General features: G+C 67.2%; 48 protein-coding genes, 1 rRNA gene and 3 pseudogenes (1 of these 52 running past the window's edge). 30 read left to right on the plus strand and 22 right to left on the minus strand.

Going from position 1 to position 57671, the window contains the following annotated elements; translation table 11 throughout:
- Positions 1-86, minus strand: a 16S ribosomal RNA gene (locus ACFVY3_RS11685); the annotation flags it as partial.
- A gap of 547 nt (positions 87-633) precedes the next feature.
- Positions 634-1831, minus strand: a pseudogene (locus ACFVY3_RS11690) (TerC family protein).
- A 316-nt stretch (positions 1832-2147) separates the two neighbouring features.
- Between ACFVY3_RS11690 and ACFVY3_RS11695 the strand changes: the two are divergent.
- Complete coding sequence (locus tag ACFVY3_RS11695) at positions 2148-3041, plus strand: glucose 1-dehydrogenase (protein WP_400159837.1); 894 nt, start codon at positions 2148-2150, stop codon at positions 3039-3041.
- 120 nt (positions 3042-3161) lie between these two features.
- Here ACFVY3_RS11695 and ACFVY3_RS11700 read toward each other — a convergent pair whose 3' ends face one another.
- From ACFVY3_RS11700 to ACFVY3_RS11715, 4 genes are all read right to left on the minus strand, one after another.
- Positions 3162-4772 carry an alkaline phosphatase D family protein gene (locus ACFVY3_RS11700; protein WP_400159838.1) on the minus strand — a complete coding sequence of 537 codons (1611 nt, stop codon included), beginning with the start codon at positions 4770-4772 and terminating at the stop codon, positions 3162-3164.
- A gap of 143 nt (positions 4773-4915) precedes the next feature.
- On the minus strand, positions 4916-5119 hold the full coding sequence (locus ACFVY3_RS11705; protein ID WP_208747914.1) for a cold-shock protein: 204 nt from the start codon (positions 5117-5119) through the stop codon (positions 4916-4918).
- A gap of 206 nt (positions 5120-5325) precedes the next feature.
- On the minus strand, positions 5326-6555 hold the full coding sequence (locus ACFVY3_RS11710; protein WP_400159839.1) for an acyltransferase family protein: 1230 nt from the start codon (positions 6553-6555) through the stop codon (positions 5326-5328).
- Positions 6556-6575: 20 nt separating this feature from the next.
- Positions 6576-7064 carry an SRPBCC family protein gene (locus ACFVY3_RS11715; protein WP_400159840.1) on the minus strand — a complete coding sequence of 163 codons (489 nt, stop codon included), beginning with the start codon at positions 7062-7064 and terminating at the stop codon, positions 6576-6578.
- A gap of 182 nt (positions 7065-7246) precedes the next feature.
- Here ACFVY3_RS11715 and ACFVY3_RS11720 point away from each other — a divergent pair, with 182 nt between their 5' ends.
- Both ACFVY3_RS11720 and ACFVY3_RS11725 read left to right on the plus strand, forming a co-directional pair.
- Positions 7247-7699: a DUF4383 domain-containing protein gene (locus tag ACFVY3_RS11720; protein ID WP_400159841.1), complete on the plus strand. Its 453-nt coding sequence runs from the start codon at positions 7247-7249 to the stop codon at positions 7697-7699.
- Positions 7700-7858: 159 nt separating this feature from the next.
- Positions 7859-8245 (plus strand): annotated as a pseudogene (locus ACFVY3_RS11725) (TfoX/Sxy family protein).
- Between the two features lie 434 nt (positions 8246-8679).
- On the opposite strand, the gene ACFVY3_RS11730 reads toward ACFVY3_RS11725, so the two are convergent.
- The gene (locus tag ACFVY3_RS11730; protein WP_400159842.1) at positions 8680-9207 is read right to left on the minus strand and encodes a hypothetical protein; all 528 of its coding nucleotides are present in this window, start codon (positions 9205-9207) and stop codon (positions 8680-8682) included.
- A gap of 437 nt (positions 9208-9644) precedes the next feature.
- On the opposite strand from ACFVY3_RS11730, the gene ACFVY3_RS11735 reads away from it, so the two are divergent.
- The 4 genes from ACFVY3_RS11735 to ACFVY3_RS11750 are packed head-to-tail and all read left to right on the plus strand — an operon-like array spanning position 9645 to position 16981.
- On the plus strand, positions 9645-11615 hold the full coding sequence (locus ACFVY3_RS11735) for an N-6 DNA methylase (RefSeq protein ID WP_400159843.1): 1971 nt from the start codon (positions 9645-9647) through the stop codon (positions 11613-11615).
- Positions 11612-12955, plus strand: a complete 1344-nt coding sequence (locus ACFVY3_RS11740) for a restriction endonuclease subunit S (RefSeq protein ID WP_400159844.1) — start codon at positions 11612-11614, stop codon at positions 12953-12955. Before ACFVY3_RS11735 ends, ACFVY3_RS11740 begins: the two co-directional genes overlap by 4 nt.
- Before the next feature lie 2 nt (positions 12956-12957).
- Complete coding sequence (locus ACFVY3_RS11745) at positions 12958-13893, plus strand: restriction endonuclease (protein WP_400159845.1); 936 nt, start codon at positions 12958-12960, stop codon at positions 13891-13893.
- A 10-nt stretch (positions 13894-13903) separates the two neighbouring features.
- Complete coding sequence (locus ACFVY3_RS11750; RefSeq protein WP_400159846.1) at positions 13904-16981, plus strand: type I restriction endonuclease subunit R; 3078 nt, start codon at positions 13904-13906, stop codon at positions 16979-16981.
- A gap of 133 nt (positions 16982-17114) precedes the next feature.
- Here the strand turns inward: ACFVY3_RS11750 and ACFVY3_RS11755 are convergent, their stop codons facing one another.
- From ACFVY3_RS11755 to ACFVY3_RS11765, 3 genes are all read right to left on the minus strand, one after another.
- Positions 17115-17936: a DUF4435 domain-containing protein gene (locus ACFVY3_RS11755; RefSeq protein ID WP_400159847.1), complete on the minus strand. Its 822-nt coding sequence runs from the start codon at positions 17934-17936 to the stop codon at positions 17115-17117.
- Positions 17929-19269: an AAA family ATPase gene (locus ACFVY3_RS11760; protein ID WP_400159848.1), complete on the minus strand. Its 1341-nt coding sequence runs from the start codon at positions 19267-19269 to the stop codon at positions 17929-17931. Before ACFVY3_RS11760 ends, ACFVY3_RS11755 begins: the two co-directional genes overlap by 8 nt.
- 305 nt (positions 19270-19574) lie before the next feature.
- The gene (locus ACFVY3_RS11765) at positions 19575-19769 is read right to left on the minus strand and encodes a hypothetical protein (RefSeq protein ID WP_400159849.1); all 195 of its coding nucleotides are present in this window, start codon (positions 19767-19769) and stop codon (positions 19575-19577) included.
- A gap of 96 nt (positions 19770-19865) precedes the next feature.
- Between ACFVY3_RS11765 and ACFVY3_RS11770 the strand changes: the two genes are divergently transcribed.
- On the plus strand, positions 19866-20675 hold the full coding sequence (locus tag ACFVY3_RS11770) for a hypothetical protein (protein WP_400159850.1): 810 nt from the start codon (positions 19866-19868) through the stop codon (positions 20673-20675).
- 130 nt (positions 20676-20805) lie between these two features.
- On the opposite strand, the gene ACFVY3_RS11775 is transcribed toward ACFVY3_RS11770, so the two are convergent.
- A complete protein-coding gene (locus ACFVY3_RS11775) occupies positions 20806-21933 on the minus strand; it encodes an HNH endonuclease (RefSeq protein WP_400159851.1) in 1128 nt (375 codons plus the stop codon).
- A gap of 510 nt (positions 21934-22443) precedes the next feature.
- Positions 22444-23822 (minus strand): annotated as a pseudogene (locus ACFVY3_RS11780) (amino acid permease).
- On the opposite strand from ACFVY3_RS11780, the gene ACFVY3_RS11785 reads away from it, so the two are divergent.
- The 8 genes from ACFVY3_RS11785 to ACFVY3_RS11820 all read left to right on the plus strand — a co-directional run bounded on the left by ACFVY3_RS11785 (position 23808) and on the right by ACFVY3_RS11820 (position 32086).
- Positions 23808-24587: a DinB family protein gene (locus tag ACFVY3_RS11785; RefSeq protein WP_400159852.1), complete on the plus strand. Its 780-nt coding sequence runs from the start codon at positions 23808-23810 to the stop codon at positions 24585-24587. The pseudogene ACFVY3_RS11780 and the gene ACFVY3_RS11785 sit on opposite strands and share 15 nt — an antisense overlap.
- 114 nt (positions 24588-24701) lie before the next feature.
- A complete protein-coding gene (locus tag ACFVY3_RS11790; RefSeq protein ID WP_400159853.1) occupies positions 24702-25901 on the plus strand; it encodes a TerC family protein in 1200 nt (399 codons plus the stop codon).
- Between the two features lie 96 nt (positions 25902-25997).
- Positions 25998-26576 (plus strand): histidine phosphatase family protein, encoded by a 579-nt coding sequence (locus ACFVY3_RS11795; protein ID WP_400159854.1) that lies wholly within the window; start codon positions 25998-26000, stop codon positions 26574-26576.
- A gap of 225 nt (positions 26577-26801) precedes the next feature.
- On the plus strand, positions 26802-28205 hold the full coding sequence (locus ACFVY3_RS11800) for an MFS transporter (protein WP_400159855.1): 1404 nt from the start codon (positions 26802-26804) through the stop codon (positions 28203-28205).
- Positions 28206-28216: 11 nt separating this feature from the next.
- Positions 28217-28933 carry a FadR/GntR family transcriptional regulator gene (locus tag ACFVY3_RS11805; protein WP_400159856.1) on the plus strand — a complete coding sequence of 239 codons (717 nt, stop codon included), beginning with the start codon at positions 28217-28219 and terminating at the stop codon, positions 28931-28933.
- 25 nt (positions 28934-28958) lie between these two features.
- Entirely contained in the window at positions 28959-30089 is a 1131-nt protein-coding gene (locus ACFVY3_RS11810) for an acetamidase/formamidase family protein (RefSeq protein WP_400159857.1), read from the plus strand.
- The gene (locus ACFVY3_RS11815) at positions 30086-31318 is read left to right on the plus strand and encodes an amidase family protein (protein WP_400159858.1); all 1233 of its coding nucleotides are present in this window, start codon (positions 30086-30088) and stop codon (positions 31316-31318) included. Before ACFVY3_RS11810 ends, ACFVY3_RS11815 begins: the two co-directional genes overlap by 4 nt.
- Positions 31319-31369: 51 nt before the next feature.
- Positions 31370-32086, plus strand: a complete 717-nt coding sequence (locus ACFVY3_RS11820; protein WP_400159859.1) for a YoaK family protein — start codon at positions 31370-31372, stop codon at positions 32084-32086.
- A 28-nt stretch (positions 32087-32114) separates the two neighbouring features.
- Here ACFVY3_RS11820 and ACFVY3_RS11825 read toward each other — a convergent pair whose 3' ends face one another.
- Entirely contained in the window at positions 32115-33479 is a 1365-nt protein-coding gene (locus tag ACFVY3_RS11825; protein ID WP_400159860.1) for an MFS transporter, read from the minus strand.
- A gap of 179 nt (positions 33480-33658) precedes the next feature.
- Here ACFVY3_RS11825 and ACFVY3_RS11830 point away from each other — a divergent pair, with 179 nt between their 5' ends.
- Positions 33659-35413 (plus strand): RecQ family ATP-dependent DNA helicase, encoded by a 1755-nt coding sequence (locus tag ACFVY3_RS11830; protein WP_400159861.1) that lies wholly within the window; start codon positions 33659-33661, stop codon positions 35411-35413.
- 22 nt (positions 35414-35435) lie between these two features.
- On the opposite strand, the gene ACFVY3_RS11835 is transcribed toward ACFVY3_RS11830, so the two are convergent.
- Entirely contained in the window at positions 35436-35753 is a 318-nt protein-coding gene (locus ACFVY3_RS11835) for an acylphosphatase (protein WP_400159862.1), read from the minus strand.
- A gap of 162 nt (positions 35754-35915) precedes the next feature.
- Between ACFVY3_RS11835 and ACFVY3_RS11840 the strand changes: the two genes are divergently transcribed.
- Together ACFVY3_RS11840 and ACFVY3_RS11845 are read left to right on the plus strand one after the other, a co-directional pair.
- Positions 35916-36185 (plus strand): DUF1508 domain-containing protein, encoded by a 270-nt coding sequence (locus ACFVY3_RS11840; RefSeq protein ID WP_364138563.1) that lies wholly within the window; start codon positions 35916-35918, stop codon positions 36183-36185.
- A gap of 71 nt (positions 36186-36256) precedes the next feature.
- Positions 36257-37444 carry a mechanosensitive ion channel family protein gene (locus ACFVY3_RS11845; protein WP_400159863.1) on the plus strand — a complete coding sequence of 396 codons (1188 nt, stop codon included), beginning with the start codon at positions 36257-36259 and terminating at the stop codon, positions 37442-37444.
- Positions 37445-37809: 365 nt separating this feature from the next.
- On the opposite strand, the gene ACFVY3_RS11850 is transcribed toward ACFVY3_RS11845, so the two are convergent.
- A complete protein-coding gene (locus tag ACFVY3_RS11850) occupies positions 37810-38685 on the minus strand; it encodes a glycosidase (RefSeq protein ID WP_400159864.1) in 876 nt (291 codons plus the stop codon).
- A gap of 130 nt (positions 38686-38815) precedes the next feature.
- Positions 38816-39682 (minus strand): DUF1295 domain-containing protein, encoded by an 867-nt coding sequence (locus ACFVY3_RS11855; RefSeq protein WP_400159865.1) that lies wholly within the window; start codon positions 39680-39682, stop codon positions 38816-38818.
- 142 nt (positions 39683-39824) lie between these two features.
- On the opposite strand from ACFVY3_RS11855, the gene ACFVY3_RS11860 reads away from it, so the two are divergent.
- Both ACFVY3_RS11860 and ACFVY3_RS11865 read left to right on the plus strand, forming a co-directional pair.
- Entirely contained in the window at positions 39825-40268 is a 444-nt protein-coding gene (locus ACFVY3_RS11860) for a DUF2177 family protein (protein WP_400159866.1), read from the plus strand.
- Between the two features lie 109 nt (positions 40269-40377).
- A complete protein-coding gene (locus ACFVY3_RS11865; protein ID WP_400159867.1) occupies positions 40378-41352 on the plus strand; it encodes an aldo/keto reductase in 975 nt (324 codons plus the stop codon).
- A 23-nt stretch (positions 41353-41375) separates the two neighbouring features.
- On the opposite strand, the gene ACFVY3_RS11870 is transcribed toward ACFVY3_RS11865, so the two are convergent.
- The gene (locus tag ACFVY3_RS11870) at positions 41376-42539 is read right to left on the minus strand and encodes an adenosine deaminase (RefSeq protein ID WP_400159868.1); all 1164 of its coding nucleotides are present in this window, start codon (positions 42537-42539) and stop codon (positions 41376-41378) included.
- A 48-nt stretch (positions 42540-42587) separates the two neighbouring features.
- Between ACFVY3_RS11870 and ACFVY3_RS11875 the strand changes: the two genes are divergently transcribed.
- Together ACFVY3_RS11875 and ACFVY3_RS11880 are read left to right on the plus strand one after the other, a co-directional pair.
- On the plus strand, positions 42588-45224 hold the full coding sequence (locus tag ACFVY3_RS11875; protein WP_400159869.1) for an ABC transporter: 2637 nt from the start codon (positions 42588-42590) through the stop codon (positions 45222-45224).
- A gap of 219 nt (positions 45225-45443) precedes the next feature.
- The gene (locus ACFVY3_RS11880) at positions 45444-46106 is read left to right on the plus strand and encodes a transglycosylase family protein (RefSeq protein WP_400159870.1); all 663 of its coding nucleotides are present in this window, start codon (positions 45444-45446) and stop codon (positions 46104-46106) included.
- An 83-nt stretch (positions 46107-46189) separates the two neighbouring features.
- On the opposite strand, the gene ACFVY3_RS11885 is transcribed toward ACFVY3_RS11880, so the two are convergent.
- Entirely contained in the window at positions 46190-46762 is a 573-nt protein-coding gene (locus ACFVY3_RS11885) for a hypothetical protein (protein WP_400159871.1), read from the minus strand.
- A gap of 145 nt (positions 46763-46907) precedes the next feature.
- Here ACFVY3_RS11885 and ACFVY3_RS11890 point away from each other — a divergent pair, with 145 nt between their 5' ends.
- From ACFVY3_RS11890 to ACFVY3_RS11920, 7 genes are all read left to right on the plus strand, one after another.
- A complete protein-coding gene (locus ACFVY3_RS11890; protein ID WP_400159872.1) occupies positions 46908-47810 on the plus strand; it encodes an MSMEG_6728 family protein in 903 nt (300 codons plus the stop codon).
- Between the two features lie 161 nt (positions 47811-47971).
- Positions 47972-48874, plus strand: coding sequence for a nuclease-related domain-containing protein (locus tag ACFVY3_RS11895; protein WP_400159873.1), 903 nt, complete (start codon positions 47972-47974; stop codon positions 48872-48874).
- A gap of 97 nt (positions 48875-48971) precedes the next feature.
- Complete coding sequence (locus ACFVY3_RS11900) at positions 48972-49886, plus strand: SDR family oxidoreductase (RefSeq protein WP_400159874.1); 915 nt, start codon at positions 48972-48974, stop codon at positions 49884-49886.
- Positions 49887-49933: 47 nt separating this feature from the next.
- On the plus strand, positions 49934-50323 hold the full coding sequence (locus ACFVY3_RS11905; protein ID WP_400159875.1) for a DUF1622 domain-containing protein: 390 nt from the start codon (positions 49934-49936) through the stop codon (positions 50321-50323).
- Positions 50324-50383: 60 nt separating this feature from the next.
- Complete coding sequence (locus ACFVY3_RS11910; RefSeq protein ID WP_400159876.1) at positions 50384-51163, plus strand: isocitrate lyase/phosphoenolpyruvate mutase family protein; 780 nt, start codon at positions 50384-50386, stop codon at positions 51161-51163.
- The gene (locus ACFVY3_RS11915; protein WP_400159877.1) at positions 51163-51924 is read left to right on the plus strand and encodes a YqjF family protein; all 762 of its coding nucleotides are present in this window, start codon (positions 51163-51165) and stop codon (positions 51922-51924) included. Before ACFVY3_RS11910 ends, ACFVY3_RS11915 begins: the two co-directional genes overlap by 1 nt.
- Before the next feature lie 120 nt (positions 51925-52044).
- Complete coding sequence (locus tag ACFVY3_RS11920) at positions 52045-52497, plus strand: hypothetical protein (RefSeq protein WP_400159878.1); 453 nt, start codon at positions 52045-52047, stop codon at positions 52495-52497.
- 38 nt (positions 52498-52535) lie between these two features.
- Here the strand turns inward: ACFVY3_RS11920 and ACFVY3_RS11925 are convergent, their stop codons facing one another.
- The 4 genes from ACFVY3_RS11925 to ACFVY3_RS11940 form a co-directional block, all read right to left on the minus strand.
- The gene (locus tag ACFVY3_RS11925; RefSeq protein WP_400159879.1) at positions 52536-54362 is read right to left on the minus strand and encodes a gamma-glutamyltransferase family protein; all 1827 of its coding nucleotides are present in this window, start codon (positions 54360-54362) and stop codon (positions 52536-52538) included.
- Positions 54363-54364: 2 nt separating this feature from the next.
- Entirely contained in the window at positions 54365-54508 is a 144-nt protein-coding gene (locus ACFVY3_RS11930; RefSeq protein WP_290258633.1) for a hypothetical protein, read from the minus strand.
- 1 nt (position 54509) lies between these two features.
- The gene (locus ACFVY3_RS11935) at positions 54510-55904 is read right to left on the minus strand and encodes an OFA family MFS transporter (RefSeq protein WP_290258634.1); all 1395 of its coding nucleotides are present in this window, start codon (positions 55902-55904) and stop codon (positions 54510-54512) included.
- 201 nt (positions 55905-56105) lie between these two features.
- Positions 56106-57671: the 3' portion of a Tex family protein gene (locus tag ACFVY3_RS11940; protein ID WP_400159880.1), read on the minus strand. It continues 840 nt past the right edge of the window; the window shows 1566 of its 2406 coding nt (coding positions 841-2406); its start codon lies off the right edge, out of view; its stop codon occupies positions 56106-56108.

Genomic DNA, 57671 nt, shown 5'->3' on the forward strand with positions numbered 1-57671 from the left:
GTGCAAGCACCGGATCATCGTTCGACTTGCATGTGTTAAGCACGCCGCCAGCGTTCATCCTGAGCCAGGATCAAACTCTCCGTTGAAAACAAACAGACACAACCAACAACCCCGGGAAAACGGGATACGAAGGCTGCACAAAATTTGAAACCAGCTAAAACACCAAACCACACCACAGGGGCGGCACGATTCGGCAATTTCAACCAATCAATAAAACAATCGGTATCAACAAACTTGGCACACTATTGAGTTCTCAAACAACAGACACACCCGGCACCACCACAATCCACAAGGGACCGTGACTCGCTCCGGAGCAACTTTTCAAACTTACCCGATCACCAACCGCAATGCAAACCGGCGTATTCGCCGAATCCCACGCATTGGAAGGGTCCCCACCCGAAAAACCGGCGCACAATTCCGCACCATTTTTCAGGCTGTTCAACAAGGGGGTCGGTCGCTATCTTTCCGCTTCAGCGGCGGCGACTCGAATAACTTTACACACGAACACCGGACCACACAAATCGGCCACCGGCGAGGCCCGAACCCTCCAGTCCCCCGGAATTCCGGGGAACTGGAGGGTTCGGGTGGTGCCCTTACAGCCCGCCTGAGGCTACGCGACCGGTATGAACTGCGTCACCGCGGCGTGGCGTCGGCGTCCACCGCGGCACCCGTACCCGCGGCGCCCGTTCCCGCGCCGCCCGCGGCACCCGGGCCGGCGTCCTCCGCGGCACCCGTTCCCGCGTCACCCGGGAGACAAGGCACCGCGTCGCCCGTGGCGCCCGGCGCCGCCGTCGTCGTTCGAGTCCTCCCGCTTCCGCCGCGTCCGCGTGGCCACAGCGGTTCCAGTTCCGCCAGGTCCGCGTCCGTAGCCGTCCCGAAAGGTGCGACGGCCGGCCCGTCGGGGGCCTTGCGCTCCTGGCCGCGGGTGGCCAAGAGGCTCGCACCGATGGAGACGGCCAGGATGGTGGCGATGACGCCCAGGGAGAGCGGTGTGGGGATGTAGTAGATGTCGATCTTAAGGAGCATCTTGATGCCCACCCACACCAGCACAAGCGCCAGGCCGATCTTCAGGTAGATGAACCGGTGGATCAGGTCGGCGAGCAGGAAGTACATGGCACGGAGGCCCAGGATCGCGAAGGCGTTGGCGGTGAAGACCAGGAACACCTCGTCGGTGACGGCGAAAATCGCGGGGATGGAATCGACGGCGAAGATGATGTCGGTGACCTCCACCAAGGCCATGACTCCCAGGAGCGGGGTGGCCAGCACCACACCGCTCTTCCGGACCAGGAACCTTTGCCCGTGGAATTTGTCGGTCATGGGAACGAACCGGCGGAAGAGTGCGAGCGTCCGCGACTTCTCCGGCTCCGGGTGCTGGTTTCGCTGCCGGATCATTGTGTAGCCGGTGTAGAGCAGGAACGCCGCGAACAGGTAGAGCACCCCCCCCCCCGGCGCTGGCAATGATGGCCGAGCCGGCCGCGATGAAGATGCCGCGGAACACCAGGGCGCCCACCACACCGAGGAACAGCACCCGGTGCTGGAACTCGCGGGGTACCGCGAAGTACGTGAAGATGATCGCCCAGATGAAAACGTTGTCCACGGCGAGGGATTTCTCGATCAGATAGCCGGCGAAGTACTGCTGGCCGAACTCGGCCCCGAACAGCTGCCACACCAATACGCCGAAGCCGACGCCGAACGCGACCCAGACGGCGGACCACAGCGCCGCTTCGCGGACGCCGATCACGTGCGCCTTGCGGTGGGCGAACAGATCCACCGCCAGCATCAGGACGATCACGCCAAGGACGGCCAACCAGGCCCACAAAGGAACATTCATCGAAGAGCACCCGCTTCCAGTCAGTCACTACCAACTGGAGGTCTCTCCCGGCCCGAAGGCCTGCCCGCCGGGCCGCTCAGGGGCGGCCGTACTGACGACGGAACATGTGGGGGATACTCCCCTCCGTCCAAAAATTGAAGCACACTCCCCGGGTTTCAGACAACGGCGGGACAGGCATCCGCTCCCCCGCGTTGCGCGCTCCCCGCCATCGAACTAGGGTGATTTATAAGCATGCTTAGCATGCCGTGGGATCCACCCGCCGCCCGAGCCCGGGCCGCCTGATGGCCGGGCCGCACGCACCTATCGGAGGAGAACTATGACTGACCAGTACACGTTCAGGAACCCCGTCACGGCGTATGACCAGATTGAGCCGCCGGAGCAGAGCCAGCCGGAACCCGGCCTGGACGCGAAGATGGCCCCCAAGGCCGACCTCGGCGAGGAGACCTACCGCGGCACCGGCAGGCTGGAGGGCCGCAAGGCGATCATCACCGGCGCGGACTCGGGGATCGGCGCCGCCACGGCCATCGCCTTCGCCCGCGAAGGAGCCGACGTCGTCATGTCCTACCTCCCGGAGGAGGAAGAAGACGCCGCCCGGATCGCAAAGCTGATCGAGAAGGCCGGCCGCAAGGCGGTCAAGGTCCCCGGCGACCTCAAGGATTCGGCCGTGTGCCGCGAACTGGTCGAGACGGCCGTCCGCGAACTCGGCGGCCTGGACATCCTGGTCAACAACGCCGGCAAGCAGATGGCGCAGGAGGCCCTGGGCGACATCACCGACGTCGAGTTCGACCACACGTACAAGACCAACGTGTACGCGATGTTCTGGCTGACCAAGGAGGCGCTGCCGCACCTGCCGGCCGGCGCGACGATCATCAATTCGACCTCCATCCAGGCGTACAGCCCCTCGGAGACGCTTGTGGATTACGCCTCCACCAAGGCCGCGATCAACAACTTCACCAAGGGCCTGGCCCAGCAGCTGGCGCCCAAGGGCATCCGCGTCAACGCCGTGGCCCCGGGCCCCATCTGGACCCCGCTGCAGCCCAGCGGCGGCCAGCTCACCGAGGACCTGCCGGAGTTCGGCAAGGAGACCCCGCTGGGCCGCGCCGGCCAGCCCGCCGAGCTCGCCCCGGCCTACGTGTTCCTGGCCTCCCCCGAGTCCAGCTACGTGATTGGCGAGACGCTGAACGTCAACGGCGGCATGCCGACGCCGTAACGCCCCTCTCGCCAAACGCCAGTGGGCCCCTCCCGGGATTCTCCGGGTGGGGCCCACTGGCGTTTGAACGACGGCGGGACGGGCTCAACGCACGACGGCGGCGCCCAGGCCGTGCGGAGCTTAGCGCTGCGGCGGGAGGGACTTGCTCCAGACCACGGTGCCGTTGGCGTCGCGCAGGCTGACGGTGAAGACGTCGTCCGCGCCGAGGTCCACGTGGCCGAAGAACTGGCTGGTGCCGCTGCGCGGGGACTGGTTGGCGTAGGCGCCGGCCTTGAAGAACTCCACCTTGGGGCCGAACGTGCCGTCCAGAGCGTTGGGCCCGAAGCTGCCTGCGTTGATCGGCCCGGCCACGAACTCCCAGAACGGGTCGAAATCGGTGAACGCGGCCCGCTCCGGCGAGTAGTGGTGGGCGGCGCAGTAGTGCACATCGGCGGTCAAGAAGACGACGTTTTTAACCCGGTTGCGCTTGAACGCCGAAAGCACGGCGGCGAGCTCAAGCTCCTTGCCCAGCGGGGCGCCGTCGTCGTGGTTGGACAGCGATTCCTCGTTCACCGGCCCATCCGGGACCACCAGGCCCAGCGGCAAGTCGTTGGCGATCACCTTCCAGGTGGCCTTGGAGCGGCTGACCTCGCGGATCAGCCAGTCGGTCTGTTCCTGGCCCAGGATGTGGGTCAGGTGCGTTTCCTTGCCGTCGGTGTTGGGGTCCTTGAAGCTGCGCATGTCCAGGCAGAAGATGTCCAGCTGCGGGCCGCGGGAGATCTTGCGGTAGATCCGTTCGGGTTCGAACCCGGTGCCGCCGGCGGTCACCCCGGCGATGGGCTGGTATTCCTGCCAGGCCTGCCGGCCGCGTGCGGCGAGGACGTCCACACGGCGTTCGGTGTAGCGGGTGTCGGTGAGGATCTGGCCGGGGTACCAGTTGTTGTGCGTTTCGTGGTCGTCCCACTGGGCGATGACGGGGACCTCGGCGTAGAGGGCGCGGATGTTTTTGTCCATCATGTTGTAGCGGTGCCGGCCGCGGAAGTCGTTGAGCGTCTCGGCCACCTTGGAGACTTCCTCGGTGACCAGGTTGCGCCAGATCTGCCCGTCGGGTTCGGTGACCTGGGCGCTGATGGGGCCGTCGGCGTAGATGGTGTCCCCGGAGTGGATGAAGAAGTCCGGGCGGGTGGCGTGCATGGCCGCATAGCCGCGCATGCCGCCGATCTCCTCGTTGATGCCCCAACCCTGGCCGGCGGTATCGCCGGTCCAGACGAAACTTTGGCCGCGGGCTTCGCGGCCGCTCGCCAGCAGGCCGGTGTCTGCCGCGGTGCTGAACGAGCCCTGGGCGGTCTCGCCGGCGAGGCCTTCCGCGTCCTCGAAGTGCATGCTGACGGCGAAGCGGGTGCCGGCGGGCAGGTGGCTGGCGTCGATCCGGGCGGTGAAGTCGGTGGCCTCGGTGGCTGCACTCCCCCGCAGCACCCGGCGGAAGGCGCGGCCGCCGCTCAGCGGGGACCCGCCGTCGTCGACCGCCAGCAGCTCAGCCACCAGCGTGCCGGGGCCCGACGCGCGGGACCAGAGGACGCCGGAGCCGGTGGTGACATCGCCCATGGAGATGCCGGAGGGCAGGGTAAGGCGGTTGCGGACCAGGGCGACGCCGGAGGCGCTGGCGGCTCCGGCAGTTCCGGGGACGACGGCGGCGGCACCGGCGGCGGCCAGGGCACCCTTGAGAACATTGCGGCGGCTGAATTCAGTCATGCCTCCACCGTTGCCGGTCCGGATGAACCGCTGGTGGCGGCGGTGTGAACGGGGCACGGGCGGCTTCCGAAGGGCACAAAAAAGCAGGGCCCGTCCGAAGACGGGCCCTGCTCGAAACCTAACGGTCCCGGAACTCTAAGGAATTAGAGGCCCTGGATGTTGGTTGCCTGCGGGCCCTTGGGGCCCTGCTCGACGTCGAAGGAGACCTTCTGGTTCTCTTCGAGGGAGCGGAAGCCGGAGGAGTTGATCGCGGAGTAGTGCGCGAAAACGTCCTGCGAGGAGTCATCGGGAGAAATGAAGCCGAAGCCCTTTTCAGCGTTAAACCATTTGACGGTACCAGTAGCCATTATTTTTGTCCTTCGTGAAGGTGGAAGGAAAATCCCGACTTTCGGGCCTTCCGGTGTGGGGTGCTCAAAACCGCTGCTTCAGAAGAACACGGACTTTCGACCGCGCGTACTGCCTGAACTACGAACTGCAAACACAACAACAGGTTCAACACTACAGGAGTTGAGCGCCGCCATTTACCACATGACGCGGAGTGCCGACGCCGATGCTAGGACTGGGGCTGGGTCTGCCGGGTGTCCGCGGCCGACGGCGCCGTTCCCGGCCGGGGGTTCGACGTCGCCTCCGTGGGCCCTGTTGCGGCGACGGCCGCCGCCCGGTTGCCCTTGGTGATCCGCCGCTCGACGGCGCGGCCCGCGGCGACCGAGAGCCGGTGAGCGGGGCCTTCGACGTAGCGGAAGAACAGCTCGGCCGTGGCGAAGGACGCCGCCACACCCAGGACGAGCCCCAGCGGGAGCGAGACGCCGCGCAGCAGGGTGGCGGCGGCCAGGATGATCGGCAGGTGCACCAGATAGAGGCTGAAGGAGACCCGGCCAAGCCACTGGGCGAGGGCGGTGTCGCCCAGCTTCTTGGCCGAGCCGGAGAGCAGGAACACCAGCACGATCAGGGTGGCGCCCACCGTGATGGCGGCCTCGACGCCGCGGATGGGCGGCTCGGGGCTGATCCACTCGGCGTTGGCCAGGTAGAGCCCGACGGCGGCCAGCAGCAGCCAGATCACCCGCGGCCAGGCGCTGGTGAGCTCGCGGATCCGTTCCCGTTCGGCGCCCAGGACGGCGCCGATGGCGAAGATCGGCATGTAGGTCAGCGCCTCGATGTGGAAGACCCCGCCAATGACCGCCAGGCCCAGCGCGAAGACCAGCTTGAGGTGCCAGAACCGGCGCCAGCGCAGCGCGACGAAGACATAGAGCGGCAGCAGCAGCGAGAACGCGACCTCCCAGCGGAGCGTCCAGAGCGGGGTGTTGATGGTGCTGGCGTTGAGCATCAGCAGGGCGTCGCGGAAGACCTGTCCCGGGTCCGGGGTGGTGACGTACATGTCCGCCCACGGGCTCTGCAGCGGCGACGGCGTGCGCGGGATCAGCACCATCAGGACGACGGCGAGCGCCAGCGCCGCCCACGCCGGCAGGTAGAGCCGTAGCAGCCGCTTGGCGTAGTAGGGCGCCCAGCTCCTGCCGGGGAGTGACTTGGTGAACGGCAGGATCAGGACGAAGCCGGAGAGCACGAAGAAGACGTGGACCGCGGGGGTGCCGTTCCAGAGGACGTGGAGCGGGGAGAACACCGCCCACATTTCGGGGCTGGTGAGCCGGGTGGAGCGGTCGTTCGAGACGACGCGGCCGACCCACGGGAGCGTGGAGAGCGCGTGGCAGGCGACCACCACCAGGGCGGCCAGCCCGCGGAGGCCGTCCAGTTGCGTGACTCGGGTGGATCCGTGCTGATTTGGCATCGATCCATGTTACCAGTCCGTTACATTTGGGCGGCGGTGACGCTTTCGGCGATCTGCTTGATCGCGGCGAGGGTCTTGGGGATGCCGTCCAGCGCCTGCCGGGTGCGGTCGGCGATTTGGGCGTCGGCCTTGTCCCCGAATTTCTCCTTGAACATGGCGATCCCCTCCGGCAGGAATTCCCACGACTCGGTCAGGACGGTCCCGGACTCGGCCGGCGTCATGGTGAAGCCCCACCGGACGTACTTGCCGCCCACCACCCAGGCGAACTCGCGGCCGCGTTCGGCAGCGACCACCTGCGAGCGCGTCTCCCAGGTCCGTCCCGGAACCTCGTTGCGTCCGGTGAACCAGGCACCGACGTCGCCGGCGCTGTCCTCGTCGTCCCACCAGCAGGTTTTGCAGACGGGACTCCACTCGCCGGTGCGGGTGACGTCGGAGACGAGGTTGTAGAGCGCCTCGGCGGAGGCGTTGACCGTGACGGATTCCTGGTGCTGGCGGAGGTTCGGAGTCATGGCTCCATCCTTGCAGACGGTCCCGTCCACCGCCGCCCACCGCCGACCTGCCCGCCGTCGGCAGAAAGCCCAAGCACCCCCGGCAATCCACGCCCCGGTTTCCTCCGAATAGTTGGCATAAGCAACGGTCCGGCCACACCCGGTGGGCCCGTCACCGCAAGTCCGAACCTAAGGAGCCCCGCATGGCAACCGCAACCCACTCCCGCACCACTCCCCGCACGGCAGTCCAGAAGACCAGCCTCGCCGTCGGCGGCGTGTTCCTCCTGGTCGGTATCCTGGGCTTTGTTCCGGGCATCACCAGCAACTACGACTCGCTGCAGTTCGCCGGCCACCACTCCGAGGCCATGCTGCTGGGCCTCTTCCAGGTCTCGGCCCTGCACAATATCGTCCACCTGCTCTTCGGCGCCGCCGGCCTGCTCCTGGCCCGCACCGCCACCGGTGCACGATCCTTCCTGCTCTACGGCGGCATCATCTACCTGGTCCTGTTCGTGTACGGCCTGGTGGTCCCGGAGGATTCGGCCGGCGACTTCGTGCCGCTGAACAGCCTGGACAACATCCTGCACCTGGTGCTCGGCGCCGGCATGATCGCGCTGGCAGTCACCCTCACCAAGGGCCGCGCGAAGGCTCACGCCTAATCGCAGCATACCCATCTCAACCAAACGCGCCCACCGGCTTCCGGTGGACGCGTTTGTTGCAGGTCCAGTCTCGCTGCATCGGCAGCCTGTGCCGGGCGGAGTGGCAGGCATATCCTGCAGGAAAGCCCGCTCGAGGCCCGCAGTGTCCTGGAGGTACCCATGGAAATGCCGAAAGCGTCCGACGCCGACAAGGAGCGCTTCCGTTCGCTGGTTCCCGACCTTCCCGAGGTGGTCATCAAGCCGATGTTCGGGAATCTGGGTGCGTTCGTGAACGGCAACATGTTCGCCAGCCTGTTCGGCCCCACCGTCGGCGTGAAGCTGTCCGCGGCGGACAAGGCGGCACTGGAAAGCACCGAGCGGACTGTTCCGTTCGGGCCGGCCGAAAGCCCCATGGGCGGCTGGACCGGCTTGCCGGAGACCTGAAACGGCGAGGGCGACCCCGAGGCGCGCGCCAGGGCCTGGGCGGAAAAGGCGTTCGAGCATGTGGCCGGACTGCCGCCGAAGGCGCCCAAGGCTCCAAAGTCCCCCAACCCACTGCCGAAATAGCAGCGCCTTTCCCAGCGTGGGCGGAGCGCTGCTACTTTGGAGGGCATCACCATGCGACGACACCACGGCGACCACTATCGGCATCATCTCCTCAGAGATAAACGTCAATGAGAACCTGGTGGGATCCTACTAACGCCGTTAGGACCTGATGGCGCGCGCTGGCCGCCCGCGGGGCTGTCCCCCTCCACCCCGAGAAGATCAAGCTCGACGACCTCCAGAAGGCCATTAACGACTTGGACGTGGGCAGGTCCTCGGCCGCGCCAACCGGGCGCCCATTCAGTTCCTAAGTAACCCGGGGGCGTTGGCTTGTCGCCGATTGCATGGCGAGCTGCTCGACAATCTCAAAGGGCCGTATGAACCTTGCCGGCACCTATCGGTAGTCCGCCCCTCTGACTCCCGACGGCCTACGCCTTAAGGAGATTCTCAAAATCGACTCAGACCAGTTTGCCCGTCAGTCCTGAGTTCGGTCCTGGCGGAAGCTTCAGTGCCGAGTCGACCCCCACATTGGAGCGAAGATCATTGAGCAGATCGGCTCCAGCGAGGCGATTGCCCACTAGTTCTTGCGACTCGGCACGAGGGCTCGCCGATTCACGGCCACGGTAGATCTCGACTTCTCGTCCCTCCTCAACTGCACGCGCGGCAATGCCCCGGAGATAGAATCTGTTGAATTCTCCTTCAGCGAGAGTCACGGCCGCTGTAGACGGAACCTTTTTCGTGTAGGGCCTGCCGTTGCGTTGACTCTCTTCATGGCTCTTGAGCAACTCCCTAGAGACGACCTCCGCTGCTAAAGAGTCGTCGTTGCCCGTCTCGACAGCCGAGAGCAGCAAGTCAGGCCACTCGCGAGTGCCCTGTGGGTTGAGCCGAGTGCTCAGATAAAGAGAACCGTTTGCAATGTCAAACTGCACCTCGTCAGTCATTGATGCCCGGGTCGCCTCATCCAGGTTCGGGTAGTCAAGCCCCATTGCTTCTCTCCTTTTGCATTCCGCGATAGCCAAGCTGAAACACGGAAAGGATACCGGATGCCGCAATCGGGGCAGTCGTGTCTCGTTCGTGACCGGCTCAAGCCGTACCCGAACGAGCTCGTTCTGCTGACGTGTCTTCCGGCCATGGGGCCCCAACCCTAGAGAACCACGACGTATACCTTCTCTTGGCAGCCGCAAACGTCGGTAAAACCCAAATGAGGAGCTGACAGGAGCTGAACCAGGCAGCGCCCAGAAGCGGCATGTTTGGCCCGAGGCCCTGCTTAGGGTGGAAGACGGCTACTCCCCCATACAATGCAAGGGCAAGTACGTGAGTGATCGATAGAGCGTTGCACGGCAATGGGGGCGCCGCGGTCGGCCTTAACGCGATCAGCCGCGCATGGCGGGCCCCACTGCCTGCAGCAATGGAAGTGGGAGCAGTGGCAGGCAACAATAACGCCAACCTGGTGTGGAGCGTCGCGAATATTCTGCGGGGCACCTATAAACCGGCGCAATACGGCTCGGTGGTCCTCCCTTTCACCATCCTCCGCCGCCTCGACTGCGTCCTGGAGAAAACCAAGGAAGCCGTTCTGAAAGAAGCAGAGGCCAAGAAGGACCTGAACATCCCGCTGGATACTTTCCTGCAGAAGGCCTCGGGCCACAGCTTCTTCAACACCTCCCAGTTCAATTTCGCCAAGCTCCTGGATGACCCCACCAACGTCAAGGCGAACATCCTCAACTATGTCCAGGGCTTCTCCGAGAACACGCGTGACATCTTCGAGCGCTTCGAGTTCTACAAGACGCTCGAGAAACTGGACAGCGCCGACCTGCTCTACCACGTCACCAAGGACTTCGCCGCGATCGATCTTCACCCGGAGGCCATCAGCAACATCGAGATGGGCCTTATGTTTGAGGAGCTCATCCGCCGCTTCGCCGAAGCTTCCAACGAAACGGCCGGTGAGCACTTCACCCCGCGCGAGGTCATCCAGCTCATGGTCCAGCTCCTGCTGAACTACGACGACGACGTACTCACCAAAGAGGGCATCGTCCGCAGCATCTACGACCCCACCGCCGGAACCGGAGGCATGCTCACCGTCGCCCAGGAACACCTCCACGGGCTGAACCCCAGCGCGTCCCTCGTCGCGTACGGCCAGGAGATCAACGATGAGTCCTACGCCATCTGCAAATCGGACCTGCTCATCAAGGGCCAGGACATCTCCAAGATCTCCGTCGGCGACACCCTCGCCAACGACCAGAACATCGGCCAGCAGTTCGACTTCATGCTCTCCAATCCGCCCTTCGGCGTCGAGTGGAAGAAAATCCAGCCGCAGATCCAGAAGGAGCACGAGCAGCACGGCTTCGAGGGCCGCTTCGGTCCGGGTCTGCCGCGGGTCAGCGACGGCTCGCTGCTGTTCCTGCTGCACCTGATCCGCAAGATGCGTCCCGCACACGACGGCGGCTCCCGCATCGGCATCGTCCTCAACGGCTCACCGCTGTTCACCGGCGGCGCCGGCTCCGGCGAGTCCGAAATCCGCAAGTACGTCATCGAGAACGATCTCGTCGAGGCCATCATCGCGTTGCCCACGGACATGTTCTACAACACCGGTATCGCCACGTACGTCTGGATCCTCTCAAACAGCAAGAAGCAGAAGCACCCGGAACGCGTCGGGAAGATCCAGCTCATAAACGGCACCGATTTTTTCCAGAAGATGCGCAAAAGCCTCGGCTCCAAGCGCAAGGAACTGGGCCCCAAGGACATCACCAACATCGTCCAGCTCTACGGCTCCTTCGAAGACGACGGTGAGACCTCAAAGATCTTAACCAACCAAGACTTCGGCTACGCCACCATCACCGTGGAGCGCCCGTTGAAGCTCAACTTCGCCTGCACCCCAGCGCGCGTCGACGCCGTTCTGGCGCAGAAACCCGTTGAGAAACTGTCCGACGACGACCGGCAGCTTCTGGAAAAGACGCTCACCCGCCTCGGCGAAGACGAAACAAAGCTCTGGAAGAACCGTGAAGCCTTCTTAAGGATCCTCAAGCCGGCCCTCGCCAACGCCGGTTTAAAGCTCGGAACACCGGTCCTGAAAGCCATCGTTGCCGGGCTTTCCGCACGCGACGAGACCGCAGACGTCTGCAAGGGCCCCAAGGGTACTCTCGAGGCAGACACAGACCTCCGAGACACGGAGAAAGTCCCGCTAGGCGAAGACGTCACCGCCTATTTCGAGCGAGAGATCCTCCCCCACGTCCCCGACGCCTGGATCGACGAGTCCAAGACCAAGCTCGGCTACGAGATCCCGTTCACCCGCCACTTTTACAAGTACGTCGCACCAAGGTCCCTTGATGAGATCGACACGGACCTCAACAAACTCATTTCCGAGATCACGACGCTGCTCGCCGAGGTAGAGCAGTGAGCTCATACGTTCCCTACAAGGCCTACAAGGCGTCACATGTGGCCTGGCTCGATGAGATTCCGGCCCACTGGTCTGTATCGTCATTGCGTTGGCTCTCGACTCGGTATTCAGGTGGCACCCCGGATCGTGAAAATCCCGACTTCTGGAGCGAAGGGTCAATTCCCTGGCTCAACTCGGGGGCGGTGAACGAACCAGTTATCCATAAGCCATCGGCGTACATTTCCGAGACAGGGTTCGCCAGCAGTAGTGCCAAGTGGATACCACAAGGCGCGCTTGTCTTGGCGCTAGCAGGCCAGGGGAAGACCAAGGGGACCGTGGCCCAGCTCGGCTTTTCTGCGACCTGCAACCAGTCCATGGCGGCTCTGATTCCCACGGGGAGAGTGGACGCGAGATACCTTTTTTGGTGGCTTCGTTCGAACTACACAAACGTACGGAGCATGTCTGGGGGTGACCTCCGGGACGGGCTGAACCTCCAGCTGCTCGGCGACATCCCCGTCCCTTTGCCTTCACCGAACGAGCAGCGGGCGATTGTTGACTTCCTCGATCGCGAAACCGCCCAGATCGATGAGCTGATCATCAAGCAGGAACGGCTCATCGAGCTGCTCGTGGAGAAGCGTCAGGCGATCATCACCCACGCCGTCACCAAAGGCCTCGATCCCACTGCCCCCACTAAACCCTCTGGCATCCCCTGGCTCGGCGATATGCCCAATCATTGGACCACATCCCGGCTGAAGTGGACTGGCCCTACTCAAGAGTCGGGAACCAGTGTCAACGGAATGGATACGCCCGCAGGGCCAGATGAATTGGGGGTACTTAAGACCGGCGCCGTTTCAAAGGGATATTTTGTCCCGGAAGCCAACAAGACGGTCCTCCCCGAAGACGTTGAGAGGGTTACTTGTCCAGTCCGTATGGGGACACTCATAGTCAACCGCGCCAACACCCCCGACCTTGTTGGTAGCACGGGCCGGACGCCTAACGATGCCCCGTTACTATTCCTGTCCGATAAACTCTGGCAGATCGATTTTGAGAGGGCTCACACAGACTTCATCTATTGGTGGTCAAAGACAGACGTATATCGGTCGCAAATTCAGTTTCGGAGGGTGGGTGCCAGCTCCAGCATGCAGAACCTTTCCTACCCGGACTTTCTTACGGTCGACATAGCACTGCCTTCCCTCGAAGAGCAGCAGATCACTGCTGGGTACCTCGACGACCGGACAGCCTCCATCGACTTACTCAAAGACAAGGCACAAAGTGTGATTGTTCTCCTGCGCGAACGCCGTTCCGCCCTCATCTCCGCTGCCGTTACGGGCAAGATCGATGTTCGTGAAGGAGTTGCATAGGTATGACGTTGCCTCAGTGGCATGGATTTGTTGATCCGGTATTGCGTGTCATGACGGATGGCCAGGTTCGCCGGAACGCGGAGATCAGGACGGCTGTAGCGGAGGGCACTCGTCTGACTGAAGAGGATATGGCGGAGGTGATGTCTTCCGGCGAGGCGCGTTGGGCCAACCGGATCAACTGGGCGGTCTTCGATTCTATGAAGGCGGGTTTGCTGGTCCGTGAGGCTCGCGGTCAGTACAAGATCAGCGACGAGGGCCTACGTCGGGTGGCCTCCACTGCCGAAATCACCTATCAGACGCTGCTGGAGTACGAGTCATACCGGGCGTACCAGAACACATCGAAGGCCCCCAAGAAGACGGTCCTTTCCGGCGTCGAACCGGCTACCGCAGTCTCCGAGGTTGCAGTCGACGCTGATCCGTCCGAGGCTCTCGAGCGGTCTGCTGATCAGCTCAACCGGGTGGTCATCGACGAGATCTACCGCAATCTGCTGGAACTCTCCCCGGACGCCTTCGAGCGCCTCATTCCCTTCGTCGTGAGGGCGCTAGGCTACGGAACAGACCGTGAAGACAACCTGAAGCCCACCCAGCGTTCCGGGGACAAGGGCATCGACGGGATTGTGTGGCAGGATGCGCTCGGGTTCGACCGGGTGTACCTGCAGGCCAAGCGTTATTCCGAGGGCAATAATGTCGGCGCGCCGGAGGTGCAGGCCTTCAGCGGCGCCCTGGGCCAGTTCCGCGCTACCAAGGGCATATTCATCACCACCTCGACATTCACCTCCGGGGCGCGGGCTGTCGCCCGCGACACGGCGCACTACACGTTGATTCTTATCGACGGGCAGCGGCTGGCGTCGCTCATGTTCGAGTACGGCGTCGGTGTCCAAGTCGACCGCACGGTAGTCGTGAAAAAGCTGGACCAGGACTTTTTCGACAGTTTCTAGGGGGAACCGTATGGCGCAGCACAATGAAGTGACATTCGAGGACGAGATCTGCCAGGCCTTGGCAGCCCAGGGATGGATCTACGAGCCGCACCGCAAAGCAAGCGAGCTCTACACTGCAAGCCGCGCGCTTGTCCCGGAGGATGTCTTCGGCTGGCTGGCCGACACACAGCCGGAGCAGCTGGCGAAGGTCCTGAAGCCGACGGACTCCCCCGCCGAGCACGAGGTGGCGAAGCGGCTGCTCCTGGACCGGCTGTGCAAGGTCCTGGACAAGCCGGCGGCCAAGGAAGCCGGCATGCTCTCCGTGCTGCGCACCGGGTTCAAGGACATCGCCGCGAAGTTTGAGATGTGCCAGTTCAAGCCGGCCATGGGCCTGAACCCGGAAACGCTGGAGCGCTACGGGAAGGTCCGCCTCCGGGTCATCCGCCAGGTGCACTACTCCACGGTCGACACCATGAAGAGCATCGACCTGGTCCTGTTCGTCAATGGCCTTCCGGTCGCGACCATCGAGCTCAAGACCGATTTCACGCAGAACATCAATGACGCCCTAGAGCAATACCGCAAGGACCGACTCCCCCGCAACAGCAAGAACAAGGACGAGCCTCTGCTGTCCTTCGGGCGCCGCGCTCTGGTGCACTTCGCCGTCAGCAACGACGGGATCCAAATGACCACCGAGCTCAAGGGCAACGACACGTACTTCCTGCCCTTCAACCTCGGCGACAACGGCCACGCCGGCAACCCGGTCAACCCCAAGGGGTCGGCCACCAGCTACCTCTGGGAACAAGTCCTGCAGCGCGATTCCTGGCTGAACATCATCGGCAAGTTCTTGCACCTACAGATCAGCGACAAAACCAACTTGGTCACTGGCGAGCGGGAAGTCCGCAAATCCCTCCTGTTTCCCCGCTACCACCAGTGGGACGTGGTCAACCAGCTCATCGAGACCGCCCGGGCCGAGGGCCCAGGCCACCGGTATCTGGTGCAGCACTCCGCCGGCTCCGGCAAGACCAACTCCATCGCCTGGACCGCGCACCAGCTCAGCTCTCTGCACGGCGCCGAGAACCAGAAGATCTTCGACTCCGTCATCGTCGTGACCGACCGGACTGTGCTGGACGCCCAGCTGCAGGACGCGGTCTACCAGATCGAACACAAGTCCGGCGTCGTCGTTCCCATCCGCGGCAACGCCGGCTCCAAATCCGCCGAACTCACCGCCGCGCTGGCGGCGCGGACACCGATCATCATCGTCACCATCCAGACCTTCCCGTTCGCACTGAAGGCCATCGCCGAATCCCACGCGCTCAAGGGCCGGAACTTCGCCATCATCGCGGACGAAGCGCACTCCTCACAGACCGGGTCCACCGCCAACAAGCTGAGGAAGGTCCTCTCCGCGGAGGAACTGGCAGACGTCAACGACGGCGGCGAGTTCGACGTCGAGGCCTATCTGGCCGCCGAGATGGCCGAACGGGCCGATGCCAAGAACATCAGCTACTTCGCCTTCACAGCCACACCGAAGGCTAAGACGCTGGAGCTGTTTGGCCGCAAGGGCCCTGACGGGCTGCCGCAGCCGTTCCACCTGTACTCCATGCAGCAGGCCATCGAGGAGCGCTTCATCCTGGACGTGCTGCAGAACTACACCAGCTACAAGGTGGCCTACCGGCTCACCCACGAGGGCCGGGACTACGACTCCGACGACACCCAGGTGGAGAAGTCCGAGGCGCTGAAGTCATTGATGAGCTGGGTGAAACTGCACCCGTACAACATCAGCCAGAAGGTCCAGGTGATCGTGGAGCACTTCCGCGCCAACGTCGCCTGGCGCCTCGACGGCAAGGCCAAGGCCATGGTGGTCACCGGCTCCCGCAAGGAAGCCGTCCGGTACAAGCTCGCCATCGACAAGTACATCCACGACGCCGGCTACTCCGGCTTGGGCACCATGGTCGCCTTCTCCGGCGAAGTAAACGACGACGAATCCGGCACCGAGGCATTCACCGAGTTCAATATGAACCCCGGGCTCAAGGGCCGCACGCTGCCCGAGGCGTTCTCCACCGACGAGTACAAGATCATGCTGGTGGCCAACAAGTTCCAGACCGGCTTCGACCAGCCACTGCTCGTCGCGATGTACGTAGACAAGAAACTCTCCGGCGTCTCGGCCGTGCAGACGCTGTCCCGCCTGAACCGCACGGCCGTGGGCAAGGACCAGACCTTTGTGCTGGACTTCGTCAACGACCCGGACGAGATCCTCGCCTCCTTCCAGCCGTACTTCCGCGAGGCCGCACTCGAAGGCGTCTCCGACCCGAACGTGGTGCACGACCTCCAGGCTAAGCTCGACGCCGCCCAGATCTACCTCGAGTCCGAGGTGCACGGCTTGGTCAAGTCCTATGTGCTAGAGGCTGGCAACAACGCTCTCTCTGCCTGGGTAGCCCCGGCGAAGTCCCGCTTCAACACCCGTTACAACGCCGCAGTTGCCGAGGGCGACAAGGCCGCGCAGGACGAGCTGGACCTGTTCCGCAAGGACCTCGGTTCGTTTGTCCGTGCCTACGATTTCCTTTCCCAGATCGTCGACTTCGCCGATACAGACCTGGAGAAGCGCTCGATCTACTACAAGCACCTCCTGCCGGTCCTCCGTGTCAACGACGCGAAGGTGGCACTGGACCTCTCCGGGGTTGTGCTGGCCAAGTACGCGCTCAAAGACAAGGGCCGGGCCCAGCTACAGCTTTCGGGCGAGGATGCTCTGCTGAAGCCTCCGACAGACGTTGGCACCGGGCAGACGAAGGATCCTGTCTTTGCGACGTGGGAAGAGATCATCCAGCAGGCCAACCTGCCCTTCGAGGGCGAGGAACTGGACGCGGTGGCGCACTTCGTCGAGGGCGTGCGCCGCGAGCTGGTGAAGAACGAGACGCTCCAGAAGCAGGCACAGAACAACTCCCGAGACCACTTCGGCAGCAGCCCGCACCTGGAAAAGGCCGTCAGTGATGCCGTGTCCAACTCCATGGACAGCCATTACAACCTGAGCCTTCAGGCCCTTGGGGATAAAACCAAGATGGCCGCACTTCTCAAAATGCTCAGCGCGATTTTATACGAACAGCTCAGCGGTTAGGAGCAACTCACAACTTCGTGACATGTGGTCCGGTCGCTCGGTCATTGCGGACCCAGATTGATGAAGCATGTAGTCCCCTTTAGTCGGCGCGCTCCTGGCCGCGGATATCAAGAGGAGAGGTCGTGCCGTAGGTCTACTCGAGGCGGTCCAGCTTTTCCTTGAGCTCCCGCATCCATTTACTTTTAGATAGAGGCAGGCCTGAACTAAGGTGGAGCGCCGAAGTTAGCAGCGCTTCATCAACCGCGGCTTTCTGGAGGGATCCAACGCGTCTACGCAGCGCCACTCCGGCTGCCGAAAGCACATCCTTTCCTCTATGGCCCAGACCGTCCAGCTCTGTTTCGTTTGCCGCAGAAAGGAGGTCGTTCAGACAGAGGCTCGACTCTGAGGCGGCGAGCAAGGCCATACAAAACGCCTGAAACTTCAGCTCCATGCTTTGTAAGTCAATCTTGGAGGCGAGATCGACCTTGTCGAAAGCTAAGCCCATATTATCTCTGGAGTTCCAGAACCGCAGAATAGTAACTGGTTCGATACAGTTTTCCAGTTCTCTTACAACCTGAGCAGACCCACCAGCCGCCTCTAACTTTTCAGATGAACCATAATGCTCCAATACCAAACACAGCGCACCAAGTTCAATCATCATTGCCTCTAAATCACGCCGGGAATACGGATGGCCCACCGTAGCCATATCCGCATACTGCGCTTGGGGGTCAAAATCCGAGTCGACAATGTACAAAAAGCTGCCCAGGTTCCACTCCAGAAGTTGCCGTACCGCTCGGATAACCCGCTTTTTCCCGCCTGCTGGAAAAAGATCAACTGATTTCAAATGCGGCTGCAGCACAAGCTCATCGTCGGGACCTTCAAGGATAAGTACGGGAAGAGCACTTGCCTGCTGATGCTGCCTGATGCGATCCGCTAGATTGTCCAAATCCCGCAAGGAAGGAATAGCATCACTCAAGAATATCGTCCAACTCTGATGCATCCTCGGCTTCGGCCAACGTTGGCGGCGCAACCGAGTTCTGGATGGGAAAATTCAACTCTTCGGTCAGATCCCAACGCCCATTAATAATAGATGTTGAATGCGTGGATAATATTACCTGCAAATCGGCGATCTTAGCTACGCGACTGATGTCGGCAAGAAAAGCATGCTTCCATGCTGCGTGAAGGGAGATTTCCGGTTCATCAATGAGCACCAGTGATCCTCTCTTGGCTGAGAACAGCAGGAGAGTGAACAGAGCAACAAGATGCTGCTCTCCCGATGAGAGACTTGAAACCTGAATACGATGCTCGGAAAACGTCTTGAAAATAAGAGAGCCTTGGGCCGACATGGCAGTTTTCTTTCCCGATTGTTTTAGTTTAATATCGAGAATCTCACGCAGCGTCATGATCTTCTCATTCAGGGGCAACAGTGGCTCCAGCCTCCTCTCCCAGTCGTCCAGGAAGACATTGAGTATGGTGCGAACGGCCGCCGTTGTCTCCTGTGGGAACGCGATCGGCGCCTCACCAATGGCTAGAGAGTTTTTGGCGAGATTTTCGTATCGTTCTACAATTTCGTCATAGCGTTCATGAAGCTCCGATTCGACGACAGTCATATGGGCGGCAGAAATCGCCCGCGCAGCGAAGCTCAGATCGGCGCTCTGTGTTGCTTGGATCGAATTACGTCGTGCCTCGATAACGTCTTTGCGAAGCTTGTTTGTATATTCGAGAATACGGGCCGCACCGGCATTTACTGATCGTTCAGCGTAAGGGTCGCCGCGCCAACTATTCGGCGTCTCCGAAAAAACAGCATCCAGCCTTTTAGTATCTATTAGGATTGGCTGATCTTCATAATACAGCTCCAAGATCTCGGGGAAATCCCGCAACTTCTCTTTGGGGCTGTGCTGCAGCTCTTTAGCAAACCGGCGTTCCATCATGTCCTTTGAGAGAACGCGATCTGTACGTGTGTCCAGCCAGCTTCCGTTGCCGAGTCGGCGAATGTAGTGCGGGAGACCATCTCGCATCTCTTCCAGTTCAGCCGCCGGAAATTCAGCGATATCCCCTTCGGGGAGACCCTGGTCTAGGGCCAGCAGCGAAAGAACGATGCTGTCTTCTTCGTCAAAGCGTCGTGAGACGTGCAAGCCACGTCCGTCACTGAAGGAAATCTCGAGCTCTTTGAAAATCAGAGTTGAAAGTGCTTTCAAGTCCATACCAAGAGCGGCGCGGACCAGAAGAAGAATATGCGTTTTTCCGGCTCCATTTGGTGCTGTGAGAATCGTTGGCGAATCCGTCCGAACATTCACCGAATGGTCCACATACCCAAAGAGCCCAGTAACCTTTACCGCACTTACACGTCTCAAGAATTCTCCGTATTAGCTTCGGGCATCGATCTTCTCGCCATCTGATCAATGAGTTGTTGTCACACAAGCATAGAGTCCTTCATGGATTTCTGACGAGAGACTATCACGCTCGCTGTCGACGCCTACGGCTGGTGGACCTGAAGTTGGCGGATTTCAGTTGCGCTGTCATAACTTTTCTATGGTCTCGAAGTCCGACGGCTGGCGGTCTGCCTCAATTTCAGCAACAAGAATCCGCGAATATCGTCCCACCTGAGTCGCGCTCATTGCGCCACCGCAGCGGCTGTCGCAAACACATCCGCTGGCATCGGACGGCGCAGCTTCCGGTGATCGCAATCGGTTCCTCCCCTGCGTGGTGCACATAGTCCGCCCGGCGGGAACTCGTCCTCGACGGCCTTCTCCAGCTCCTTGCGCCCGTAGCCGGTGAGCGCCCGGTAGCGCAGGTCGAAGCGGAACACCCGACGCTGAATCAGGCACGGTGAAAACCTTGGCCACGTAGTGACCCTGCCTCAGAGGCGCAGAAGCCGCTGGCTGGTGGCCGCCCGGCGTGTTCCGTGAAGCAGCCGGGGTGTTTTACCGCGATTAGCCCAACCTCGTGGTTCAAGCGCCAGCAGCTGTCGTTCGAAGCCGAGATCAAGGGGTTGAGACCGATCGCCCAGGTTTCTCTGATGCCCTTCGGGGGGACGGACACATCGAACAAACTGCCAAGGCTTTATTGTCATCGTGTGAAAGATGAACAATCCAAGACGACCGGCCGGTTTAGCCTGCGGCTTCCCAACGACAAGAAGCTCTTTTGGGTTTACCTTCCAACTATCGCGCTTGTCGTCATAATTCTCGTGGGCATCAGTGATGACGCTGACAGCGATACAAAAGTACAGGCGCTCACAGTTTTAGGGCTCGCCGCAGCTTCTCTCCTCGTTTGCTTCCGTTGGGCATTCCGTCTGTGGAGGGCTCCAGTTTCCACAGTGGACTACATCAAAGGAACGACCGCCTCGCGCACCATGTTGTGGTTCTGGGGGCTGTTCGGCAGCATTTCTTTGCTTGCGTCTTTGACCGGGATCGGCGGAGACTCCTTTACGCCTGTTTGGGAATCCGCAATCTGGACCTTTGCCGGTGCAGGTTCCGTGCTTCTCACCGCGGGTCCTGCCTACAAGGAATACCGCGAGGCGATGGGGACCGCTGACGCTACTCGCCGACCGAGATCCGTACAGCAGCAACGGACGGGGCGTAATGCTGGTGGCGTTACACCGTCCCGTCACGGATTGCGGTCGCGTCCCCTGCTGGTCATGGGTCTGGCGGCAGTCGCGGTCCTGGCAGCCCGCAGAGGATGGAGGAGGCCCAGCAAGCACAGGTCCCACATATAGTCCAGCTTCGCTGGCGGAGACGCTTCAGACGGTGTGAGAACGCCCGGAGCCCATCGGGCGGCGAGAGACGACTGAACCTCCATTCGCCGCGGACGTTCGATTGCTCGTATTCCCTTCTACCGACTCTGTCCTAGGCCTGTTTAAAACGTGCGTACGCTGCTTCTAGTAGCGGCACGCTAGGACGCTGCGATCTCTTCGACGGAACGCTCATCAGCGGCTGCCGGTGTCTCTCTTGGAGACCGTACTTGAGCATCGGACCGTCAACCTCGTCCAGAATGTCAGTCCTGATTTCCACCACTAGGTCCGGTCGAACTCCAAGGATGTGAGAGTCAAACGCGGCGTGGTGGATCTTACACATGGCCATGCCGTTGACAACGGTTGGTGCTCCGTCGGCGTCGGCGTCTGGAATGATGTGAGCGGCATCCAGCAGAACCTTATGCCTTAGGTTACAAATTGCGCATCTCGATCCATACGCGTCGATAACCGTGGACCGAAAAAGACGCTGATGGAGACGTGTACGGGCGATCCTCGTCCCATATCGTTTAAGGACCTCGACCTCCATAGGAGATTCAGTTTCATTGTCGCCGTCGAGGAACGCCCCTTGAGGGTCGATGTCCACTACGAACTGTTGTTTGTCGACTTCCTCGTCAACCAAGAAGACCGGAAATATCGGCTGATACAGCCCTGGCGCAACTCCGAAGAACCAAATGAGGGGCAGCCCGTCGTCCATCGCCCGGCGTAACGCCCGATTGTCAGCGGCATCGGCGTCATCCCCCTGCCACTTGTACCGCAGCATGCCATCTGGGCCTACCTCGTCCTCGTAGGGTCTTTCCTGACCGGGCCGCCGGAACGTCGTAGTAATGGACAGAGCGGCGTCAAGGAGCCGGGGCTTCCAAATCCCGCGTTGCCTACTCTTCAGGGGGAATCGGCGACCTTCGAATTCGAAATCTTCGAGGTCAAGGTAGCTAATTGCGTCCTGACCGTCATTCGTGCGGACGGCGAGCCAGGTCTGCGCTGCCTGGCGCACCTGGGTGTCGAGCGACGGCTGCGGACCGTTCAAGTAATGGAGCACATCCGATTTGGGTACTCTGAAGGCGCCTTGGCCGCGCACGCTCGTGTCTAGGTAAACGTTCGGGAAGAGGCCTTGGTTCACATAATCAGCCGCCATGCTCTGGTGGCGGCCAATCATCACCGCAACTTCCTTTGTGCTCAGGTGTGGCTCTGCAACAAGGGGAGTTTCGGGAAAGACACGTTTCATTTCGCCAGGATAGCCGCGCGCCAGGCCCTTTTAGGAGCCGACTTGCGCCGACAAACGGATTCCTAGCACGCTATCCCCGGTGTCGGCCCCTCGCCCTATGGTCTCCGACGCCCTCGCCTCCCAGGTGATGGAGGGCGTGGAGGAGGAAGTGCAGGAATGCGGCTACGCCGTGATGCTCGGCCGCACCGGCGCCACGTCCGCCTGCACCGCCTAATATCTCCGGGCACTTCGAACCTACGGGGCCGCCGGCGTCGCTTTTATCCCTGCGGCGAGCACGCCAAATACCCGCCAGCTGTTGGGTTCACACGTCGCCATCATCTCTCGCCCTTAAGGACACGCTCGGCTTCCCAGCGTGCCCATCGACGACAAACGGGAGCTTACGACGCGTCACCCGGTCAATTTCGTGCACAGCCGCCCTCGCCGCAACAAAACCAGAAGGGCGCGCCCGGCCAAAGCCGGACGCGCCCTTCACATGCACCGGACCCAGAAGGCGGGTCCGCAACACGGGATCTAGTCGATCAGTGCGGGCTCCTTGGCAGGTTCCGCGGACTCCTCAGCGGGCGCAACCTTCCGGTTCTGCTGGTTCAGCCAGCAACCCACCGCCAGCAGCGCCACGAGCGTGAAGGTGCTCAGGAGCTGGGGACGGGAGTCCTCGCCGATGAATCCCACCGTGAAGATCGCCGCGAGGATCACCAGGCCAAACACCGTGAGCGCCGGGAAGCCGGGCATCCGCAGGGGAAGCTCCGTGCCCGCACGGTCGGCGCGGAGGCGCAATGCCAGCTGGGCCAGGAGGGCGGAGGTCCACACCAGCAACCAGGTCGATCCCACGATGTTGAGCAGGACGGGTAGGACCATTTCCGGGAAGGCCAGCTCCAGCACCACGGTGACGATGCCGAACGCGACGCTGGCCAGGCCGGCAACCACCGGAACCCGGGCCTTCGACACCGAGGCCAGCACGCGCGGTGCTTCGCCGCGCTCCGCGAGGGAGAATGCCATCCGGGACGCACCATAAAGGTCCGCGTTCAACGCCGAGAGCAGCGCAGCGACGGCCGCCAGGGTGACCGCGGTGGCAGCACCGGGCATGCCGGCGGCGTCCAGCACCGCGGCGAACGGGCTCTTCAGGCCGTCCGACCCCACGGGGACCACAGCCGCGATAATGAAGATGGCACCGATGTAGAACACCAGGATGCGCCACAGCACCGTCCGGACGGCCTTATTCACGCTGCGGGCAGGCTTCGCCGTCTCGGCGGCAGCCACGGACACAATCTCGGTGCCGCCGAACTCAAAGGCGACCGCGAACAGCGCCGTCGCGATCCCGGCGAAGCCGCTGGGCGCGAAGCCCTCCCCCATGAAGTTGACCAGGCCGGCGACAGCACGCCCGGCAGCCAGCCGAAGAGCAGCGCGAAGCCCACCAGCAGGAACCCGATAATCGCCGCCACCTTGAGCAGGGCGAACCAGAACTCGAACTCACCGAAGTTCTTCACACTGGTCAGGTGGACGGCCGTGAGCACCACGATGAAGACGAAGGCCATCAGCCATACGGGCAGGGCCGGGAAGATCGTCGCCAGCAGGCCCGCCGCACCGAGCGCCTCGGCCGCGATAACCACCACCAGCCGGATCCACCACAGCCAGCCGACGGTGGCGCCAGCCACCGGCCCATAGGCCTTGGCGGTGTAGACGGAGAAGGCGCCGCTGTCCGGGTTGGCGGCGGCCATCTCACCGAGCGCCCACATCACCAGGATGATCAGGGTGCCGGCGAAGAGGTAGGAGATCAGCACCGCCGGGCCGGCGGCCTGGATGCCGGCGCCGGAGCCGATGAACAGGCCGGCAAGGTTCCCTTCCCCGCCAACGCCCGCCGTGCCACAGTAGCCGCCATGGAAACCTTCGATCACACGGACGACCTCCAGGGCGCAACCTTCACCGCCACCAACCTGCGCGGTGCGCGGTTCATCCGGGCGGACCTGTCCGGGGCTGTGATGCGGGGCGTGGACCTGCTCGGCGCGGACATCGACGCGCCGTGGCTGGCAGAGGACGGAAGCGCGCTGCTCATCAACGGCGTGGACGTTGCGCCACTGGTGGAGGCCGAACTCAACCGCCGCTTCCCCGGCCGGGCCGAGCGCCGGGCCGCGGACCCAGGGGGGCTGCGGCACGCCTGGGCCCGGCCGGAAGAAGCGTGGGAGCAGGCGCTGGAGCGCGCCGCAGGGCTGCCGACGGGCGCCGTCGAGGTTCAGGTGGACGGGGAATGGTCTTTTTCCCAGACTCTCCGGCACCTGGTGATGGCCACGGACACCTGGCTCCGCAAGGCCATCCTGAAGATCGAGCAGCCGTATCACCCGCTGGGCCAGCCCAACGTGGAATTCGAAACCGATGGTTACGACCTCTCCGTCTTCGCCACCGAACCGCCGCGGTACCAAGACGTCCTGGCAGCGAGACAAGACCGACAAAAGATGGTCCGGGACTTCCTCGCCGCCGTCACCCCCGACGAATTAAACAAAGAGCGCCGCAACCCATGGGCGCCGGACCACGCGGTGACGGTCCGCTCCTGCCTGCACACCATCCTCAACGAGGAGTGGGACCACCTGCGCTACGCCCTCCGCGACCTGGACGCCGTCGAACGCGGCGCGCGCGGCACCCGTACGGAAAGCGGTACGTAGCAAACAAGTCTGATGAAAGACATGAGAAATACCCGGCACTGACTGGGAACCGCGTTCGTTGGCCTAGGTACCACGCCCCCGCCGACCACCCCGGCCGACACCTAATGAGGCAACATGCAGGTTCCCACCACCGTCTGGATACTGACCATCATCGGAATAGTGGGCCTGCTGGCCTTCGATTTCTTCTTCCACGTCCGTAAGGCCCACACCCCCAGCCTGAAGGAAGCGACCATCTGGTCCTCCATCTACGTGGGCCTGGCGCTGCTGTTCGGCGTCGGCGTGCTGATCTTCGGCGGCGTGGACATGGGCACCGAATACTTCGCCGGCTACGTCACGGAGAAGGCCCTCTCCGTGGACAACCTCTTCGTCTTCCTCATCATCATGTCCAGCTTCCGGGTGCCGAGGGCGGACCAGCAGAAGGCGCTGCTGTTCGGCATCGTCTTCTCCCTGATCGCCCGCACCGCGTTCATCTTCCTGGGCGCTGCCCTGATCAGCAGCTTCTCCTGGGTGTTCTACATCTTCGGCCTGATCCTCCTACTCACCGCCGGCAACCTGCTCAAGCCCGACTCCCACGAAGACGACGAGAAGGACGGCCTGATCGTCCGGCTCACCAAGAAGTTCTTCCCGGCGTCGTCCAACTACGACGGCGACAAGCTCTTCACGGTCGAAAACGGCAAACGCGTCCTCACCCCCATGCTCCTGGTGATGGTGGCGATCGGCGGCACGGACATCCTCTTCGCCCTCGACTCCATCCCCGCCATCTTCGGCCTGACCCAGAACGTCTTCGTGGTCTTCACCGCCACCGCGTTCTCCCTGATGGGCCTGCGGCAGCTCTACTTCCTCATCGACGGGCTGCTGGACCGGCTCATCTACCTCTCCTACGGCCTGGCCGCCGTCCTGGGCTTCATCGGCGTCAAGCTGGTACTGCACGCCCTGCACGAGAACAACCTGCCGTTCATCAACGACGGCGAACACGTCAACGTGATCGAGGTCAGCACCGGCGCGTCCCTGCTGGTGATCCTGGGCGTCCTCACCATCACGGTCCTGGCCTCCATCTTCAGCCCCAAGGGCAAGGCCAAGAACGCCGTCTCCGGCGCCAAGCGGCACGCCGTCGAATACCTGGACCTCAACTACGAAACCGACATCACCGAGCGCGAACGGATCTTCGCCAAGATGGTGGCCGAGGAACAGCAGCTCCAGTCCCTGCCGGAGAAGTACAAGTCGCTGGTCCACCACGAAACCGAGTTCAAGGACCTGCTGCACCGCGCCCACGCCGAGCACGACAAGGCGCTGCAGCGGGAGGGGCTGCGGTAGGTCCCTCTTCCCGCCCCGCCCGGGGCTGGCCGGTTTTCACTAAACGGTTCTTCCGGCCATTTTCACGGGCCAGCGGCGGCGCGGCAGAATGGAGGCATGACCCTCACAACCTTCGCCCTCATCCGCCACGGCCAGACCGACTGGAACGCCGAGCGCAGGCTGCAGGGGTCCACCGACATCCCGCTCAACGACGTCGGCCGCGCCCAGGCGCGCGACGCCGTCGCCGCCCTGTCCGCGTACCGGTGGGACGCGATCGTCTCCTCGCCGCTGAGCCGGGCCGCCGAAACTGCGGACCTGATCGCCGCCGGGCTGGGCCTGAGCGTGGCCCGCCGTGTCCCCGAGCTCACCGAACGCTACTACGGCCCCGCCGAGGGCATGACCGACGGCCCCGAGCTCGACGCGCTGCGCATCCCTAACGGCTTCCGCGGCGCCGAAAGCGAGGAGGACGCCGCCGAACGCGGGCTCGCCGCGCTGGAGGCCCTGGCAGAGGAGTACCGCGGCGGCCACATCCTGGTGGTGGCGCACGGATCCCTGCTTCGGGTCAGCCTCAGCCGCGCAGCCGGACGCCACCTGGACAGTGTGGAGAACGCCGCCCTCAACCTGGCCCACCACCACCCGGAAGACGGCTGGAAGCTCGAATACTTCAACGGCGAGCGCCTCAGCGCCATCGTCTGAACGCACCTCGTCACACTCGCGGCGCCGGTAACATGGCCGACGCATAACTGGTCCTATGAGTCGGCCAAAAACCAGCCGTGTAACCGGCAGGTTAAACCCGGTTTCGGCCCCGTAAAGCTCTCCTCACCCCCGCCATTTCAAGGTTTTTTCGCCCTTTCGGGGTCCTAGCTTGGACCTTGGTTCGACCAATGAACCAAGTCGTCTCAAGCCCCCGAGGAGCACCCCGTGAACGTTTCCACCGCCGAGAAGCCGGCCGCCGGCACCGTGCCGCCGGGCACGGCCGGAGCGGCCGGCCCCACCGTCGCCGGTTCCACCGCCACCTCCCCCGCAGCGTCTGCCACTCTCCCGACGGCCCGCCGTCGTCTGCTGCCGGTCAGCGGCAAGCGCCCCGGCCCCGTGGCCGTCACCCTGCTCTTCTCCCTGGGCTGGGTGTTCATGTACGCGGACCGGAACATCCTCTCCCCCGTCATGAGCGTCATCCAGTCCCAGTGGGGTCTGAACAAGGGCCAGCTGGGCCTCATGTCCACGGTCTTCTTCATCACCTACGCCCTGATGCAGATCCCCACCGGCTACCTCGCGGACCGGATCGGCCGGGTCAAGGTGGTGGTGGCCGGCTACGTGGTGTTCGGCATCGGCACCATCCTCAGCGGCTTCGCCCCCGGCTTCATGGTGTTCCTGCTGATGCGCGCTTTCACCGGCATCGGCGAGGGGACCTTCTACAGCCCGGTCTACGGCATCTCCTCCAGCTACATCTCCGACAAGTGGCGCGGGGTCTCCGCCGCCCTGATCAACAGCGGCATGGCCGTGGGCATCTCGCTGGGCTTCATCGGCTCCGGCTACTTCACCTTCACCCTGGGCCTGCCGTGGCACGCCTCGTTCCTGATCTTCGGCGCCGCCACCCTGATCGTCGCGTTCCTGATCAACTACTACCTCGCCCCGATCGACGCCGAACACAAGGCTTTGGCGTCCAAGGCCACGGACGACGGCGCCCCGGTTCAGAAGGTCTCCAACAAGGCCCTCTTCACCCGCAACCACATCCTCACCTACGTGCTGATCTTCTGCTCGCTCTACGGCTTCTTCTCGATGCTGACCTGGCTGCCCACCTACCTGCAGCAGGCCCGCGGCGTGGCCCCCGCCCAGACCGGCATCATCGCCTCCCTGGTCCCCTGGGCCTCCATCCCCGGCGCCATCCTGCTGAGCATGTGGGCCCGGCGGCTGAAGAACACCCGCCCGCTGATCGTGGCGCTCTCCGTCCTGGGCGGCCTCTGCCAGATCCTGGTCCCGATGACCGGCAACTACTCGCTGATGATCGCCGGCCTGGTGGTCTACGGCCTGGTGGGCAAGCTGGCGCTGGACCCCATCCTGATCGCCTTCCTGGCCGAGAACACCCCGCGCTCCATGTACTCCACCGCCTACGGCTACTTCAACTTCGCGGGCATGCTCTCCTCGATCTTCGCCCCGTACATCACCGGGGCCCTGGCCGACGCCACCGGAGCGCTGGAGGCCGGGTTCTACCTGTCCGCTGTGCTGCTGCTGGTGGGCGCGGTAGCGTTCTGCTTCACGACGCCGGCCCGGGTCGCCACCCAGCCCGCCCCCGCCGTCGAACCCGTCCCCCAGCCCACCGCGTGAAAGGACCTGCCGTGGCTCAGTCACTTCAGCAGCACACCGCCGCCGGGCCCACGCTGCGCCGGGCCGCCTCGATGAGCGCGGAGGTGGCCGCGTACCTGGAACGGGAGATCGCCTCCCGCGGCCTCACCCCCGGGGACAAGCTCCCCACCGAGCGGGAACTGGCGGAGCAGCTGTCCGTCTCCCGCGCCACGGTCCGCACCGCCCTGCAGGAGCTGGAATCCAAGCATCTGGTGGAGCGGACCCGCGGCCGCGGAACGATCGTTGCGGAGCCGCCGGCACCGGTGAGCGAGCTGTACGCGCGGCTGGCCGGCGCCGGGCAGGCGCAGCAGGACGTGGCCGAGTTGCGCGGATCGCTGGAACCCCTGGTGGCCGAGCTCGCCGCCGCTCGGTCCAGCGCCGCGGACCTGATCCAGCTGCAGGACGCCCTGGCCGCGGCCAGCGAACACCTCTCCCCGGAGGAGGCGCTGCGGCTGGACGTCCAGTTCCACACCCTGCTGGCCCAGGCCGGCCGCAACCAGCTGATGGCCACCGTCCTGACCCTCACCAGCTCCTGGACCTCCGAGGTGCGGCTGCGCTCGCACGCCACCGCGGAGGGCCGGCGCTGCTCGATCGAGGGCCACCGCCGGATCCTGGCCGCCGTCCTTGCCCGGGACGCCACCGGGGCCGGGATCGCCATGCGCGACCACCTGGCCGACGTCGCCGTCCTCATCCGCGACCACCAGCCCTAGTACCTCAACCCATCGGAGACTTACCGTGAGCACCTCACTGATCCAGCCCGGCACCGCCGCCGGAACCGACACAGCCGCCCGCATCCTGCAGTCCTGGGACGGCATCGCCGACGGCACCACCTACCTGCCCTCGTCCCGGGAGAACGTCCTCTGGGGCGCGCTCCCCTGCGCCGCGGACCGGCCCGTCCTCAGCATCGACCCGGGCACCGACGTCACCATTGACACCATCAGCCACGAGGGCATCCTGGAGGACCAGGGCCGGGACCCGCTGGCCTACTTCGGCTCGCACGGGGTCCCGGAACACCAGATCCTCGAGGACGCCATCAGCCTGGCCGGCTCGGACATCCAGCGGCTGTCCGCCAATCTGGGCCCGCACGTGGTCACCGGGCCCATCGCGGTCCGCGGCGCCCGGCCCGGGGACCTGCTGAAGATCACCGTGCTGGAAACCACCCCCCGGGTGCCCTACGGCGTGATCTCCAGCCGGCACGGCCGCGGGGCGCTGAACGGCGAATACCCCCTCGGCGCCGGGAACTACAGCGCCTTCGCCGCGGTCCGGGACGACGCGGACGGGACGCCCTCGGGCTGGCTGCCGCTGCGGCCCGGCGCCGAACCGACCGTGCACTTCCCGCTCAACCCGTTCCTCGGCATCATGGGCGTGGCCGTCGACGGCGACCGCCGCCCGCACTCGGTCCCGCCCGGAGCGCACGGCGGCAACATCGACATCAACCTGCTCACCGCAGGCAGCTCGCTCTACCTCCCGGTCCAGGTGGCCGACGCCCTCGCCTACGTGGGCGACCCGCACTTCGCCCAGGGCGACGGCGAGGTCTCCCTCACCGCCATGGAAGCCTCCCTCCGGGTCCGGCTCCGCTTCGACGTCGTCGCCCAGGACGAGGCCGTGCGGAACTTCGGCACCCTCACCGGACCCCTCGCGCAGACCCCCGAGTTCCTGGTCCCCACCGGGATGGACGAGGACCTGGACACCGCGGTGCAGAACTGCGTGCGCGCCGCCGTCGCCCTGCTGCAGGCCCGCTACGGCATGGACCCCAGCCTGGCCTACGCGTACCTGAGCGCCGCCACGGACTTCAACATCTCGCAGGTGGTGGACCTGGTGAAGGGAGTGCATGCCCGTATCCGGGTGGAGGACTTCCGCCCGTGACGTCCGTGTCTGCCGCCGCTGCTGCCGCCGTTCCTGCTTCGCCGGCGGATCCCACGGTGTGGCGCGTCCTCGGCGCCCCGCTGCTCCCGCCCGCCGGCACCGGTCCCCTGGACGGGCTGAGCGTGGCGGTCAAGGACCTGTTCGCGCTGGAGGGGTTCGCCGTGGGTGCGGGGAACCCGGCGCGGCTGGCCGGGGCCGTTCCGGAGACGACGACGGCGGCCGCCCCCGCGGCGCTGCTGGCCGCGGGCGCGTCCATGGCCGGGATCGCCCGGACCGACGAGTTCGCCTACAGCCTGGCCGGCACCAACGCCCACTACGGCACCCCGCCCAACCCGCGGGCGCCGGGCCGGATCAGCGGCGGGTCCTCCTCCGGCTCGGCGAGCGCCGTGTCCCTGGGCCAGGCGGACGTGGGACTCGGCACGGACACCGGCGGCTCCATCCGGGTCCCGGCCGCGTACCAGGGCCTCTACGGGATCCGCACCAGCCACGGCGCGGTGTCCGTCGAGGGGCTGCTGCCGCTGGCGCCGTCGTTCGACACCGTCGGTTGGCTGACGCGCGACCCCGCCACCCTCGCCGCCGTGGGTGAGGTGCTGCTGCCGGAGACCTCGGGCGCTGCGTCGGCCCCGTTGGCCGGCATGTCCGTGCCGCCGGAGCTGCTGGCGCTGGCCGAACCCGGGATCGCCGAGGCCATCCGCGGGTTCGCCGCCGCCGCGGAGCTCCCGCCGGCGGACACCGCCCCCTTCCCGGCGGAGGACCTGCCCGGCTGGCTCGCCGCGTTCCAGACCGTCCAGGGCTTCGAGGCCTGGCAGCAGCACGGTGATTGGATCCAGGCGCACCCGGCATCCCTGGGCGCCGACGTCGCCGGGCGGTTCGCGACGGCGTCGCGAACCACCGCCGGCCATGCGGAGGCGGCGCGGGACGTGCTCCGGTCCGCCCGGCAAGGCATCCGCGACTTCGTGGGCGGTGGCCTGCTGGTGCTGCCGTCGGCGTCGTCCGTGGCCCCGCTCCTCACCGAGGTGGCGCAGGCCTCCGCGCTGGGCGCTTCCACCATCGACGCGGTCCGGCAAGCCACCATGCAGCTGACCTGCATCGCGGGCATCGCCGGGCTGCCGGCCCTCTCCCTCCCGCTCGTCACACCCGGCGGGCTGCCCTGCGGCGTGAGTATTGTGGGACCCGTACACCGTGACCTGGACCTGCTGCGCCTGGCCCGCCGGCTCGGCCCCCGCTGAGCCCGCCACCCGCACGCCGCCCGACCGGCCACCGCACCGAAAGACAACACCATGCTCAAGCGACTGAAATCCACCGAACCGGACCGGCTGAACCTGACCCTGATGCTGGTCCTGACCTTCTCCACCGGCATCATCGACGCGGTCGGTTACCTGGGCCTGGACCGGGTGTTCACCGGCAACATGACCGGCAACGTGGTGATCCTGGGCATGGCGCTGATCGGTGCGGATAACCTGCCCGTGGTGGGACCCACCATCGCCCTGGCCTGCTTCATGGTGGGCGCCGTGATCGCCGGCCGGACCCTGCGCCCCGTGGCCGCGGGCTGGAGCCGACGCACCACGGTGCTGCTGGCCGCCGTCGGGCTCACCATGAGCGCTATCGCCGTCGTCCTCACCGTCCACGCCCCGCACGCCGGGGACCCGGTGACCCTGACCATCACCGGCGCGCTGGCCGTGGCAATGGGCATGCAGGCCGCCACCGCCCGTCACCTGGCGGTCAAGGACGTCACCACCGTGGTGGTCACCTCCACCCTGACCGGCCTGGCCGCCGACTCCCGGCTGGGCGGCGGCACCGGCGCGCACACCGGCCGCCGGCTGGGCGCCGTCGTGCTCATCCTGGCCGGCGCCACCGCGGGCGCGGGGCTGCTGCACATCCACCCCGGGCTGGGCGTAATGGCGACGGCGGCACTGACCCTGCTGGTGGCACTCACCGGGGAGATCGCCCGGGAACGCGCCGTCCACGACGCCGAGCTGGAGCCCGCCGCACGGTGACGGCGGGGGGACGCAGCGGGTCCGCCGCTTAGCGGCTCCTGGGCTCCCGCCAGGCGAGCGAGACCAGCAGCACCACGGCGCCCAGGCCCAGCATCACGAACACCATCAGCCCCCAGTTGGCCTGGTTCACGCCGCTGCCGTAGAAGATGCCGATCAGCACGGTGGCGGTGATCGCACCCAGGTACCGGCAGGTCTGGTAGATCCCAGCCGCGACGCCGCGCTCCTCCAGCCGGGTGGACGAATACATGCCCTGGCTGGAGGCGATGCTGACCACGCAGTACGGCACGCCCAGCAGCGCGGTCATGGCGAGGACCAGCGGGACGGCCAGGGACGCGGTCAGCAGCCACATGGCCCCGGACGCCACGAGCAGCAGCACGACGCCGGCGATCAGCACCCGCCGCACGCCGAACCGGTCGATGCCCTTGACGGCAGCAGGGGTGCCCACCACGGAAATGGCCGCCAGCGGCAGCATCAGCAGGCCGACGACGCCGGGGTCGTACCCGCCGGCGGTCTGCAGCAGCTGCGGCAGGCCGAAGAACGCGAAGTAGTAGACGCCGCTGAACAGCACGAAGCCCAGGTACACCAGCAGCAGGGGCCGGTTCCGGCCGAGCAGCCGCAGGTCCAGGAACGGCGGGCTGAACCGCAGTTCCCGCACGGCAAACAGCACAGCCAGGACCACCCCGGCGCCCAGCAGCCACCAGCGGTAGCCGGGCAGCACGTTCAGCAGGGCCATCATCACCAGGGTCAGGGCGCCGATGAACGCCCCGATGCCGGGCAGGTCCGAGTCCCGCACCAGGTCCGCCACCTTGCCGCGTTCCCGCTCGCCGTCCGCGGGGGCGAAACGGCGGACGATCAGGATGGACGCCAGGGCCAGCGGCACGTTGATCAGGAACAGCGCCTCCCAGCCCACCAGGCTCACCAGCAACCCGCCCACCACCGGGCCGACGGCCGCGGCGGAGGTGTTGGCCATCTGGATCCGGCCCAGCGGCCGGGTGGAGGGCACGTTGGCCTGCTTGGCCAGCGCGGCGACCATGACGACGGCGCTGGGATAGGCGCTCGCGGTGCCGAGCGCCATGAACGCCCGGGCCACGCAGAGCAGCGCGAAGTTGGGCGCGAACGGGGCGAACGCGCAGGTGGCCGCCACCAGGACCATGCCCAGCAGGAACAGCCGGCGCGGGCCGAACCGGTCCGCCAGCTTGCCCATCAGCGGCTGCCCGGCGGCGGACGTGAGGTAGAACGAGGTCACCACCCAGGTGACAGTGGCGACGTCGAGCCGGAAGTCGGCCTGCAGCACCACCAGGGCGACGGCGATCATCGAGGAGTTCAGCGGGTTCAGCGCGGTGCCAAGGCTGAGCCCTGCGATGGCCAGACCGGTCCGGGGAGAGTTGCTCACGGCAACAGTCTGTCCCATGCGGACCGGTGATTCGAAACGATGTCCACGGGGCGGGTTCGGCTTGCCGCGGGCGGTCCCCGTTGCGACGGCACGGTCCCTAGGTGGGCCTTGCGGGCGGCGTTAGGCTGGGAGTGCGGCCGAAGCAGCCGGCCGCCGGAACCGTTCAGCGTGGAGCATCCATGACCCAGGCCACCGCAGACCCGCCCGCCGAGGTGCCCGGCGCCCACGCGGCTTCCGCCGGCCCCGCCGCTTCTGTCACCCCGGCCAGCCCGGGACCCCGCGAGGCCGCCCTGCGCCGGATCGCGGAGGAGACCTTCGGCCTGGGCACCCTGCGCGCCGGCCAGCTAGAGGGCATGGGCGCCCTGGCCGCCGGCCGCGACCTGCTGGCCGTGATGCCCACCAGTTACGGCAAGTCCCTGATCTACCAGGTCCCCGGCCTACTGCTCCACCACTCCGGAACCCGCACCGGCCCCACCCTGGTGGTCTCGCCGCTGATCTCGCTGCAGGAGGACCAGGTGGAGGGCATCAACGACGCCGCCGGGCCCGGCACCGCCGTCGCCATCAACTCCGCCCGCACCGCCGCGGAACAGGACCGGGCCTGGGCCGCCGCCGCGGACGGCACCGCGGCCTTCCTCTTCCTGGCCCCCGAACAGCTGGCCAAGGACAGCACCGTGGACCGGCTCGCCGCCCTGGGTGTCCCGCTGCTGGTAGTGGACGAGGCGCACTGCGTCACCTCCTGGGGGCACGACTTCCGCCCCGACTACCTGCGCCTGGGCGAGGTCCGCGAGCGCCTGGGCAACCCAACGACGGCGGCCCTCACAGCCACCGCCGCCGCCCCGGTCCGCGAGGAGATCCAGCGTCGCCTGCACCTGGACCGGCCGCTGGTGCTGGTCCGCGGCTTCGACCGGCCGAACATCCACCTGGCCGTGACCCGGCACCACGAGGACAAGGCGAAGCGCCGGGCCGTCATCGAGCAGGCCGCCGGATTCGTGGCGGAGCTGCGCGGCCCTGGGCTGATCTACGCCGCCAAACGCAAGGACACCGAGAAGTACGCGGCGAAGCTGACCCGGACCGGGATCCGGGCCGCCGCGTACCACGCCGGCATGCCCGCCTCCGAGCGCACCCGGGTGCACGAGGCCTTCCAAGCCGGAACCCTGGACGTGGTGGCGGCGACCACCGCGTTCGGCATGGGCATCGACAAGCCGGATGTCCGCTTCGTGCTGCACGCGGACATCCCGGAATCCCTGGACAGCTACTACCAGCAGTTCGGCCGCGCCGGACGTGATGGCCGACCCGCCCGGGCGGTGCTGCACTACCGGTCCGAGGACCTGGGCCTGCGCCGCTTCTTCACCACGCACACAACGAACCAGCCCTCCCTGCGGGTGCTGCTGGCGGTCCTGGCCGCCAAGGACACCCCGCTCGCCCGCGACGAGCTCGCGTCCCGGACCCGCTTCCCGTCCCGGCGGATCACCGCCCTGCTGAACCAGCTGCAGGACACCGGGCTGCTTCACGCCGACGACGGCGGCGTTCGGCTCACCGGAGACCCGGAGGCGGCGCTGGCGCTGGCGGTCGACCTCGCCGAGACGCGGGGACGCGTGGACCGGTCCCGGGTGGAGATGATCCGCGGCTACGCCGAGACCCACCACTGTCGGAGGCAGTTCCTGCTGGGCTACTTCGGCGAAGAGCTGCCCGGGCCCTGCGGCAACTGCGATACCTGCCTGGCCGGGGAGGCTGCTCCGAGTGGGGCCGCGGACGACGGCGGGGATTCCGGGGGCGGCTTCCCCGTGGGAGCCGCTGTGGTCCACGCCGAGTGGGGCCCGGGCCAGGTAATCCAGTCCGACGGCGACGTCCTCACCGTGCTGTTCGATACCGAGGGCTACAAGACCCTCTCCCATCGAGCCGTCCTGGAGCGGGGCCTGCTGAAGCGCGCCTGAAACGGGATGCCCACCCCGAACCTCAGTACGTAACGTCGAAGCCGGTGAACTCGCCGGTGGCCGGGGAGATGGACTCCTCCACATGGTCGACCCGGCCCGGCGCATCCGGGGAGCGCAACCAGCTCCGGAGCTCCAGCACCACCGACTGCGGCCCCTCCGCCACCAGGCGCACCGAGCCGTCGTCGTCGTTCCGGACCGTGCCGGTGAGCCCCAGCTTCGCGGCCTTCCGCACCGTCCAGTACCGGAAGCCGACCGCCTGGACCATGCCCGTGACCCGGGCCGTGAGCCGCACGCCGGCGCCGCCGTCGGGCCCGGACCGCTCGCCCGTTTTCTCCGCCATGGACCCAATCTAGCCCCGCCCCGGAGTGTCCGGCATCCGGGACCTTCGCCCCTTTCAGCCGTTGCCCGGCATTGCGGAGGGTGGAAGGAGACCCTCCGGCGCGGCCCGCGGACACCACCCGATGTAGCCCGCACGCCCCGGATCGCCTGAAAGGAAAGGACAATGGCAGGACAATTCGAGATCTTCACCGACACAGATTCGAACGTCCGGTTCCGGCTGTTGGGGGCGGACGGCACAGTGCTCGCTGTCTCCAAACCCTTCACGGACAAGCGCTCCGCGGCTGACGGCATCATGGCCGTCCGCGAATGCGCCGGAACCGGCCTGATCCGGGAATCGCACGCCACCCCCTGGGGAGGCACCACGTGGACCAAGAGCAGCCAGGCCGCCCGGGCCGGGCACCACCACCTCCGGAGGCACCTGCCCGCCGTGTAAACCGTGAGCGGACCCACGTTGACAGGGCCGCGATTTCAGCCGGGGCGGGAATCCTTGCTACACCTTGGAAGATGCAAGAGTTCCTCTCCTCCGCAATGCCCTTCCTGGCCGTGGCCCTGGCCATCATCGCCGGGCTGGCCGCCTCCTGGCTGGTGCGCCGCATCGTCCTGCGGCTCAACCGCAAGCAGGAGGCGCTCCGGGAAACCTCCCGCGTGGCCCGGCTGCCGCTGCGCTTCGCGCTCTGCCTGATCGGCGTGCGGATCGCCCTCGCCGCCACCACGAACGACGCCGACTGGCGCCGCACACTGGACCACGCTCTGGTGATCGCCCTGATCGCCTCCGTCGCGTGGCTGGCAATCGCCGTGCTGCTGATCATCGAAACCCTGGTCACCACCCGCTACCGGGTGGACGTGGCGGACAACCGGCGGGCCCGGCGGCTGCGCACCCAGGTGATCCTGGCCCGGCGGATCGGCGCGGCCCTGATCGCGATCGTGGCGCTGGGCATCATCCTGCTGACCTTTCCCGCGGTCCAGGCCCTGGGCGCCGGGCTGCTGGCCTCCGCCGGGCTGATCTCGATCGTGGCCGGCCTGGCGGCGCAGACCTCCCTGGTCAACGTCTTCGCCGGGATCCAGCTGGCCTTCACCGACGCCATCCGGGTGGATGACGTGGTGGTGGTGCAGAAGGAGTGGGGCCGGATCGAGGAGATCACCCTCACCTACATCGTGGTGCACATCTGGGACGACCGCCGGCTGATCCTGCCCTCGACCTACTTCACCACCACCCCGTTCGAGAACTGGACCCGGCGGCAGTCCGAGGTGATGGGCACGGTGGAGTTCGACCTGGACTGGCGCGCGCCCGTGTCCGCCATGCGGGCCGAGCTGAAGCGGGTCCTGGCCGGCACGGAACTCTGGGACCAGCGGGTGGGGATCCTGCAGATCACCGACGCGACCGCCGGCTACGTCCGCGTCCGGATCCTGGTCAGCGCCGCGGACAGCGCCGCGCTGTTCGACCTGCGCTGCCTGATCCGGGAGGAGTTGGTGCTCTTCCTGCAGGAGAAGCACCCGACGGCGCTGCCGCACTTCCGGCTCGAGTCGCTGCCGGCCGGGATCGTGGCACCGGATGCCCGGACCCCGACCGACCCGCACGATTCCCAGCTGTTCACCGGATCCCTGGAGGCGGTGGAGCGCTCCAAGGCCTTCTCCGGCCCGGGCGAGGACGTGTTCGAGGACCGGGACAAGTCGATCGCCGGCCAGAACTAGTGCGCTCTTCCCAGCGCGGGGATGCGGGCAGATAATCGGGGGCATGACCATCCCCCCGCCTCCCGGACCCGATCCGTTCCCGCCGGAACCCGGCCCAACCTCGCCGGAGCCTCAACCCGGGGACCCGTTCCCGCCGGAGCCGGGGCCAACGCCGCCGCCAATCCCCCAGCCGACGCCGAGCCCGGCTCCCGGGCCGGCCCCGGAGCCGGGACCGACGCCGCCGGGGCCCTTGCCGATCCCTGACCCGGGACCGGTCCCGCCGCCGTCGCCGATTCCGCCGGGCCCGGACCCCACGCGGTTCTAGGCCTACCACCGAAGCGGCCGAGGCCCTGTGCGGGGCCCCGGCCGGATCATGGTTCTGCGCGTTACTCGGTGACGATGTCGCGGGTGCGGTGGTCGTAGCGGATCACCAGGGGTCCGCCGCGGTGGTGCACCTCGTGGTTGGCGCCGTCGAAGGCCCCGAACCGGCCGTAGTTCTCATCCCAGGATCGGTTGATGGCTATCTTGAAGCTGTAGGCGCCGGCCGGCAGGTCCGCGGCGAGCTTCCACAGCTGGTCCACCTCGTCCAGCTGCATCTGGGATTCGTCATACTGCGGCGCCCAGTTCGCCGGGGCGCCGAGCAGGACGTTGAAGTCACCGGCGACGGCGACCTCGGCGGGCTGCTCGACGGCGGGCTCCGCGGGGACTGCCTCCGCCTCGGCCGGGGCCGCCTTGTCCACGGCCTTGCGCTTGCGGACGGCCTTCGCCACCGGGGCCACGGCCTCCTCGACCAGCTTCGTGGCCGTGTCCGCCACCTTTTCGGCGACCTTTTCGACCGCCTTCACGGCCTTCTCCGCCCCATGCGGGGCGGCCTTCGGTGCGCTGTGGCCGGCCGGTGCCGCGGGAAGCGGGGTGTCGGCCGGGACCGGGGTGCCGGCGTCGAGCGCGGCCGTGAAGGCGGCCGGGTCCGCGAAGGCGACCGTGGCGCGCTGGCCGTCCTCGGTAATGGTCCAGCCGGAGCGGCCCTTGATCAGCCAGCCGGCCTTCACCAGTTTCGCGGACGCGGTGGTGAGCGCCTTGTGCCCGCGCGGAATGCCGCCGCTGAGCAGCTCCCGCTCCTTGTCATTCAGAGGGACCCGGGCGATCGCCTCGCCGAGGACGACGCCGGCGTTCAGCTTCTCCCCGGACCACACCCCCTCGGTCAGGACGTCCAGCACAGCTTTCAGGCGAAGGTTAGTGTTTTCCGCAGCGTTCGCGCCCATGGGTCTCCTCTAGCAGCTATTGATCCACCTGCATTTTGCCAAGGTTCCCCGGCATCCGCGACCGGGCGCGGCGATTCGGTCGGTGTCGTGACTGGATATGACGCGGCGAAGCGACGTGGAAGAGAGGTGATCAGAGCTTGGGGATGAGCACCGGGGTGTTCTTCTTGTACTCCTCGTAGTCGGCCTGGCCGCCCCACTTCTTGTCCGCCTTCCTCTCCAGGTGCGGGACGCCACTGACCTTGGTGATCAGGAGCGCGACGAACACCGGGGAGATCAGGGCCACCCACTGCCAGCCCTGCAGCACGGGCAGGGCGATGATGGCGACGCCTACCCAGAGCAGGATCTCGCCGAAGTAGTTGGGGTGACGGGATTTCGACCAGAGGCCGGTGGAGATGAACTTGCCCTTGTTGGCCGGGTCCGCGCTGAACCTGCCCTTCTGCCGGTCCGCGACGGCCTCGATGCCGAACCCGGCAACCCAGACCAGCAGGCCGATGATGGCGAACCAGTCCAGCACCACCCGGTTGGCCGAGGTCATGGCCACCCAGGCCGCGGCGGCGGTGAAGGCCACCCAGATCCCCTGCATGGTCCAGGTGGTGAGGAAGCGGACGAAGGAGGGCTTGATCTCGTCGAAGCGGTCGTCCTTGCCGGCCTTGCTGATCCGGCGGAACAGGAAGGAGCCGAGCCGAGCGGCCCACACCAGCAGCAGCAGCGCCAGCAGGAAGCCCCGCGCGTCGATGCCGGGGGTGAGCAGCACCAGCAGCAGGGTGACGGCGATGTAGGTCAGGGAGCCGGTCAGGTCGTAGAACCGCTCCGTTTGGCGAAGGTACGCCGGGATGAACGCGAGCCACTGGATGATGAACGCGGCCGCCACGGCCAGGGCGAACACCGGGATGCCACCGGCCGTGGCCCCGTTCTGGCTGCCGGCCCACGCGAGCCCGGCTCCGAGCAGCACCACCACCGGAATGGCGGCGAGGGCCTTGCGTTCGGACTCATTCATGGAGCGTTCCTTCCCTAGGCGGCCCGGGTCCCGGTGCCGGCGCTGACTACTAAGCCTACGAACTAGTATTGAGGAAAGTTCCGTGTCCACCGGCCATGCCCCGCCCACCGTCGACCGCGCACCACGCCCCGAAGGAGCTCTCATGACCCGTCCGCTCAGGAAGTGGCTGCTGGCCTACGCCGTGACCGCCGTGATTTTCGCCGCCGTCGACGCCGTCTGGATCCTCACCGTGGCCACCCCGCAGTACCGCAGCCAGATCGGCCATCTGCTTCCGGCCAGCTTCAACGCCGCCGGCGCCGTCCTGTTCTACGTGGTCTTCGTCGCCGGGATCGTCCACTACGGCGTCCGCCCGACGGACAGCCGCGCCAGCCTCCGGAGCCGGGCCGGGTCCGGAGCGCTGTTCGGCTTCTTCACCTACGCCACCTGGGCGCTCACCGCCTTCGCCGTGCTCAAGGACTTCCCCGCCGTCGTCGCCGTCACGGACATCGCCTGGGGCGCCGCCGTGTGCGCCGCCGTCAGCCCGCTGGTGGCCCTGATCCTGCGGCTGCACCGGCCTCGAGCCGGCGCCGTGACCCTCGGCGACTGACCACCTGTTGCCCGGGGCAATCAGGCTGGCTACAGTGGCCTGATCGCCGCCACCCCCACTCCCCCAGGGGCCGATCCGCGGCCCTCCCACTGTGTCAGGAGAACCCCCAATGCAACACCGCACGCTTGGTTCACTCACCGTCTCCGCCCTGGGCCTCGGCTGCATGGGCATGAGCGAGTTCTACGGCAAGGGCGACGAGCAGGAGTCCGTCGCCACCATCCACGCCTTCCTCGACGCCGGCGGCACTCTGCTGGACACCGCCGACATGTACGGCCCGTTCACCAACGAAAAGCTGGTGGGCGGCGCGATCAAGGGACGACGGGACGACGTGGTGCTGGCCACCAAGTTCGGCAACGAACGCCGCGAGGACGGCTCCTGGGTGGGCATCAACGGCAAGCCCGAGTATGTCCGGGCCGCGTGTGACGCGAGCCTGCAGCGGCTCGGCGTGGACCACATCGACCTGTACTACCAGCACCGGGTGGACAAGACCGTGCCGATCGAGGAGACCGTCGGCGCCATGGCCGAGCTGGTCCAGGCCGGCAAGGTCAAGTACCTGGGGCTCTCCGAGGCCAGCGCGGACACCATCCGCCGGGCCCACGCCGTGCACCCGATCACCGCGCTGCAGACCGAGTACTCGCTGTGGGAGCGGGAGCCGGAGACCAAGGTGTTCCCGGTCCTGGCCGAGCTGGGCATCGGCTTCGTCCCCTACAGCCCGCTGGGCCGCGGCTTCCTCACCGGGCAGCTGCGCAGCGAGGACGACTTCGCGCCCGACGACTTCCGCCGCCACTCCCCGCGCTTTCAGGGCGAGAACTTCACGCGCAACCTGGAGCTCGTGGACCGGGTGACCGAGCTGGCCACCGCCAAGGGCTGCACCCCGGCGCAGCTGGCGCTGGCCTGGCTGCTGGCCCAGGGTGAGCACATCGTCCCGATCCCCGGCACCAAGAAGCGCGACCGGCTGCAGGAGAACCTCGGGGCGGTCGACGTCGAACTCAGCGCAGAGGACATGGCCCGGCTGGAGGAGCTGGCACCGGCCGGGGTGGCCGCCGGCGGACGCTACCCGGACATGGGCAGCATCGACGCCTAGGCTCTCCCGGCCCCGCCTCCGGCTCAGCGGCCGGAGGCGGCGAGCTCGGCCAGCAGCTCGGTCTTGCGCTCCTCGCTGGCGAACGAGGACCGGATGGAGTTCGCCGCGAGCCGGACACAGTCGAACTCGGAGAGGCCGATCACGCTCCTGAGCTGGGTGAAGTTGTCATCCACGTAGCCGCCGAAGTACGCGGGATCGTCGGAGTTCACGCTGACGTTCAGGCCCGCGGCGAGCATGCCCGGCAGCGGGTGCTCGGCCAGGGTGTCCACGGCGCGAAGCCGGACGTTGGAGAGCGGGCACACGGTCAACGGCATCAGCTCCTGAACCAGGCGCTCCACCAGGTCCGGGTCCTCCATGCAGCGGATGCCGTGATCGATCCGCTCGACGTCCAGGACGTCCAGCGCCTCGACGATGTACGACGGCGGGCCCTCCTCGCCGGCGTGCGCGATCCGGTGCAGCCCGGCGTCCTTGGCCCGGGCGAAGAGCCGCTCGAACTTCGACGGCGGGTTGCCCACCTCCGCGGAGTCCAGGCCGATCCCGGCGATCGGGGCATCCATCGCCATCAGCTGCTCCAGCACCTCCAGGGCGGACTCCTCGGAGAGATCCCGCAGGAACGCCGCGATCAGCAGCGTGGAGATGCCGAACTCCTCCTGCGAGGTGGCCAGCACGGAGGCCACGCCGTTGACACAGGTTTCCAGGGCGACACCGCGGGAGAGGTGCGCCTGCGGGTCCAGCATGATCTCCGCGTGCCGGACCCCGGCGGTGGCGGCGCGGGACAGGTAGGCCCGGGTCATGTCCGCGAAGTCCTGCTCGGTCTGCAGCACGGCCATGTTGGCGTAGTAGAGGTCCAGGAACGACTGCAGGTCCGTGAACTCGTAGCGGGCCCGCAGCTCGTCCAGGTCCGCGTACGGGAGGGGAATGTTGTTCCGCTCCGCGAGCGCGAAGATCAGCTCCGGCTGCAGCGTTCCCTCGATGTGCAGGTGCAGTTCCGCCACGGGCAGCGGGCCGTGGACCTCCTCCGGGACTTCAGCGAACTCGGGGACCCCTTCGGACCGGGTCTCTGTTGGCTGCTCTGTTGCCTGCTCCGCCTGCGGCGCCCCATTCACTGCCTGTGGCATGCCGTCCTCTGCCTGCGGCGCACCGGCCTCTGCCTGCGGCGCACCAGCGCCGCCGTCGTAACTTTCCATTCGGTAAGGATATGCCCGCCACGGACCGGGCCGGATAGAGTCAATGAAATGCAGAATAATCAGCAGGCTTCCGATTTTCCCGGCCTCGCGCCCGAGGCACCCACGGACGGCTTCGTCCGGGTCCGCGGCGCCCGCGAGAACAACCTGCGCAACGTCGACGTCGACGTTCCCCGCGACGCGATCGTGGCCTTCACCGGGGTGTCCGGCTCCGGCAAGTCCTCCCTGGCCTTCGGCACCATCTACGCCGAGGCCCAGCGCCGCTACTTCGAATCGGTGGCACCCTACGCCCGGCGGCTGATCCAGCAGGGCCACAACCCCAAGGTGGAGCTGATCACCGGCCTGCCGCCCGCCGTCGCGCTCCAGCAGCGCCGCGGCACCCCCAGCTCCCGCTCCACCGTGGGCACGGTGACCACCCTGTCCAACTCGGTGCGGATGCTCTTCTCCCGCGCCGGCACGTACCCGGCCGGCGCCGCCCCTCTGGATTCGGACGCGTTCTCGCCCAACACCGCCGCCGGCGCCTGCCCGGAATGCCACGGCCTGGGCATCGCCCACACCGTCACCGAGTCCTCGCTGGTCCCGGACCCCACGCTGAGCATCCGCGACGGCGCGATCGCCGCGTGGCCGGGGGCCTGGCAGGGCAAGAACCTCCGCGACATCCTCAGCCACCTCGGCTACGACATCGACATCCCCTGGCGGAAGCTGCCCAAGAAGGAGCGCGACTGGATCCTCTTCACCGAGGAGCAGCCCGTGGTGGAGGTGACGCCGCAGCGCGACCGTGTGGCCAAGCCGTACAAGGGCCGGTTCTGGAGCGCCCGCAGCTACGTGCTGCACACCTTGGCCGACTCCAAGAGCGCCACCATGCGCGAGAAGGTCCTGAAGTTCATGGAGACCGGTCCGTGCCCGCGCTGCGGCGGCAGCGGCCTACGGCCCGAGGCCCTGGCCGTGACCTTCGCGGGCCGCACCATCGCCGAGCTGAACGCGGCCCCGATGAGCGAACTCGCCGACATCATCCGGCCCACCACCGAGCTGACCGGCGCAGGGACGGCCTCGCGGAAACAGTCGTCCGGGGAAACCAACGAGGTGGCGGTTGCGATCACCCGTGACCTGCTGCAGCGGGTCACCGTGCTGCTGAACCTGGGCCTGGGCTACCTGGCGCTGGGCCGCTCCACCCCCACCCTCTCCCCCGGCGAGATGCAGCGGCTGCGGATCGCCACCCAGCTGCGGTCCGGGTTGTTCGGTGTGATCTACGTCCTGGACGAGCCCTCCGCCGGACTGCACCCGGCCGACGCGGAGCCGCTGCTGGCCGTGCTGGACCAGCTGAAATCCGCAGGCAACTCGGTGTTCGTGGTGGAACACAACATGGACGTGGTGCGCCGGGCGGACTGGCTGGTGGACGTGGGTCCGCGGGCTGGCGAGGGCGGCGGCGAGGTGCTCTACAGCGGCCCGGTGGACGGCCTCGCCGGGGTGGACGCCTCGGTCACGCGGCCGTACCTGTTCCCCGAGGGCGCTTCAGTTTCCCGGGCGCGCGACGACGGCGGTGCGGGTTCGCGCGGCGACGACGGCGCACGCGACGGCGACGGCGGTGGCTCCAGGGAATCGAACGGGTGGTTGAAGCTGCGCGACATCAGCCGCCACAACCTGCAGCACCTCGACGCCGACTTCCCGCTGGGCGTCCTGACTGCCGTGACCGGCGTCTCCGGGTCCGGGAAATCCACGCTGGTCAGCCAGGTCCTGGCCGGGGTGACCGGCCGCTGGCTGCACGGGGACAACGGCGGTGCTGACGGCGACGGCACGTCCGGCGGCGCTGCCGGCACCACCGTCGGTTCCGCCGCCGACCCGGAGGGCGCCGGGGAGCTCACCGAACCGCTGACCGTCGGGCCCGTGACCGGCCTGGAACTGATCGACCGTCTCGTCAAGGTGGACCAGAAGCCGATCGGCCGGACGCCGCGCTCCAACCTGGCCACCTATACCGGCCTGTTCGACGCGGTCCGGAAGGTCTTCGCCGGCACGGACGAGGCCAAGGCCCGCGGCTACGGCGCCGGCCGGTTCTCCTTCAACGTCGCCGGCGGCCGCTGCGAGACCTGTCAGGGCGAGGGTTTCGTCGCCGTCGAGCTGCTCTTCCTGCCCGGCAGCTACGGCCCGTGCCCCGAATGCCACGGCTCCCGCTACAACCCGGAAACCCTGGAAGTCACCTACCGGGGCAAAAACATCGCGGAGGTTTTGGGGATGACGGTGGACGCCGCCGCCGAGTTCCTGGCCTCCGTGCCGGCCGCGTCCCGCGCCCTGCAGACGCTCCGCGAGGTGGGCCTGGGCTACCTGCGCCTGGGCCAACCCGCCACCGAACTCTCCGGCGGCGAGGCGCAGCGGATCAAGCTCGCCACCGAACTCCAGCGTGCCCAGCGCGGGCATTCGCTCTACCTGCTGGACGAACCCACCACCGGGCTGCACCCGGCCGACGTCGAGCTGCTGATGGCCCAGCTGCACCGCCTGGTGGACGCCGGAAACACGGTGGTGGTGGTCGAGCACGAAATGGACGTGGTGGCCGCCGCGGACTGGGTGATCGACCTCGGCCCGGCGGGCGGGGACGCCGGCGGCAGGATCATCGCCGCGGGCGAACCGGCCGCCGTCGCCCGCTCCGCCAAGAGCCGCACCGCGCCGTACCTTGCGGCCGTACTGGCCCGCTGACCTGCGCATTTCCCGGGCGGCGGGGTTGAAACCTGCTGCGGTCTGTCCTAGCGTGGGCGGATGCCCGAAATCGGGCGATCGCATGCCCGGTGCTGCCTCCACCAGAACTGCCCGACCGGCAGACACCGCAGATGACCTCTATTGTCAGGGGCGGGCAGTGGCGCGACAACGCCCGGGGACGGGCCGAGCGCAGGTGGCCCTCAGGAGCAGCTGAACCACATGAAGACCTCAACCCTCACCACTGCCGCGCGCCGCGGCGCCGCCCTGGCCGCCATCTCCGCCGCCGGCGTCGCCCTTTCCGCCACCGCCGCCAGCGCCGCGACCCCCGCCGCCACGTCCACCTCCACCTGGGACGCACTCGCCCAGTGCGAGAGCGGCGGCAACTGGAGCACCAACACCGGCAACGGATTCTCCGGCGGCCTGCAGTTCACCCAGAGCACCTGGGCGGCCAACGGCGGCACGGGTTCCCCGGCCAACGCCACCCGCGAGCAGCAGATCGCCGTCGCCCAGAACGTCCAGGCCAGCCAGGGCTGGGCCGCGTGGCCGTCCTGCGCCGCGCAGCTTGGCCTCAGCGGAGGCGGCGGGGCTGCGGCCAGCGTTCCCGTGCAGTCCGCCCCTGTCCAGAGTGCCCCGGTTCAGGCCGCACCCGCGGCCTACCCGATCCAGGCACCCGTCCAGGCTCCGGTTCAGGCCGCCCGGCACGCGGCCCCGGTGGCGCTCAGCGGCAAGACCTACACCGTGCAGAGCGGCGACAGCCTCAGCACCATCGCCGAGCACCTGAACATCAAGGGCGGCTGGCAGGCCCTGGCCGACGCCAACACGGACACCATCAGCGACCCTAACCTGGTCCTCGCCGGGCAGGTCCTGCAGCTTCCGGCCTAACTTTCAGGGCACGACAAAACGACGACGCCGGGGCGGCCTTGGGGGGCCGCTCCGGCGTCGTCGTTTGTTGTCTTTGTCGCCGTTCAGGCGGAGCGGGGCAGTTCGCGGATGATGCGGACCTTCCACGCGGCGTCGTCGCTGGTGTCCAGCAGCGCCACCGTGCCGTGGGCCAGGTTCAGGGCCACGCGCTTGGCGGCGAGGAGCTCGAGGTAGAGCTGTTCGTTCATCCGGGCGGGGGTGTCGATGACGTACTTCACGGCGTCGCGGACCTTGCGGTAATTGTCGCTGCGCTCCCGGTGCAGGTGGAGTTCCAGCATCCGGCGCTGCTTCAGCCGCGGCTCGTGCCGGTTCAGCCAAGTCACCGCGGCGTGGACGGCCACCACCAGGGCCACGGACACCACGTAGATTTCCCAGCCGCTGGAGAGCAGGAACAGCGGCAGGTTGGCGATGGCGACCAGGGCGATCAGCATGCGGAACGCGAGGATCCTACGCATTGTCAGCGCCACCGACGCGAGGGCCGCGCGGAAGCCGTGCTGTTCCTTGCGGGCCGCGGCCGGATCCAGGGTGAATTCCTCGAGCACCAGGATGCCGTTGGCTTCCGGGCTGAGCATTTGTCCGTATTTGGGCGCAAAAGGCGCCGTCGATTCAGGGGTCATGGCGGATCTTCCGTGGAGCGTGGGTGGTTCCGATCCATGATAAAACTCCCGGCTGGGAGCTGTCTGTAGGCGCCCGGCATGTGAACACGCTCACCCCGGGCGGCCCGCAATTGGTGATGCGGGGCCGCGGCCTCAAACTGGAGAGATGCAAACTTTCCTGCCCTACTCCGATTTCCGGCAAAGCGCCGCGGCCCTGGACCGTGCCCGGCTGGGCAAGCAGCGCGTCGAGGCCCTCCAGGTGCTCCGCGCCCTGGTCATCCCCCAGTACGGCTGGCAGACCCACCCGGCCGTCCGGATGTGGATGGGCCACGTCCCCGCGCTGACCATGTACGGCCTGGCGATGGTGGATGAATGGGTGGCCCGCGGCGGGGAAGACACCACCCGCGGCCGGATCCTGGAGTTCGCGCCGCAGGCCGGCCACCCGGACTACGCGGACCGGATCCAGATGCCGTACTGGCTGGGCGACCCCGGGTTCCACCTCGCCCACCGCTCCCGCCTGCTGGCCAAGGAGCCCTCGTTCTACGCCGACGTATTCCCCGGCACGGACCCGGATCTGGAGTACCTCTGGCCCGAGCCCAAGCTCGAGCTGCTGCCGGAGGACCCCGAGGGCGAGAAGATGTGGATCCTGCGGCTGCCCGTCGAGGGCACCGATCCTTCGGACCTGAAGACGGTGAGCCTGCCGCCCGTGCGCGGCAAGGGCGCGGCTCCGGACGACGGCGAGTACCAGTTTGTCTACGCCGAGCCCACCTCCCGCCGGCCGGAGAAGAACGCCAAGAAGCGGCCCGCGAAGCCGCAGCCGAAGAAGCCCACCCGCAAGCGCCTGGCCCAGGAGGAGGCGTTCACCACGCTCCCGGGCAAGTCCGTGGTGGCCGTCCCGTTCGACGCCGGCCGCACCTTCGCCGTCGGCAAGGTCGTGGGCCGTCCGATCGAGGTGGAGGGCCGCTTCGCCCGCAACTTCGAGGTGGATGAGGTCATCGCACGCGAGGACTTCGACTACCCGGCACTGCTGCAGGACCCCCGGCTCTTCTTCCCGGTCCCCGCGCGCTAGGCGGGTCCGCACCCGGCGTTTCCTTGCGGCTCGCGCGGGCCGAACCCGCGAGTCAGTCCTCGGATGTGACTGGTGGGACCAGCCCCTGTGACGTATGGTGTCAGCCACCGTCCCATCGCTTCGGCGACGGGCATCACGCCAGACGCTGCTTGGGGGAAGTCATGGCTGCAGGAGAAGGAGCCGCGGAGAAGTCGCGGCTCGCAGCTGAACGGGTTGCACGTTTGCGACGGGAGCTGGAGCACGCCGAGCGGAACGCCCACGCCTGGTCCCTGGGTGCAGCGGGCGAAGCAATCCTCGCTGAGAAACTCAGAGAGATTGAGCCGCTTGGCTGGCAGGTCATCCACGATGTCCACTGGCCGGGGCGGCCCCAGGCAAATCTTGACCACGTCCTGATCGGTCCGGGCGGCATTGTGGTGGTGGACGCCAAGAACTGGAACGGGGAGGTCAGTCTCTCCGGCGGAACTCTCCGGCAGAACGGATACGCCCGACACCACAGCGTCGCCGGGGTCGGGCAGCAGGCGGCGGCCGTGGCGGCGGTCCTGGAACCGGGGCATCGGCGGTTGGTGCAGGGATGGATCTGCCTGGTAGGCCAGCCGGAGCTCAGCGGTACGGCGAGCGGTGGCACACGCATCGAGGGTCTCAACACCATCGCGCGGGCGGTCGCCGAGCTGCCGACGGTCCTTGATGCGGCCCTGATTCCAACAATCCATGCCTATCTGCAGTCTCTCCTGGGTGGCGCCACCAGCCCGCAGCTGCTTTCCACGGCGCAGTTCACAGCGTCCAGCACCACAGCATCGCGGCCACCCGGTGCCGCCACCGTGCAACCCAAAAGCCGGGGCTCCCGGCGACCCCAATCTGCGCGGCCGAAGGCGCCAGCACGGAGTCGACGCCGCGGTGGCCAACAGAAGGTGAGCTGCATCGGGGCGCTCTTCAGGTTGGGCGTCCTCATGATTCTGCTGTCCTTCATCTTCAGCTTTCTCTCCGGTCTCAGGCCCACAGCGCCGACCGGCCCGCCAGCTCCACAGCCGACACCTACCGTGGTCCAGCCCGTTCCGAAGCGCTAACCTCGTCCACTCGCCGAGTCCCCGCGCCGGCGCGCTCCCAACCGGCCCGATCCGACCCGGCACAGAGCCGCTCCGATTTGCTGGCAGACTTGCCGGTATGACTGTTCTGCTTGCCGGATGCGGCGACCTGGGGACCGAGGCCGGGCTGCGGTTCGCCGCCGCCGGACACCGCGTGGTGGGCTGGCGCCGCTCGCCGGAGAAGCTCCCTGCCGGAATCGAGGGTTTCGCGGCGGACCTGACCCGCGGTGAGCTGCCGCCGGTCCCGGCGGACACCACCGCCGTCGTCGTGGCCGTCGCCGCCGACTCCCCCACCGAGGAGGCCTACCGCGCCGCCTACGTGGACGGCCTGGCCCGGGTGCTCGACGCCGTCCTCGCCTCCGCGGCCCCCGTCCGGCGGGTGCTGTTCGTCTCCTCCACGGCCGTCTACGGCGACGCCGACGGCGGCTGGGTGGACGAGACCACCGCACCGAACCCCGGCGGCTTCTCCGGCCGCATCATCCTCGAGGCCGAGCAGCTCCTGGCCGACCGGCTCGAGGACACCGGCATCACCCCGGTGGTGCTGCGGCTCGGCGGGATCTACGGCCCCGGCCGGACCCGCCTGATCGACATGGTCCGCGGCGGCAAGGCCACACTGCCGGCCGGTTCCAAGCTCACCAACCGCATCCACCGTGACGACGCCGCCGCCGCGATCGTGCGCCTCTGCACCATGGACGCCGAGCCGGCGCCGCTCTACCTGGGTGTCGACAACGAACCGGCCGAGATGGCGGACGTCCTCACCTTCCTCGCCGCGGAGCTGGGCCTGCCCGCCCCGCAGCCGGCGGACCCCGACGGCGGCGAACGCACCGGCAGTGACCGCCCCACCGCGGGACGTTCCTCCGGGGAGCCGTCCCGCGGCGGAAACAAGAAGGTCAGCAACGCCCTGCTGCGCGGCACCGGCCTGGAGTTCACCTACCCGAGCTACCGTGAGGGCTACAGCGCCGTGCTGGCCGGCGTCGGCGTCCGCCACCCCTAACTCGGACAGCGCCAGAACCACGCCACCCACCCGTCCCAAGGAGCAGCATGGACTTCAGGAGCATCATCGAGGCCGTCGGCGGCTTCATGGACTTCGCCGGGGTGGCGGTGATGGTGATGGGCGCCCTGGTGTCGCTGCCGATGGCGCTGCGGGGCGTCCAGCCACGTGGGCTGCCGGTCGACTCGGAGCCGCTCTCGAAGTACCGCTCCTACCGGCAGCTCCTGGGCCGGTCCATCCTGCTGGGCCTGGAGCTGCTGGTCGCGGCGGACATCATCCGCACCGTGGCCATCACCCCCACCTTTGAAAGCGTCGCCGTGCTGGCCATCATCGTGCTGATCCGGACGTTCCTGAGCTTCTCGCTGGAACTGGAAATCACCGGCCGCTGGCCCTGGCAGAAGCCCTCCGCAGGCAGCCGGGCCGAGGCCGGCGCTGCCTGACCGTTCCTCCCTGAGCAAAACCCCTTCTCCCGGCAAGCCGCGCCCGGTTAGGCTCGCGAAATGACGGAAACCACAGCCTCCAAAGCCACCGAACTCCTCCGCCTGCACCAGGCACCCGAGATCCTCCAGGTCGTCAACGTCTGGGACGCCATCAGCGCCAAAGTCATCGGCGACGTGCCCGGCACCCGGGCCCTCGCCACGGCCAGCCACTCCATCGCCGCCTCGCTCGGCTACGAGGACGGCGAGAACATCCCGCTCGATGAGATGATCGCCGCGATCGGCCGGATTACGGCCGCCACGGACCTGCCGGTCAGCGCCGACCTCGAATCCGGCTACGGCACCCCCGGCGAGGCCGTGCGGAAGGCGATCGGCGTCGGCGTCGTCGGCGCGAACATCGAGGACCAGATGCGTCCCCTCGCGGACGCGGTCGCCCAGATGCGCTCAGTCACCGAGGCCGCCGCGGACGAGGGCATTGACTTCGTCCTCAACGCCCGCACCGACGCGTTCCTCAAAGGCAAGGACCGGGACCAGCGCGAGGTCCTGGCCGACGCGATCGAACGCGGCCGCGCCTTCCTGGACGTCGGCGCCACCACCGTGTTCGTGCCGGGGCTGCTGGACGAGGAGACCGTCGCGGCGCTGGTGGACGGGATCGGCTGGAATAAGGTCTCCGTCATCAACGTCCCCGGCTCCCTGGCCCCGGCCCGGCTGCAGGAACTCGGCGTCGCCCGGATCTCCTACGGCCCGTGGACCCAGCGGGTGGCGCTGACCGCCCTGGCCGACACCGCCGCCCAGCTCCTCGCCGGTGGCGCCCTGCCCGACGGCACCCGGCCGCTGAACTGATGGATCCCTGGCCCGCGGCGCCGGAGCTGCCCCGCCCGGTCATCATGGACCAGCGCTGGAGCGACGCCGTGTTCCTGCACTGGCGCATCCCCCGGGCCACCGCCGCGCGTTTCATGCCCGCGGGGGTGGAGCCGGACGAGTTCGACGGGTCCGCCTGGGTGGGCCTGATCGGCTTCCGGATGCAGGGCGCTGGCATCGGCACCGGCCCGGCCATCCCGTATTTCGGCAGCTTCACCGAGATCAACGTCCGGCTCTATTCGCGGGAACCGGACGGCACCCGGGGCGTGGTGTTCGTATCCCTGGACGCTTCCCGGCTGGCGGTGGTCGTCGCGGCGCGGGCCGCGGGCATCCCCTACGTCTGGTCCAGGGACTGCTACCGCCCGCCGACCCCGGAGGACCCGGCCACCGGGTACACGGTGCGGCGGTTCCGGGGCGGTGCGGCCAGCGACTTCACCGTGGTTCCGGACTACGACGGCGCCGCCGGAGACCCGCTGTCCGTGCACCTGACGGCGCGGTTCGGGCTGCATTCCCGGTTCCGCGGCCAGACGCTCTACATCCCCAACACGCACACCCCCTGGCCGCTGTATCCGGCGCGGATCGCGCGGCTGGAGGACGGGCTGGTGGCCGCGGCCGGGATCGCGGTGGACGGGCCGCCGGAGTCGGTGCTGCACTCCCCCGGGGTCCGGACCCAGTTCGGCCGGCCCCGGGCACTGACTGAGACGCGGGCGAGCTCCGGCCGGGCGAGCTCCGGGCGGGGCTGAGGCGCTCCCCGATCCGTCCTGACGGGCTTCAAGGGTCTTTCTTCCCTGTCCGTCGCGCCCGGGGAGGCGTGTAGTGGATGGGGTCCGGTCTCCACCCCCGGGAGCCAAGGCAGGCACATCATGGAGCACATCTCCCCACCTCTTAGACGCCGCATGGTCGCCCTGACGGGAGCAGCCGTCCTGTGCGGATCGTTATTCGCGGCTGCGGATCCCGCCCGGGCCGACGACGGCGCTCCGGTCAGCATCGAGGCGGCGGCCCTCCGCAGCCACGGCGCGGACGTGAGGGTCAGGCTCAGCTACCGGTGCGATGAGGGCCGGAGCGCCGGCGTCGGATTCGTCCTCAGCCAGGCAACACCGTCCGGGCCCGACGTCGTCGGTGGCGCCGGTACGGGCCAGCGCCCCTGCACGGGCGAAACCGAAACCGTCACGCTCACGTTGCCGGCCACAGGCGGCCGCTTCGCTTCCGGAGAGGCCTCAGCGGCAGTTTCGCTCTTCACCAACGCGCCCGGAACACCGGACACTATCGAGCAGTTCACGACGACGGTCTGCCTGGAGCACGGCGGACCACGGTAGCCAAGCCGGTCTTTGACCGTCCCGCCGCCGCGTCCGGGTTACCGTCCCGCGGCGTACCCTTGCGCGCCCCGCGGGTTCGCGGCCGCCTGCAGCACGCCGGTTTCCGGGACCCGCGCGACGGCGGACAGCCGGCCCAGGCTCCAGCCCGGCGCCGTCGTCACCGCGTGTCCGCGGCGCTTCAGCCCGGCGATGACCTCGTCGCCCAGCCGTTCCTCGACCACCGCGCCGCCGGGTTCCCAGGTGCGGGGCCAGAAGGAGCCCGGCATCGACGTCGTGTGCAAGGTGGGCGCGTCAACGGCCTGTTGCGGCGTGTACCCGCCCACGATGGTGCGCAGCAGGTAGGGCAGCTGCCACTGGTCCTGCTGGTCGCCGCCGGGTGAGCCGAGGGCGGTGACGGCCTGCCCGTCGCGGAGCACCAGGGTGGGCGTCAGCGTGGTGCGGGGCCGCTTCCCCGGCGTCAGGGTGGAGGGTGTGTCCTCCTCGAGCCAGGTCATCTGCAGCCGGGTGCCCAGGCAGAATCCCAGCTCCGGGATGGCCGGGGAGGACTGCAGCCAGCCGCCGGAGGGGGTGGCGGAGATCATGTTGCCCCAGCGGTCGACGACGTCCACGTGGCAGGTGTCGCCGCGGGTTTCCCCGGTGCGGGCGACGGTCGGTTCCCCGGCGCCCAGCCCCGCGGGGCCCGGCCCGGCGCCGTCGTGGACCAACGCGGGCGGTGTGTACTCGGTCCGCAGCGGCGGCAGGTAGGGTTCCCGGCCCGGTACCGTGCCGGGGCGGAACTCGTGGGAGGCCCGCTCGGTGATTAGAGCCCGCCGTTCGGCGCAGTATTCCGGTGAGAGCAGGTAGTCCAGCGGCACGTCGGTGTCGCCGTAGTAGGCCTCGCGGTCCGCCAACGCCAGTTTCTGCGCCTCCAGGATGGTGTGGGCCCCGAGCTCGGTGGACGGGTCCAGGTACCGGTCCTCAAACCCGTCCAGGATCGCGAGTGTCTGCAGCAACGCAGGGCCCTGTCCCCAGGGTCCGGTCTTGGCGATGGTGTGGCCACGGAACTCGACGGTGGCGGCGGGCTCGTACCCGGCGCGGAATCCGCCCAGGTCCCCGGCCGCCAGCACGCCGGCGTGGTCCGTGCCGGAGGAGTGCCGGTGCGGGAGCTGGACGGAGGCGACGATGGCGCTGGCCACGAATCCCTCGCTCCATTCGCGCCTTGCCGCGTCGATCCGGTCCTCGCGGAAGCCTGACTTCGCAACGCCCGCCGCGACCAGGCGTTCCAGGGTGCGGGCGTACGCGGGGTTGCGGAACAGTTCCCCCTCGGCGGGGATGGTGCCGCCGGGCATCCACAGCTCGGCGGAGCTAGGCCAGTGCTCGCGGAACAGCTCGGCCACGGTCGCGATCGTGGCGCCGACCCGGCCCAGCAGCGGGTGGCCGTCGCGAGCGTAGCCGATCGCGAACTCCAGCACCGCGTCCAGTTCCCAGGTGCCGTGGTCGCGCAGCAGGAGGAGCCAGGCGTCGACGGCGGCGGGCACGGCCGCGGCGAGGGCCCCGGACCCGGGAACCAGGTCCAGGCCCTCGCTGCGGTAATGCTCCGCGGTGGCGGCGGCGGGCGCCGGGCCCTGGCCCATGAGCACCACCGGGGTGTCCGGGTCCGCAGCGGTGACGAAGACGCCGGTCATGTCCCCGCCGGGACCGTTGAGGTGGGGCTCGACGACGTGCAGTACGAAGGCTGCGGCGACGGCGCCGTCGAACGCGTTGCCGCCGCGTTCCAGCACCGCCTGCGCGGCCGCCGTCGCCAGCCAGTGCGTTGAGGCACTCATGCCGAAGGTGCCCTGCAGGGTGGGCCGGGTGGTGAACTGGTCCGGAGCGGTAAACGTCATGCTCAGCCGAACAGCGCCGTCACTTTGGTCAGCGTCTCGTAAACGCCGTAAGCCAGCGGCAGGCCCACCAAGGCCCACGCGATGGTCAGCCGGGCGGGGGACGCGTTAACGGGGGTGTCGGCTCCGTGCGGGTGCTGGGTGCTCATCTCAGGCCTCCATGGCGGGTTCGGTGGAGCGGTTGCTCTCGGGACGGGGTTCGTGGAAACGGGCAGCGACGGGCTTGACCATCAGGTTGGCCACGAAGCCCACCACCAGCAGGGCCACCATGGTCAGCAGCGCCGGCTGGTAGGAAGCGGCATTGAGCTTGCCCGGGGTGCCCTGGGCGTCGAGGAACGCGTTGACGATCAGCGGCCCGGCGACGCCGGCGGCGGACCAGGCGGTCAGCAGCCGGCCGTGGATCGCGCCCACCTGGAAGGTCCCGAAGAGGTCCCGCAGGTAGGCCGGGGCGGTCGCGAAGCCGCCGCCGTAGAAGGAAATGATCAGGAACGCCAGCGCCACGTAGAGGATGGTGGTGGAGGACCCGGCCAGGGCCAGCAGCACGTACAGCACGGCGCCGACGCCCAGGTACACCATGTAGATGCGCTTGCGGCCGGTGACGTCGGAGGTGGCGGACCAGGCGAAGCGGCCGGCCATGTTGCCGATGGACAGCAGCCCCACGAAACCGGCGGCGACGGCGGCGCTGACCAGGGAGGTGCCGCCGGGCTGGCGGAAGAAGTCCTGGATCATCGGGGCGGCCTGCTCCAGGATGCCGATGCCGGCGGTGACGTTGCAGAACAGCGCCACCCAGACCAGCCAGAACTGCGGGGTCTTCACCGCGTTCTTGGCAGAGACGTTGTCCGTGGTGACCAGCTTGGCTGCCTTGACCTTGGACGGGTCGAAGCCGGCGGGCTTCCAGCCGTCCGCGGGGACCTTGATGGTGAACGCGCCGAAGAGCATGTAGGCGAGGTAGACGACGGCGAGGGTCAGGAAGAGTTTGCCGACGGCGTCGCCGCTGGCCACCCAGCCCTGGGCGCCGGAGTTGGGGTCGTAGGCCTTCAGCAGGGCGGTGGAGACGGGGCTGGCGATCAGCGCGCCGCCGCCGAAGCCCATGATGGCCATGCCGGTGGCCAGGCCCGGCCGGTCCGGGAACCATTTGATCAGGGTGGACACCGGCGAGATGTAGCCGATGCCCAGGCCAATGCCGCCCACCACGCCGTAGCCCAGGTAGACCAGCCACAGCTGGCGGGTGAAGATGCCGAGGGAGCCGATCAGGAAGCCGCTGGCCCAGAACATGGCCGAGGTGAACATGGCCTTGCGCGGGCCGTTCTTGTCCACCCAGGTGCCCATGATGGCGGCGGAGAGGCCCAGCATCACGATGGCGATGGAGAAGATGATGCCGATCTCGGTCAGGCTGGCGCCAAAGTGTTTGACCAGAGCGGTCTTGTACACGCTGGTGGCGTAAGCCTGGCCGATGCACAGGTGCACGGCGAGCGCGGCGGGCGGAACCAGCCAGCGGTTGAACCCCGGAGGGGCGATTGTGCGGTCACGGTCCAGCCAGCCCATTGGTGCTCCCCTTGCTCAGTCGGGGACGACGCCGTCCCCGCAGATTGATCTGCGCCTCCCCAGGGCACAGAGGCGAAAGGCCTCACTTGGGCCGTTGCCTTCGGCAATCATGGTGCAGATCACACGGCGGCGTCGAGGTTCCGACGTCACGACGGGCGGTTTCACGATGAGCGGTAGCATTTTCGCGACGAACGGTAGGCGCTACTCCCCTAGTCCCGCCCGCCGAAGGGCTTCGGCCATCGCCGTGTTCCCCGGCGCCGGGGCGGCAGGCGCCTTCGGAGCCGACGCCGGCCGTGGCCCGCGCTGGCCCCGACGCTCGCCGCCGGCCACGCCCCGCCGGTCGCCGCCGCCCTGGCGCGGTGCACCGCCGGCCTGGCCCCCGCGCTCACTCCCGCCGCCCTGGCGCGGTGCACCGCCGCCGGGTTCGTCGTCGATCCGCAACGTTAGGGAGATGCGCTTGCGCTCGGGGTCGGCCTCGAGCACCTTGACCCGGACCACCTGGCCGGACTTGACCACCTCATGGGGGTCGGCGACGAACCGGTTGGCCAGCGCGGAGACGTGGACCAGCCCGTCCTGGTGCACCCCAACGTCGACGAACGCGCCGAACGCCGCCACGTTGGTGACCGTCCCCTCCAGCACCATGCCCGGCACCAGGTCCGAGATCTTCTCCACGCCCTCGCGGAAGCTCGCCGCGGCAAACTCGGGCCGCGGGTCACGGCCGGGCTTGTCCAGTTCGGCGATGATGTCCCGCACCGTGGGCAAGCCAAAGCTGCCGTCCACGAAGTCCTGCGGGTTCAGCACCGCGACGCTGCCTGCACCGGCGGCGGCCTTGATCCGGCGCGCCAGCGGGTAGGACTCCGGGTGGACGCTGGAGGCATCCAGCGGCTCCGCTCCCCCGCTGATCCGCAGGAACCCGGCGCACTGTTCGAAGGCCTTGGCACCCAGCCGGGGGACCTTCTTCAGCTCGCTGCGCTTGGCGAAGGGCCCATGCTCGTTCCGGTACGCCACGATGTTCTCGCTCAGCAGCGGCCCGACGCCAGCCACCCGGCTGAGCAGCGCCGGGGAGGCGGTGTTGACGTCCACGCCGACCGCGTTCACGCAGTCTTCGACGACGGCGTCCAGGCTGCGGTCCAGCTTCGACGCCGTCACGTCGTGCTGGTACTGGCCGACGCCGATCGACTTGGGTTCGATCTTCACCAGCTCCGCGAGCGGGTCCTGCAGCCGCCGGGCGATCGAGACGGCGCCGCGCAGGGAAACGTCCATTCCGGGCAGCTCCGCTGCGGCGAGCGCCGAGGCGGAGTAGACGGACGCACCGGCCTCGGAGACGACGAGCTTCTGCGGGGCGCCTCCGGCACCGAGCTGCTTGATCAATTCGGCCGCGAGCTTGTCCGTCTCCCGGGAGGCGGTGCCGTTGCCGATCGCAACCAGCTCTACCTCGTGTTTGCGGGCCAGGGCGGTGAGAGTGCGGAGCGCCTCGTCCCATTTCCGGGCCGGTGCGTGCGGGTAGACCGTGTCCGTGGCGACGACCTTGCCGGTGCCGTCCACGACGGCGACCTTCACACCGGTCCGCAGTCCCGGGTCCAGGCCCAGGGTGGCCTTGTTCCCGGCCGGGGCGGCGAGCAGCACGTCGCGGAGGTTCGCGGCGAAGACACGCACGGCCTCGTCCTCCGCGGCGGCGAACATCCGGCTCCGCAGGTCACCGCTCAGCCGGGTCAGGACCCGGGAGCGCCACGCCTGCTGCGCGGTCTGCAGCAGCCAGGCGTCGGC

The organism is Arthrobacter sp. BPSS-3 (assembly GCF_044628475.1).
Classification (GTDB): Bacteria; Actinomycetota; Actinomycetes; order Actinomycetales; family Micrococcaceae; genus Arthrobacter.

Coding starts and splice junctions, on each gene's coding strand:
- ACFVY3_RS11695 (WP_400159837.1), top strand. CDS start 2,148: ATGACTGACCAGTACACGTTCAGGAACCCCGTCACGGCGTATGACCAG.
- ACFVY3_RS11700 (WP_400159838.1), bottom strand. CDS start 4,772: ATGACTGAATTCAGCCGCCGCAATGTTCTCAAGGGTGCCCTGGCCGCC.
- ACFVY3_RS11705 (WP_208747914.1), bottom strand. CDS start 5,119: ATGGCTACTGGTACCGTCAAATGGTTTAACGCTGAAAAGGGCTTCGGC.
- ACFVY3_RS11710 (WP_400159839.1), bottom strand. CDS start 6,555: ATGCCAAATCAGCACGGATCCACCCGAGTCACGCAACTGGACGGCCTC.
- ACFVY3_RS11715 (WP_400159840.1), bottom strand. CDS start 7,064: ATGACTCCGAACCTCCGCCAGCACCAGGAATCCGTCACGGTCAACGCC.
- ACFVY3_RS11720 (WP_400159841.1), top strand. CDS start 7,247: ATGGCAACCGCAACCCACTCCCGCACCACTCCCCGCACGGCAGTCCAG.
- ACFVY3_RS11730 (WP_400159842.1), bottom strand. CDS start 9,207: ATGGGGCTTGACTACCCGAACCTGGATGAGGCGACCCGGGCATCAATG.
- ACFVY3_RS11745 (WP_400159845.1), top strand. CDS start 12,958: ATGACGTTGCCTCAGTGGCATGGATTTGTTGATCCGGTATTGCGTGTC.
- ACFVY3_RS11750 (WP_400159846.1), top strand. CDS start 13,904: ATGGCGCAGCACAATGAAGTGACATTCGAGGACGAGATCTGCCAGGCC.
- ACFVY3_RS11775 (WP_400159851.1), bottom strand. CDS start 21,933: ATGAAACGTGTCTTTCCCGAAACTCCCCTTGTTGCAGAGCCACACCTG.
- ACFVY3_RS11785 (WP_400159852.1), top strand. CDS start 23,808: ATGGAAACCTTCGATCACACGGACGACCTCCAGGGCGCAACCTTCACC.
- ACFVY3_RS11790 (WP_400159853.1), top strand. CDS start 24,702: ATGCAGGTTCCCACCACCGTCTGGATACTGACCATCATCGGAATAGTG.
- ACFVY3_RS11795 (WP_400159854.1), top strand. CDS start 25,998: ATGACCCTCACAACCTTCGCCCTCATCCGCCACGGCCAGACCGACTGG.
- ACFVY3_RS11820 (WP_400159859.1), top strand. CDS start 31,370: ATGCTCAAGCGACTGAAATCCACCGAACCGGACCGGCTGAACCTGACC.
- ACFVY3_RS11830 (WP_400159861.1), top strand. CDS start 33,659: ATGACCCAGGCCACCGCAGACCCGCCCGCCGAGGTGCCCGGCGCCCAC.
- ACFVY3_RS11835 (WP_400159862.1), bottom strand. CDS start 35,753: ATGGCGGAGAAAACGGGCGAGCGGTCCGGGCCCGACGGCGGCGCCGGC.
- ACFVY3_RS11840 (WP_364138563.1), top strand. CDS start 35,916: ATGGCAGGACAATTCGAGATCTTCACCGACACAGATTCGAACGTCCGG.
- ACFVY3_RS11845 (WP_400159863.1), top strand. CDS start 36,257: ATGCAAGAGTTCCTCTCCTCCGCAATGCCCTTCCTGGCCGTGGCCCTG.
- ACFVY3_RS11850 (WP_400159864.1), bottom strand. CDS start 38,685: ATGGGCGCGAACGCTGCGGAAAACACTAACCTTCGCCTGAAAGCTGTG.
- ACFVY3_RS11855 (WP_400159865.1), bottom strand. CDS start 39,682: ATGAATGAGTCCGAACGCAAGGCCCTCGCCGCCATTCCGGTGGTGGTG.
- ACFVY3_RS11860 (WP_400159866.1), top strand. CDS start 39,825: ATGACCCGTCCGCTCAGGAAGTGGCTGCTGGCCTACGCCGTGACCGCC.
- ACFVY3_RS11865 (WP_400159867.1), top strand. CDS start 40,378: ATGCAACACCGCACGCTTGGTTCACTCACCGTCTCCGCCCTGGGCCTC.
- ACFVY3_RS11870 (WP_400159868.1), bottom strand. CDS start 42,539: ATGGAAAGTTACGACGGCGGCGCTGGTGCGCCGCAGGCAGAGGCCGGT.
- ACFVY3_RS11875 (WP_400159869.1), top strand. CDS start 42,588: ATGCAGAATAATCAGCAGGCTTCCGATTTTCCCGGCCTCGCGCCCGAG.
- ACFVY3_RS11880 (WP_400159870.1), top strand. CDS start 45,444: ATGAAGACCTCAACCCTCACCACTGCCGCGCGCCGCGGCGCCGCCCTG.
- ACFVY3_RS11885 (WP_400159871.1), bottom strand. CDS start 46,762: ATGACCCCTGAATCGACGGCGCCTTTTGCGCCCAAATACGGACAAATG.
- ACFVY3_RS11890 (WP_400159872.1), top strand. CDS start 46,908: ATGCAAACTTTCCTGCCCTACTCCGATTTCCGGCAAAGCGCCGCGGCC.
- ACFVY3_RS11895 (WP_400159873.1), top strand. CDS start 47,972: ATGGCTGCAGGAGAAGGAGCCGCGGAGAAGTCGCGGCTCGCAGCTGAA.
- ACFVY3_RS11900 (WP_400159874.1), top strand. CDS start 48,972: ATGACTGTTCTGCTTGCCGGATGCGGCGACCTGGGGACCGAGGCCGGG.
- ACFVY3_RS11905 (WP_400159875.1), top strand. CDS start 49,934: ATGGACTTCAGGAGCATCATCGAGGCCGTCGGCGGCTTCATGGACTTC.
- ACFVY3_RS11910 (WP_400159876.1), top strand. CDS start 50,384: ATGACGGAAACCACAGCCTCCAAAGCCACCGAACTCCTCCGCCTGCAC.
- ACFVY3_RS11915 (WP_400159877.1), top strand. CDS start 51,163: ATGGATCCCTGGCCCGCGGCGCCGGAGCTGCCCCGCCCGGTCATCATG.
- ACFVY3_RS11920 (WP_400159878.1), top strand. CDS start 52,045: ATGGAGCACATCTCCCCACCTCTTAGACGCCGCATGGTCGCCCTGACG.
- ACFVY3_RS11925 (WP_400159879.1), bottom strand. CDS start 54,362: ATGACGTTTACCGCTCCGGACCAGTTCACCACCCGGCCCACCCTGCAG.
- ACFVY3_RS11930 (WP_290258633.1), bottom strand. CDS start 54,508: ATGAGCACCCAGCACCCGCACGGAGCCGACACCCCCGTTAACGCGTCC.
- ACFVY3_RS11935 (WP_290258634.1), bottom strand. CDS start 55,904: ATGGGCTGGCTGGACCGTGACCGCACAATCGCCCCTCCGGGGTTCAAC.